Source organism: Methanoculleus formosensis (assembly GCF_025384765.1).
GTDB classification, from domain to species: domain Archaea; phylum Halobacteriota; class Methanomicrobia; order Methanomicrobiales; family Methanoculleaceae; genus Methanoculleus; species Methanoculleus formosensis.
Genome location: NZ_VHLL01000001.1, coordinates 1 through 53,169 on the forward strand (window position 1 = coordinate 1; position 53,169 = coordinate 53,169).

Consider the following 53,169-nt stretch of genomic DNA (forward strand, 5'->3'; position numbering starts at 1 on the left):
GTCCGGGAGGGGGTGTCCCCCTCCCGGTAACAGTCTTTTGGGACGACCTCGTGTAAAAAAATTAGAGATACCGGTTCTTCCGGAGCCACTCCACCTGGGGTCTCGTGTAGCGGTAGATAATATCGCATTTCTCGTCCTGGAAACTCCAGGGGATGACCACCAGGACGTCTCCTTCCCGGATCCAGACCTTCTTCTTGATCTTGCCCTTGATCCGCCCGGTGCGCGTCACCCCGTCGAAGCAGCGGATCCTGATATGGTTTGCCCCGAGCATCAGTTCAGCGCTCCCGAACATCTCCCGATTCCTCTTGTTCGGCAGGCGCACGCGGATAATCTCATCCCCCGATTCCCCCCCGGCGGATCCGGGTTTGCGCTTTGAAGGATCTGTCAATTCATCTACCCCATCTATCTGAGTGTTCGGTCTTTTGTGTGTCAAATTTATACAACTGCCAGGTAATCAAATATTCCCCCGCAGGCGAAGCGAGCGGCGGACCCGCTCCGGTTGGCTGCGCCAGCGGCCGGGAGCAAACCCCGGAGATGCCCGCCGGGACGGTTATGTATATCTGCCGGGAGTATCTATCCAGCGTTCCCATGGCATGCCCGGACCCCCCGCGCGGGATCTACCTCGCCTACCTCCTTCAGGGGCTCATACTCCTCGCCGCAGCCTCATGTATCCTGGCGGGAGAGTACTTCCTCGGGCTCGCGGCAACCTCCGCGTTTCTCCTGGCGACGGCACCTGCCCTCATGGCGAGAAACCTGCGTTTCTGCCTTCCCTGGGAGATCAATGTCCTCATCGCCACCTCCTTCTACATCCACGTCATGGGGCACGTCGGGGAATATTACGTCACCTTCGCTCCCTACTACGACAAACTGGCCCACCTCGTCGCCTCAGTCACCGTCGGGCTCATCGCCCTCTTTCTCGCGCTCCTCGCCGAACGCCGGGGGGAGATCCGGTTGACGGGTCCGGCGATTGTCCTCTTCATCCTGACGTCGACGCTCGCGGCGGGGGCCATCTGGGAGATCTATGAGTTCGTGGTCGACCAGGCCTTCGGCACCGGCCTCCAGTTCGGCAACACCGACACGATGCTGGATCTCATCTTCGATCTCACCGGGGGGGCGATCGTCGCCGTCTTCGCCGCTATCGTCCTCGCGAGGGGCGAGGAAGATCGGTTTGACCGGTTCTTCGCCGAACCGTCCTCCGGTGCCGAACCCCCCGAGATCGCGGGCGATCCGATCGATCCGGTCCACAGCCGCTGACCCGTCCGGATCCCATCCAGCGGATCCTATTTATATTTTGGAATTGGAATAAAATGCAGTGAATCCGAACGCACCCAGCGCACGACATATGGCGATACTCCTGCTCATCGTGCTTCCCTCCATGACAGGCTACATGGCCTGGGAGGCACGGGCCGTCGAGGTGACCGTTCTCGAGATCGACGGCGCACCCGAAGGCATCGTCTATATCACCGACCCACACGTCAAGGCGTCCAACATCGACCACGTCCGGGAGGTGATCGATGAGGTCAACCGCCTGAACCCCTCGCTCGTCCTGATCGGCGGCGACTTCGCCACCGGCGAGGAGGAAGACTTCACAGCCCAGGAGGTATGGAGGTCGCTCGACGCCCCGGCCTACGCCGTGCTCGGGAACCACGACTACCGGGTGGGGATCGACGGCCCGACGGGTGTCGAGAGGCTGTTCGCCACCCGGGCGTCGGCCGTGGTCGCCGCCGGCGCTTACGACGTCTCGTCCCTGGACGACGGCTCCGCCGACACCGCGTTTGCCGATGGACTTGCCGCGACGCTTGAAGAGAACGGGGTTCGCGTCCTCAGGAACGACTACGCCCGCGTCGACATCGGGGGTAAGGAACTCCTCATCGTCGGGGTCGACAGCGGGTGGGCGGGGATGGCGGACCCGCCCGAGGTGCCGGCGACGGACGCGTTCACCCTCTACCTCATCCACGAACCCTCCTGCCGGGCGGACTGGGACGCCGACCTCATCCTCGCCGGCCACACCCATGGCGGCCAGTTCCTCTTCCCGGTCGTCAACCAGCTCAACGACCTCGGCGTCATCGAACTCGCCGGCCTCTTTGACGACGACGGGAAGACGCCCACCTACATCTCCCGCGGGGTCTGCAGCTCGAGTCTTGCAGGAGTGGATCTCCGGTTCAACTGCCAGCCCGAGATCGTCCTCATAAACCCGACCGACGAGCAACTCCGGGCGATCGCCTGATTCGCGATCGCCTGATTCACGGCTCGAGGATGGCGCGAGCCCGCCCGGCGATCAGCAGCACCTCTTTGAGGGGGATGCCCGCGTCGTTTGCGATCGTCGCGGTGTCGCCTTCGGCGAGCTGCTTCGCCGTGACGATCCCGGCGGCGGCGAGCCGGGTGGAGACCGACCGGTTCACATTGGAGACGATAGTGATCGGGTAAGACCGCGTCTCCTCGATCATCGTCCGGAGGTTCTGTTCCTCGGGGTAATCCCACCCGATGTGGTCGATCCCCCGGCAGGCGGCGTAACGCTTCGCATGCTCGGAGAGTTTGGTGTTGCAGACGATCAGGGCGCCGTCGATATCAACGACGCACCGCCCCGACCGGAACCCCTCCTGGAGGTCTTCGATGATCGCCCGGGCGATCCGGCCTTCGTCGAGGCCGGTCACCCGGTGATGGCTGACGTGGTGTTTCACCTCGACGAAGACAGTCGTGCCGTCCTTCTCTGCGATGGCATCCACCTCGTGCTCCCCGCACCGGCCGTTGAGGACGCACCCGGTTCTGACCCGGTAGCCGTGTTCACGGAGGAGGACCCGCACGAACTCCTCGAAGTCCGGTTTCGGGTGGAGGAGACCGAGCGCTCTTCTGAGGTTCGTCCGGTGGCCGACGGCGGGGCGGACGGTCCGGGCACGGGAGCGGATCATCCGGAGGACCGCGGCGGTCCTCACCCCGTCCGGCACCGACTCCTCGATCTCGCCAGCGATCCGTTCGGCGTCCCCGGCGCCGAGACCCATCCTCTGGAGTGTCCGCTGCACCTTCACCGTATCGAACGGCTGCCGGCCGCCGTCGGCCTTCGTGACGTGCTTCATCTGGTACCGTAGCTCGGTTCCACAGATGAAAAGCGTTCGCTATCCGGCTCTCCCACCGTACACCGTTATCGTCTTTTAGGTCCAATGTAACTTCGAGATGGAGTCACTGCAGCGTCCGGTCATCCTTATCCTCGGTGCAGGGGCGGTCGGCCTCGCCCTCGCCGGGAGGCTTGCCGCGGCCGCATCGGTCTACGCGGCCTGCCGGCCGGTTCACGCCGCCGCGATCCGGGATCGGGGCCTCGTGATGGAGGGGATCTGGGGGGATGCGACCATCAGGGAGGTCATCCCTGTCACGGGGCCGGACGAGGTCCCGCCGGCGGTCGACTTCGTCATCGTCACCGCGAAGGGAACCGGCACCCGGGCGATCTGCGCGGACTACGCCGGGGTGATCCGGGGCAGGCCGACGGCAAGCCTCCAGAACGGGATCGGGAACGAGGATATCATAGCGGAGTACACCAATACCGTCATCGGCGGGACCGTGACGACGAACTTCTCGGTCGCGGGCCCGGGGCACGTCCGGGTCTTGAGCGAGAGCGCCCCGATGCGGTTCGGGGCCTGGTCGGGCGACGGTGATGCCCTCCGGGAACTGATCGGGATCGTCCGCTCCGCCGGGATCCCGGTCGAACCCGAACCCGATATCCGTGCGGGCAAGTGGGCGAAAGCCCTCCTCAACATCGCGGTGAACCCGATCTGCGCTCTCCTCCGCGCACCGGTCGGGGTCGCTGCCGAGAAAGAGATCCGGGGGATCGTCGACGGCCTCATCCGCGAGACCTTCGCCGTCGCCGGTGCCGAAGGGGTCCACCTCCCCTGGGCGACCGCCGACGACTACCTCGCCTACCTCTTCGGCGTCCAGGTGCCTGACTTCGCCACGGTCTACCCTTCGATGTACCACGATCTCCGCCAGGCCCGCCGGACGGAGATCGATCTCCTCAACGGTTACGTGGCAGACCTCGGGGAGCGCCACGGGATCGCGACACCGTACAACCGGTGCATCGCCGCCCTCGTCCGCTACGCACAGACGCATCCTGACGGACGGTGATCCTCACTCTCTCTCGAGGCTTGCGGCGAGCCTCCGGGCGGCCTCTTTTGCATTTGCTTCCGTCCGCCACAGCCCGGTCTTTCCGATGGGATTTTCTTCCCGGTCGTAGAGCTCCACGTAGTAACCGCCGTCCTGGCGGGAGAACCGGACTTCGCCGACGATACCGGGGCCGTATTCCTGCATGCCCCAATCTTATCTGCAGTTGGTTATGATGGTTCCGCGTCCTGCTGCTCTATATGCGATGAGTGTACTATCCCCCACGGAGTGATGGTGATGATCCTCATCGTATACTACTCCGGCGAGGGGCATACGGAAAAGGTGGCGACGGCGCTTGCAGAAAAGGTCGGGGGCCGGCTTGCGAGGATAGAGCCGGTCTCGGAAGCGGGGATGTTTCGGAAAGGCATGATGGCGATGTTCGGGATGCGGGCGGAGATCCGCCCGGTGAAGACGGATCTCGCCGACGTCGACTTCCTGGTCGTCGCAACCCCCGTCTGGTCGCGGAAGGTTCCGCCCTACGTCAACGAGTATCTCTCGAAGGTTACGGGCGCCGCGGGAAAACCCTTCTCGGTGCTCGTGGAGATGAGCGGTTCCGGGGCGGAGAGCGCCGTCGAGATCGTGAGAAAAAGCCTTGAGGCGAAGGGGATGCGGTTCGTCTCCTCGGCCGTGACGGTCGAGAGCGATGTCGATGCCGGGCGGTTCGGCCCGACGATCGAGGAGTTCGCCCGGACGATCGCACCGATTGCTGTCCCGGCCGCCTGAAGTCCTCTTACAGCCCCAGCGGTATTCCGAGGAGGTGCAGCACCACGGTGACGATGATACCGAACACCCCGCCGATTGCGCAGATCAGGACGGTGAGGATGTTGATCGGGATGTCGGGCCGGCCGACGAGTTGCATCAGGTCGAGGAGGTTGATGAGCCAGAGCAGGACCACGCCCACGACGGCGTTGATGATGAGGCCGGTCACGCTCTTTACGGTCTTGTAGAGGATGTACGCAAGGACGATCACCAGGATCAGAGCCAGGAGTCCCGTGAGTAAGCTCATACCGATCGTACGATGCGACGGGTATTGAACGTTCCTCTGCGGGGGGAAGGGCCGCCTAAAGGTAGCCCAGCGTCTCGAAGAGCGGCTGGAAGCAGACTCCCTCGCCGAGTTTCACGCACCGTACCGCAGGGTTTCCCTCGTAGGCGCCCATCGTCCGGCCGTCGCCGAGTTCGACCCAGTCGTGGACGGCGATGCCCTTCCCGCGGATCTCGACGTGGAGGGCGCTCGTCCGGAACGCTTCCTTGTCCCAGATCATGATGCCGTGGACGGGGCGGGCGCTGATGCCGTTCTGCCGGAGGACTTCCGCCCGGAGGAGCGCGAGATCGGTGCAGTCGCCCACCCCGTAGGCGAGGGTCGCGTTGAGGCCCACCGGGAAGAGGCGGGGAGACCCGTCGACGCAGGCGAACGTCATCCGGCCCACCCGGTCGAGGAGGGTATCTTCCGGGAGGGGTTCGGATAGGAAGGCGATCCTCTCCGCCTCTGCTTCGCCGACTGTGTCAAAGGCGCCATTCCCCCCTCCGCCGTCATAGATCAGGTGTCCCTGGGGGGTGAGGAGGGAGAGGAGGAATATCGCGTTAAGAATGCCCCAAACCACGTTATTTGCCTGATATATTTTAATGTTTTTTAATCTATATCAGGACTTCTATTTTTGTTACAGACATATATATGGAGAATACGCGATTTACCGGTTTATGATCAGGAGAAGAGTTCCGGGCGCGCACCACGAAAGAGATGGATCTCGCCATGCGCGGTCTGGCAAGATAGGGGATCACCGGGAGGCGGCGATCTGCCGTGCGGCGAGGGCCGCGGTGGAGAACGCGGCCTGGAGGTTGTAGCCGCCGGTGTCGCCGTCGATATCGAGCACCTCGCCGATGCAGTAGAGGTTCGGGACAGTCCTGGATGCCATCGTCTTCGGGTTGATCCCTCCGAGGGCGACCCCGCCCCGCGTCGCCATCGCCTCACCAAACCCGCCGAGCCGCTCCACCCGGAAGGGGAATCCGGCAAGGGATTCGGCGAGGGTGTCCCTGGCCTTCTTTCCAAGGTGCGCACAGGTCGCTCCCGCCGGAATCCCGGCGAGGTCGAGGAGCCGCCGGACGAACCGCTCCGGGAGAGGGAGGACGGTCTTCACCTGCCGGGCCCCGCCCGCCGCTATCGCGTCGGCGAGGCGCTTTCGCACCTCCTCCGCGCCCGCCCCGGGGATGAACGTGACCCGGAGGACGTCGGCCGGGAGGATGTGGCGGGAGAGGTCGAGGATGCCCGGACCCGAGAGCCCGGTGTGCGTGAAGAGGAGGTCGCCGGTATGCTGCCCGACACGTTTCCCGTCGCGGTAGACGGAGAGGGTGATATTCTGGAAAGATATCCCGGCGAGGTCGGCGAACGGGTAGTCCTCGACGTAGACCGGGGTAAGCGCCGGAGCAACCTCCGTCGTCGGCTGCCCGAGGGCCCGGGCGAAGGCGTAGCCGTCCCCGGTCGAGCCGGTGGCGGGGTAGGAGGCGCCGCCGGTGGCGATGACGAGGGTGTCGGCCCGGACGGTCTCCTTCGCCGTGACCAGGAACCCGTCGCCGTCGCGCTCGACGGCCCGGACGGGGTCGCTATGCCGGATCTCCACCCCGCGGGCGGCGCACTCCGCGAGGAGGACGGCGAGGACGTCGGCGGCCTTCCGGGTCTGTGGGAAGATCTTCCCCCCGGGCTCGGTCTCCATGCGAAGCCCCCGGTCGGCGAAGAACCCGATGAGGTCGCGGTTGGTGAAGTTCATGAGCGCGGGCCGCAGGAACGTGCCGTGGTCGCCGTAGCGGGAGAGGAAGTCGGCGATCTCGCCGTCGTGGGTGATGTTGCACTGCCCCGACCCGGTGATGAGGAGTTTTCGGCCCGCCGCGGGCTTCTTCTCGAAGACGATGACGGTTCTCCCGGCGCCTGCGGCCCGGAGGGCGCAGAAGAGCCCGGCGGGCCCTCCCCCGATGATCGCGATGGTCTCGTTCACGGTACTGATCGGTCGCCCCCACGAAGCATCAGTATTGGGGTGCGCCGGCCGCCAGATGGATATAGGGGCGGGTTCTCATGGGGGCACCATGAACCTCACCTGGATCGCTCTCCTCACAGGGCTCGCGCTCCTCACCGCCCCGGCGGCTGCGGAGGTGAGCCCGCGCTACTGGCTGGACGATACCGCCGGGACCTTCTCCCACCAACAGATGGTATCGGTCGAGAACCCCTCCGCCGTCGACGGTCTCGCGGTCTCGTTCAACGCCACATACCTCCCCGGGATGCGGCCGGACTTCGCCGATATCCGGTTTACAGACACGAACGGGACTCCTCTCCCCTACTGGATCGAGAACACGACCGCCGGCTCCCACGCCCGCGTCTGGCTCGCCCTCCCGGCGAGGGCGACGGCGGTGACCATGCTCTACGGCAACCCCGACGCCCGGGAGGCCGGCGACCCCGACGCGGTCTTCCCCTTCTTCGAGGACTACGAGCAGGGCGACCTCTCGCGGTGGTCGTCCTGCGGCTCGAGCGCCCTCGTTCAGTCGGAAGTCGTCCGCAGCGGTGGATATGCCGGGGATATCAACGTCTCCGACCCGGACCTCCCGGAGTTCAACGAGAGAAGGGTCTGTACCGCGAATATCTCCGCGGGCCCGCTGGTGATCGAGGGGGACTTCCGGGTCAGCGAGTTCGGGAGGTGGTGCGGGTCGGGCTACATCCAGGCCTGGAACGGAACCGACCGGCTCTATGCCCTCCACCTCAGGAACGGGTCGGTGCAGCACTACTACGACGGCGACCACCGGAACTTCTCCGCCGATAGACAGGCTGAGACCGATACCTGGTACCACGTCAGGGTTGTTTTAGATACGCCGAACGCCACCGAACACGCCTGGATGGACGGCGAATACCTGGGGAGCGCACCCCTGCGGTTTGCCGACGGGTCGCCGGTGCCGGAGGATGTGATCTTTGACGACTTTGCCCTGATCGGGTCGTCCGCGTGGTATTCCGGCGACCCGCACCACTTCTACGCCGACAACGTCGTCGTCAGGAAGTACGTCCCGGTCGAGCCGGTGCTCTCCTACGGGGACGGTTCATAGAGGGGGAACGGGATGTCGCGGCAGACCTCTATCCCGGCAGGGGGGATACGGCGCACCGCCGTCACCCTCCTTATCGCCGTCCTGCTCTGCAGCGCCGGCTGTATGGCTCCCGCGCTCCAGGAGCCGACCATCACCCTCAGCGGGGTCGGGATAGAGAACATCACCCCGGGGAGCACCGATCTCTTGCTCCACTTCATCATCGACAACCCCAACCCCATCGGTGCCACCCTGACCCGGGTCTCGTTCGATGTCTACTTTATCGACGGCGGACAATGGGTCTTCCTCGCACACGGGGAGCGGGGAGGGTTTGAGATCCAGCCCAACGCCGAGACGGCAGTCTCCATCCCGGTGACCGTCGATAACCTGCGGCTGGTGCAGGGGCTCCTTCAGGGTCTCGCGGACGGGGGGGTCACGCTCCGGGTGACGGGGTCGGGGGTCCTCGACTTCGACATTACGACCTTCGAGGTCCCCTTCGACCGGACGGTGGAGGTTCGGCCGGGTCAGGCCCGAGAGGCCGCGAGGATGAAGTAGAGGACAACGAGCCCCTGGAAGAGGAAGTAACCCTTGATGTTCGCGGTGGCATACCGGAGGGCGCACGCCCGCTCCGCGCACCGGTGCGAGAATCCCCAGAGAGCAATCCCGAGCGGGATGAGTGAGAAGAGCGCCACCGGCCGGAAGTCCACGGGTGCGAAGAAGCCGGCGAGGGCGAGGAAGGTGAGCGCCGCGGTCGCGAGAGACGCCGCGAGGGCGATGAGCGAAAAACCGAAGATCCGGCCTCTTCGGACGATGAGCGTCCGCTTCCCTCCGGCGATGTCGCCCTCCCGGTCCGGGATCTCGACGCTCGTGATGAAGACGAGCCCGTAGAGCGAGAGCGGGACGGCGAACGCGAAGAAGGAGGCATCCAGCGTTCCCATCGCGACGAAGTAGCCCGCCCCCGGCATCAGGAGGCCGAAGGTGATCATGTTCGTGACCTCGCCGAGGTTACGGTAGGCAAGCGCAATCGGCGGGGCCGTGTAGAACCAGCCGAGCAGGTTCCCCGCTACACCGAAGACGAGGAAGACGACCGGGTAGTCGTAGACGGTCACGAAGAGATACCCGATCAGGACCGAGACCGCCATCAGGGCGACCGCTGCCCGGAGCGCGGCGGGTTTCAGGCCGGGGTTGGCGGCGAGGACGCCGCTCCCCCCGGATATCGGCGACGTCTCGACGAACTGGTCGGCGTCGGCATCGAAGTAGTCGTTGCTGTAGTGGACGGAGAGGTGCGCCGCCGCCATCGCCACGTAGCCGACGAGAAACTGGGCCGGGGTGAACTGCGCCCCGAGGAGATGCGCAAGGAGCGCGGCGGCGGTGAACGGGATGAAGCCCGAGAGGAGGAAAGGGAACCGGCCGAGCCTGATGAACTGCGAGAATGCGTGGGTGTCCATGAGGGTCTCCGCCGCGGGATGGGGGAGCCGGGTATATAGCCTTTATCCGGGGCCTAACTCTCGTCGCAGGCGAGGAGCGGCACCACCGCCCGCAGCGCATCGACGCCCCCTTCGACGTAGATGAGGCCGAGAACCGCCCGGGCAAGGGTCTCCTTCTCCCTCACGAGCCCCTCGCCGTCGGGAGCGTGCCCCGCGCCGATCCGGTTCCCGTGAAGGCCCCAGCGGTCGGAGAGAGCCGCGAGGTCCAGCGTCCCGGCGTCTCTCCCCGGGAGGACCTTCAGCCGCAGGGTCACGTCGCCGATGAGGGCGAGGGCGTGGGAGTCGTCGGCGAAGTTTCCAAGCATTGAGAGGTCGTTTGCAGATATCGGGAGCGCGTCTTCAGGAAACCCGGCGAGGATATCCGAGAAGAGCCGCTTCGTAGAGGGGGCCATCAGAATTCGGATAGGCCCGTCCGGGCTGTGGAAAGCATGCCCGGTCTCCTGTTCGATCCGGGGAAGGATGCGCTCTGTCACACGAGCGGCCTGCTCCGCCAGGCGGCCAGTCGCCCTGCACCACCCCCGTATCCGCCGGAGCCGCCGCAACCGCCGGGCCGAACGCCGGTGCGCAGGCAGGTACTCCAGACGGTACTCGCACATGAGCCCGTCCTGCAGCGCCGCGAGGGTCTCCTTGAGCGGGCGGGAGAGCGGCCCGTACTCGTACGCCATACAGTAGGGTGAGATAACGGATTGGTTATACTTTTGTCAGTGGTAAACCGTCATCCGCTGACGAGCGGCCACACGTGACTCGCGACGAGCGCGGCGGCGATCACGAGGTGCAGGCAGAGGAAGATGGGGACGAGCCTGAAGACCGGCTTCTGCGTCTTGTGCCGGAAGAGACGCATCGCGGCATATGCGCCCAGCGGCCCGAAGAACGCGATGCCGAGGAGCGTCTTCTCCGGCGTCCTCCACGCCGAGCGTTTCGCCGACCGTTTGTCGTGGTAGTATGCAAGGAACGAAGCGACGTTTATGAGGAGGTAGACCGTTATCAAGGCTGGAATGAGAGTCATATCGCGTCAATCTCCCCCTGCGGGAGCGCTCTTTGGGATCCGCTCAGATATCCCCGATTCCGACCGTAATTCCTCCACAAGCGCCCGGATCTGCCGGATCGTCGCCGGGTGGAGTTCATGCTCCATGTAGCAGGCATCGGACTCGGCGATCTTCTCCGGGACATGGATGATCTTCAGGAACTCCTTCAGGGTATCGTGGCGGGACTTGACGGCCTGTGCAACCTCGCGCCCGGCGGGTTTCAGGACCACGCCCTCGTAGCGCCGGTACTCGACGAGCCCCATCCCATCGAGTTTCCGGAACATCTCCACGACGCTCGAGGGGCTCAGGTCCAGTTCGCACGCCACATCCTTCGTGCGGGCGTAGCCCTTCTTCAGCGTGACGTTGAGGATGGCTTCGAGGTAGTCCTCGGCCTTTCGGCTGAGATTCTTCACAGGAGATCTCTTCTTCATGACAATCAAAAGATGTTGCTGTCTGGTCGTTCTCCTCTATCCCGGGTGAGCCCGTGTCACACCGGGGGGAGGATGCAGCCAACCGCTATCAACCCGACCTGCATTCGTCCGTAGAGTAATGTATACTACTCGGCTTTTATCAAGGTAGGCCTAACATTTTTCGGAAAATGCTCCCCATCCGAGATCATCCCGGCATCCCCGGGGCCAGAGGATGAAGACTCCGGCGAGAGATACCGCATAACCGGAGTGTTCAAAGCCCGGGGTCGGTGGGATCCGGCGACAGGTATTTGAGCGCGGACAGAGAGTTCGCGTTATGAGAGAGAGCCTTGTGGCGCTTGCAGACCTGACCCGTGCCCACTTCTTCTTCGTCTGGCCCCTGCTCTTCTGCTCGGGGCTCGCGCTCGCGTTTGAGAACTACGGCGGGTTCTCGTGGGTGCTCGTCGGCCGGGCGGCGCTGATCGGGCTCTTCGGGTTTACGGCAGGGCTCGTCCTGAACGACTACATCGACCGCGAGTATGACAGAAGAGACGTCGACGGCTCGCTCACCCGCTACTGGCGGCCGTTCGGCGAGCGGCCGATTCCTGCGGGAAGACTCTCCCCCCGCGCAGCGTTCGCCGTCTTTCTCCTCCTCGCCGGTTTCGCGGCCGCGCTCGCGGTAACCCTCCCTTCGCCGCAGAACCTCTACGTCCTCGGGATCATGGGCTACTCCTACCTGGTCGAGTACTTCTACCAGACGAAGAAACGCGGCCAGACCATCCCCCTCGCCCAGGTCATCGGGCGGACGGACTTCGCCCTCTTTCCCGTCGCCGGCTACCTGGTGCACGGGAACCCTGATGCGACCGCTCTCCTCTTCTTCCTCTTCTTCTATCCGTGGACGCTCGCGCACCTCGGGGCAAACGACATCGCCGATATCGCAAACGACCGCGCCCGGGGGATGGCGACGATCCCGGTCCTCTACGGGATGAAGGGCGCTGCCGCCTGGGTTCTCGGGTTCTCGGCCGTCCACGCCGCGATGGCGGTCGTCTTCGGCCTCACCCTCGGGCCGGTAACCCTCGCCGGGTTCGCCGCGGGACTCGTCCTCCTCGGGGCGGCGAACGCCATCATCCATAGAGAGAAGGATGCGGACGCCGCGATGCGGGCGCTCCCGCTCATGCATGCGACCGTGATCGTCTACGCAGTCGCGATCATCGCAGGAGCCGTGCTTACGTGACGATGAACGCCCCGTGCATCGCAGGGTGGACGTCGCACCGGAAGAAGTAGTTCCCCGGGGTCTCGGGCGCCGTGAGGGTGTAGGTCGTCCGGGTCGGGCCGGTGACGACCTCGCCGACGAAGATTGCGTCGGCCGCGGAAGAGTCCGTGTAGACCGCGACGTTGTGCGGGACGCCGTCATCCCGGTTGTCGAACTCGATCGTCACCTCCGCTCCCGCGGGGACCGTGATCGTCTCCGTACTGAAACCGAAGTTCTCGGCCGCGATCGCGACCGTCGTCGTGATTACGGTTGTTCGTGCCATGAGCCCCACCAGGTATCCGGGAGGGATAAAGATTACCCGGCCCGCTCGTAGATCCGGACCCCACCCCCGTCGTAGACGAGCAAAAGCCCCCGGTCGGGAAGCCGGACGTTGTAGCGCTCTCGTTCAGGCTCGCCGACGTAGAGGAGGGTCGCGTTGTACTTCTCCATCAGCACGACGGCCTCCGCCGGATCTTCGTAGATCGCCCGGATATCCGCCGGGCGCTCCGTGTACCACGCTCCGTTCCCCCGCCAGGTCAGTTCGTGGCCGATCTGTCCGAGGATCGCTGGGATGCCGGTAAAGGATGAGACACGAGAGTAGTAGCCGTAATCGCCGTTCTCCGCCTCGACGATCCGGTGGTCGCCGTCGAGCGTCCGGAGGTAGTCGACCGCCGCGGCCTCCCCGGGCCGGGTGGCGTCGAGGTAGGCGAGGCCGTCCAGGGTGTGGTAACTCTCCGGCGGGTAGTCGATCCCGAGGAGCCCCCGGCCGATATCGATCTCGAGGGCGACCGGGGCGGCGATGAGAGCGGCGGCGGCGACGACCGCGACCCACCGGCTCGCCCGGGGGAGGACCGATCGCCGCCCGGCAAGCCAGCCCCCGGCGATGAGGAGGGAACCCGTGCCGAGCAGGATCCAGGCGTCGAAGTAGAACTTGAAGACGGTGTTGAACCGGCTGTAGTCGCCCCCGAGCATCTCCTTGAGGTAGAAGACCTCGCAGAGGGCGAGCACAGCAAGGCCGGCGATGCAGAGGAGGTCGGCAAACGAGCGCTCCCGCCGGAGGAAGAGGTAGGCGAGCGGCACCAGGACGATCGCAAGAGCCGTATACCCGATGGCGAGCGCCGGGACGGCTACGGCAAGCGCCACCGGGGCCCGCCGGATATCCCGGGCGATGGCCGCGTAAGCGATACCGAGAAACCCGCCCCAGACCGCGAGGAAGGCGAGCGGATCGGTGGGGGGAAGGCCCCACCCGATCCCGCCGATACCCGCGGGCTCGAGGTCGAGGTAGTAGGGGAGGTAGATCGCGAGAGCGAGCGCCGGGACCGCCACGGCGGCGACAAGCGTGGAGCGGTCGCGCCCGGAGAGGAGGAGGACGAGGAGGAAGATTGCGACGGCGGGGGCGTAGACGAGAGCGTCCCAGGAGGAGAGGAGCGGCATCGAGCCGACGGAGAGAGCGAGGAGGAGGGTGAGGCCGAACCTTCCCGGGGCGTCGAGTCCGCGCCAGCGACACCAGGCAAAGGCGAGGAGGAAGATGAGGAAGACCTGGTTGAAGACCGCTATCTCGAAGGCGTGGACGTTCCCGAGGAAGAGGGAGAAGACCGGGAACTCGAACCGGCCGCCGGGGATGATCCAGTTGGTATCCTGGAAGGCCGAGTAGATCCCGTCGCCCGCGGCGAGGAACCAGACGACCGACGGCGGGACGAGGAGGAGGACCGCGAGCGGGAGCCACCGCCACCGGGGAAGGATGAGGTGGCCGAGCGCGTAGAGCATGACAAACGCCGTCCCGTAGACCGTGGCCGGGACGAGGTTGAAGGCCACCTCCGAGGGTATCCCCGTGACGATTGCAAGGGAGCCCATCAGCCAGTGGCCGAGGTAGTAGTAGACGGTGAGAGGCGCCCGCCCGAAAACCAGGGGTCGAGCGGGGGCACCACGGGCTCGCGGATGATGCTCGCGATGAAGGCGTGGTTCATGTACTGTTCGCTGAAGTAGCCGATGAGAGGGTTTGTGAACCGGACGGAGAGGGCGAAGAGGAACCCGACGAGGAAGACCGCGTCCCAGGAGAGGAGGCTTCTGATCTCGGAGAACCGGTAGTCGCCCCGCCGGATGCCGTAGACGCCGAGGGCGAGGAAGACGAGGAGCGCGAGGGCGACCGGGGCGTGGAAGAGGCCGCAGTACCAGGTCGCGAGGGCGAAGAGGAGGAGGGAGGCCGGGTAGGCCGCCGGGTAGGCGTAGTCCCCGAGCGCCGGGCGGAGCCGGGGCCAGAGGGCCATCTGCAGCCCTTTGAGGAGACCGGCCCAGAGGAGCACGTCGCATGCCTGGAGGAGGAGGTTCACGCCCCGCTATCGTGGTTCCGGGTATATGCGGTTTGCGCCCGCCCCTCCCGGATGATTTAACCCGGAGTGCCGTCATACCTACAGCCTGGATATGACCGGGACGAAGAAGCAGCCGGGGGTCATCCGCCTCCGGGAGAGGGGGGAGATCGCCGTCCGGGGAAGGGTCCTCGCCGGCGTGATGACTGCGGCGCAGATGGCGGCGGTAGCCCGGATCGCGGAGGAATTCGGGGACGGTACGGTCGGGCTGACGACCCGGCTCAACGTGGAACTCCCCGGTATCCACCGGCGGGATGCCGGAGAGGTCGCAGAGAGACTCCGGGAGGCCGGGATAGAGCCGGGGAGCACCGGGCCCACGCTCCGGTCGGTCGTCGCCTGCAAGGGCACCGTCTGCAGGCACGGGTGCTACGACACCCAGGGGCTCGCCCGGGCGATCGAGGAGCAATACGGGGGGTGCGCCCTCCCCCGGAAACTGAAGATCTCCCTCTCTGGGTGCCCGAACAACTGCGCACGGGTTCAGCTCAACGACATCGGGATAGCGGGGAGACGATACCCCCTCTTTGCCGATGAGTGCGAAGGTTGCGGGGCGTGCGAGAAGGTCTGCCGGGAGGGAGCCGTCCGGGTCGCAGACGGCAGGGTTCTCTTCTCGGGGGAGGCTTGCATCGGCTGCGGCGACTGTATCGCAATCTGCCCGAGCGGTGCGATCGCTGTTGCGGCAGAGGGGGTCTCCTTCTTCCTCGGCGGGAGGTCGGGCAGGGTGCTCCAGGTCGGCACCGAGGCCGACGATCTCATCGCCGAAGACGAGGCGGTCGCGGTCGTCGGCAGGCTGCTCGACTGCTTCCGGGAGAACGCACTGCCGGGCGAGCGGTTCGGGGAGATGATGGAGCGCGTGGGAAGGGAGAAGGTCTTTGCAGCCGCCGGGATGCGGCCGCGGGAGTGAGCAGAAGACTGTTCACTGCGGCGCCGTTGTGCCCTGCACGCCATACGGCTCCTCTCCGTCGCCGCCCCAGTCCCCGCACCCGGAAACAACCCTCCATGCCTCCCGGATCCCCTCCTCCAGCTGCAGGATCCGGGCCGTCTCGCCGAGGCTCTCCTCGACCTCAAAGAACTCTCGGGCCTTCTGCTCGTTGAATGGGCCGTAGCGCTCGATGCCGCCGGCACTGCGGACCTCGACCCGGTACTTCAGTCGCGAACCATCCATCGTCATTCACCTGGGGATGGGATCGCCCGGAGATCGATAAACCTTGGGGGCACGGGCGGGATTGCACCGCAGCAGAAGCCGGACGCGATCCCGATCATCCCCCGGCACGGATACCAGACATTATATACTAGACACTCGAATATAACCGGGCAGTGTTCTATCTGCATGAGCAATCCAATGGATTATAATAGAGGAAACAGAAATTTTGGCGGTCCCAGAAACTTCGGCGGCCCCCGTGAAATGACAAAGACCATCTGTTCGGACTGCGGCAAAGAGTGCGAAGTCCCGTTCAAGCCGACCGAAGGCAGACCCGTCTATTGCCAGGACTGCCTCCCGAAGCACAGAAAACCCCGGTTCTAAAACCAATAAATTCTCTTTTTTCGCGCGTGATATCTAATTCATCCAGAGCGGAGCGGCTCGCGGGGAGGAACGGGCTCAGTACTTCGCTAAAATGACCGGGGTAATTTTCAAGAGATCACCCCATCGACTACCCTTCGCGCCTTCGCGTGAATGAACTAGTGATGGTGTCGACAGAGCCTCACACGAAGAGCGCGAAGCCGCGAAGACCGGTATCGGGGTGCTGCTGATCCCGCTTCCGGTCGCCGGGCGTGACTTGCTCGACTTCAAATGCTGAAATTAGCGAGGTACCGGGGCTCAGGAGAGCCCGAGTTCGGCAAAGAGAGTATCCCTGAGCAGTCGGAGGGCATCCGCCGCCGGAGAGTCGGATCGGGTCGCCGGCCGGCCGTTTCTGACCGCGTCGACCACCGCCGGGTCGAACGGGATCTTGCCCACCACCACGATCCCCTCCTTCCCGCAGTAGTCCTCGATCCGCTGGCAGATACCCTCCGCGAGGTCGAACCGGTTGATCACAACGAAGATCCGGACCTCAAAGCGCCGGCAGACTGTCACAAGCCGTTCGAGGTCGTGGAGTGCAGAGACTCCCGGTTCCGTCACGGCGAGGACCGCGTCCATCCCGCTCACCGTCGCGATCAACGGGCACCCGATCCCCGGCGGGCCGTCGGCGAGGAGGAGGTCGGCGCCCTTCGAGAGGGCCATTGCTCGCTTCTTCACCTCGGTAACGAGCAACCCCGAGTTCCCTGAGCCCGGAAAGAGCCGGGCGTGAGCGAGGTAGCCGCGATCCGTCTCCGAAGTGAAGACCTCCCCGTTGACGTGCGACACCATCTCGATCGCCCCCATCGGACAGACATAGGCGCAGAGCCCGCAGCCCTCGCAGTGGAGGGGATCGACCGCCCAGGCATCGTCACGGCGCACGATCGCCCCGAACCGGCAGTGACTCTCACAGATGCCGCAATCGGTGCAGATATCCGGATCGATCCGGCCCACCTCAAGCCCCCGGAACTCCTCGGTGCTGATTCGCCGGGGACTGAGGAGGAGAGAGAGGTTCGCAGCTTCTACGTCGCAGTCGGCGAGAACCTGCGGCACACCGCTCGTATCCGCAAGCGCCGCCGTCACCATCGTCTTCCCGGTGCCGCCCTTGCCGCTGATAACGGCGAGTTTGATCATGGGTTCACCCCCAATATCGCATCGGCAAGATCGGTGAACCGCTCCTCCCACCCGGGCAGGAGCGCGGCGATGAGCCCGCCCCGGGAGGTCGTGGTCGCGATCTCGCGGGAGAACGGTATGGTCATCAGGATCGGAAGGTCGTGCTCCCGGCAGAAGTCGAGGGTCTCCTCGTCCTTGCCGTCACTACGGTTGATCACGACACCGGCGGGAATACCGAGCGTCTCGGCCACCCCTGCAGCAAGGCGGAGATCGTGCAGCCCGAACGGCGTCGACTCCGTCACCAGAACGCAGAAGTCGCTCCCCTCGAGCGTCTCGATCACCGGGCAGGCGATCCCGGGTGAGGCATCGTAGAGGATGAGCGGGTGGCCTTCCGCGAGCATCTTTGCCGCCTTGATGACCATCGGGGCCAGCACCTCTCCCTCGTTCAAGACCCCGCTCACCAGGGTGAGGCGCGGGAGAGGGTGGGAACGGGTCACCCGGCCGATGGTGCGCGGGACCTCCCGGATAGCCCCCTGTGGGCAGACGAGGGCGCAGCCCCCGCAGGAGTGGCAGAGGTGCGGGAAGGTGAGGACACGGTCCTTCACCACGGCAAGTGCCCCGAACCGGCAGAACTTCCCGCACTCCCCGCAGAGGTTGCACTTCGCAGAGTCGATCTTCGGAACCGGCGTCGTCACCGGGACATCCGTCGCCTCGGCCGGGAAGAAGAGGTGGAGGTTCGGCTCCTCGACGTCGCAGTCGACGAGCACGACGTCGCGGGAGCAGGAGAGGGTGAAGGCGAGGTTCGCCGCCACCGTACTCTTCCCGGTGCCGCCTTTCCCGCTTGCAATCGCGATCTTCATGCCGGGTCCCGCTTCAGGAGAGAGAGAGCGGCTGCAGGTTCCCGGCGGTGTACTCCGCAAGGGCATCGGCGACGCTACCGTTTCCGCGGTAGGCGTAGACCTTGATCCCACCCGCTTCGAGCGCTTTTGCGGCGTTCCCGCCGACCTGACCGGTGATGACCACCGTCGCGCCGTGCTCCGAAAACATCTGAACCGCCCGGGGACCGACCCCGCCGGCATCGGCAACGAGGGGGTTTTCAATCGATTCCGCCGTTCCCGTCTCCGTGTCGACGAAGACGAAGAAGGGTGCCCGGCCGAACCGCTGCTCGGCCGGGGCGTCCATGCCTGCTGCACGTGCTGTGATACCAACTATCATCCTGATTCACTCCACTCTGAAATATTACTCATATGTGCATAATACTTTGGATAGGAGACCCGCCTCAGTGGTGCCCGCTGCACTCTCCGCCGTCTTCGTGGTGGCAGGAACTCTCTCCCGGAACGAGGCGGCCGGCGATATAGTCCTGCGCGATATAATCGACGTTCCCGCTGATACCGAGGAGCACCCCGATACCGTTCTCACGGAAAAGTTCGACGGCCCGCGGCCCCATCCCGCCGGCGATGATCTGGTTGACGCCGTGCTCCGCAAGGAAGACCGGGAGCCGGCCGGGTTCATGGCCGGGGTTCGGGAGATCGTCCCGCCGGTAGATGATCGAATCCTCAACGTCGAATATCGCGTAGTTCTCACAGTGCCCGAAGTGCCCGGAGACCTGGTTTCCATCCTGTGCTATTGCAATCCTCATGATATCACCAAATTTACACGGCCCCGTATACGGTATCGGCCGCATACAAACGTACTACACATATGCGCGAAAGGAAGTAAAACCACCTATCGTACCATCCGGTGCCGGGTCGGGGAACCTTTTTTAAGGCGAGCGACATCCCTGCGGTGTAAGTTGCAGAGACCTGGTGAGATTGATGATTCAGCCCTTGGATATCAAAGAGTACCGGAACGTCTACGAACCGGGAAAGGTGGAGTGCGCCAGCACCGAGGAGATGAGGCCGCTCGAGGAACTCATCGGCCAGGAACGGGCGCTCCGGGCGCTGCGGTTCGGTCTTGAGATCCGGGAGGTCGGGTTCAACGTCTACGCCGCGGGCGCTCAAGGAACCGGGCGGGTGCGAGCCGTCCGGAGTTTCCTCGACGAGCTCGCGAAGGCCAAGTCCCGGGCGAGCGACTGGGTCTATGTCCATGACTTCAAGAACCAGTATGAGCCCAACGCCATCGCCCTCCCTGCCGGGAGAGGGAGGGAGTTCCGGGAGGATATAAGACGGTTCATCGATGAGGCGCGGCAGGCGCTTCCCCGGGCGTTCCAGAGCGAAGAGTATACCCGACGGCGGGACGAGACGCTTCAGGCGCTCCAGGGGAACAGAACGGATCTCATCGCCCGGATCAACCAGCGCGCCCAGGAGGCTGGGTTCGTTATCCAGATGAGCCCCATCGGCCTTCTGACCATTCCGGTCATCGACGGGAGGCCGGTCCCCGATGAGGAGTTCATCAACCTCCCCGACGACGTCCGGGCGGAGGTCCAGCGGAGGCGCGACGCTCTCAGCACTGACCTCCGGAGCATGCTCCGGCAGGTGCAGGATATCGAGCGGCAGGGGGCCGAGGCGGTCACGAAGATCAACCGCGAGATCGCCCTCTACGCGATCGGCAACCTCGTCACCGAACTCAAGGAGAAGTATACCGGTGTCCCGGAAGTCGCCGAGTATATCGACACCGTCCAGGACGATATCCTCGAGAACCTCCAGGCCTTCCTCGGGATCTCCGAGCAGCAGGGCGTCCCGCCCCAGCTCCAGGCTCTCATGCGCGAGATCCCGTTCCGGAAGTACGAGGTGAACGTCGTCGTCGACAACGCCGGCGCCGAGGGCGCACCGGTGGTCTTCGAGCAGAACCCCACCTTCCAGAACCTCCTCGGCAAGATCGAGAAAGAAGTGCAGTTCGGCGTCGTCACGACCGACTTCACGATGATCCGGCCGGGCTCGCTCCATAAGGCCAACGGCGGCTACCTCGTCCTCGACGTCGAAGACCTCCTGCGTGCTCCGCTCTCCTGGGACGGGCTCAAGACGGCGTTGAAGACCGGAGAGGCCGTCATCGAGGAGCCGGGCGAGCGGATGGGGTTCATCACGGCAAAGACGATCAAGCCCGAACCCATCCCCCTCGACATCAAGGTGGCCCTCATCGGGACGCCGATGATCTACCAGCTCCTCTACCAGATGGACCCCGACTTCAAGGAGCTCTTCAAGGTCAAGGCTGACTTCGACACCGTCATGGACCGAAACGACGAGAACGCCAACAAATACGCCGACTTCATCTGCAACCTCGTCCGGGAGGAGAAACTCCGGCACCTCGACCGGGGGGCGATCGCCCGGGTGATCGAGCATGGTTCGAGACTCGCCGCAGACAGGGAGAAACTCTCGACCCAGTTCGCAGTGGTCTCCGACCTCATCAGAGAGGCGAACTTCTACGCCGCAGAGGACGGCGCCGAACAGATCGAGAGGAGGCATGTCACGAAGGCGATCGAAGAGAAGGTCTACCGCTCGAACCTGGTCCAGAAGAAGGTCGAGGAGGCCATCCGGCGAGGGGTCTTCCTGATCGATACCGAGGGTGAGAAGGTCGGCCAGGTGAACGGCCTCTCGGTCATGGGGGTCGGCGACTTCGCGTTCGGTCGACCGTCGAAGGTGACGGCGAGCATCGGGGTCGGCCGCGAGGGGATCGTGGATATCGAGCGGGAGGCTGCGCTCGGCGGGCCGATCCACACAAAAGGCGTCCTGATCGTGAGCGGCTACCTCAACAACAACTACGCACGGGACAGGCCGCTCTCCCTCTCTGCCCGGCTCGTCTTCGAGCAGAGCTACGGAGGAATCGAGGGCGACTCAGCGTCGAGCACCGAACTCTATGCCCTCCTCTCGGCGCTCTCGGGGCTTCCGCTGAAGCAGTACCTCGCCGTCACGGGTTCGGTGAACCAGAACGGGGAGGTCCAGGCGATCGGCGGCGTGAACGAGAAACTGGAGGGGTTTTTCGAGGTCTGCAGGGCAAAAGGGTTCAACGGGAACCAGGGAGCGCTGATCCCGGCGAGCAACGTCCAGAACCTGATGCTCAAGGAGGAGATCGTCGAGGCCGCGAAGGCGGGGAAGTTCCGGATCTATCCCGTGCGGACGATCGATGAGGGGATCGAGGTTCTGACGGGGGTTCCGGCAGGCACCCGGCGCGAGAACGGCACCTACGAGGAGGGGACGGTGAACTACCTGGTGGACCGGCGTCTCCGGGAGATGGCCGAGACGATGCGCGGGTTCCAGCCGACGACGGCGAAGTGAGACCGATGGAGCGGAAACGGACGGTCTACATGGACCATGCGGCGACGACGCCGGTGCGCCCGGAAGTTGTAGAGGCGATGAACCCTTACTTCTCGGAGCGGTTCGGGAACCCCTCCTCGCTCTACGCCCTCGCCCGCGAGGCGAAGGAGGCGATCGAGGAGGCGCGGGAGGCGGTGGCGGCGGCGATCGGCGCGACCCCCGAAGAGATCTACTTCACCTCCGGCGGGACGGAGGCCGACAACTGGGCGATCAAGGGGGCGGCCCTCCGGGGAAAGGGCGATCATATCGTCACCTCCGCGATCGAGCACCACGCCGTCCTCCACACCTGCGAGGTCCTCGAGAAGCAGGGTTACCGGGTCACCTACCTCCCCGTCGATGAGTTCGGCCGGGTGGAGCCGGCGACGGTCGAGGAGGCGATCACCGAGAAGACCGTCCTGGTCTCGGTGATGGCCGCAAACAACGAGATCGGGACGATCCAGCCGGTCAGGGCGATCGCGGAAGTCGCCCGCGACCACAAGGTCCCGTTCCACACCGACGCCGTCCAGGCGATCGGGGCCTTCCCGGTCGACGTGGACGAGATGGGAGCCGACCTCCTTGCGCTCTCGGCTCACAAGTTCGGCGGCCCGAAGGGCGTAGGAGCGCTCTACGTCCGGCGGGGGACACGGATCGGGACGTTCATGGATGGCGGGGCGCAGGAGCGGGGCCGCCGTGCCGGGACCGAGAACGTTCCCGGGATCGTGGGGCTGGGGCGGGCGATCGAACTTGCGGTCGCCGGGATGCCGCAGAGCGCGCCAAGGCTCGCCGCGATGCGCGATCGGCTGATTCGCGGGGTCCTGGATGAGATCCCGGACACCCGGCTGAACGGCCACCCGACCGAACGGCTCCCGAACAACGTCAACGTCGCGTTCCGCTACATCGAGGGGGAGTCGATCCTCCTCATGCTCGATGCCCTCGGGATAGCCGCCTCGACGGGGAGCGCCTGCACCTCGGCGTCGCTCGAGCCCTCGCATGTCCTGACCTCATGCGGCCTCCCGCCCGAGCACGCCCACGGCTCGCTCCGGCTCACCCTCGGCCACCGGAACACCGAAGACGACGTCGACTACGTCCTTGAGGTGCTTCCCGGGATCATCGAGCGGCTGCGGGCGATCTCGCCGCTCCGGGGAGAGGCGTGAATGGCCGGGATCTTCCGCGCCTACGACATCCGGGGGCGCTACCCGGACGACCTCGACGAGGAGACGGCGGAGCGGATCGGGAACGCCTTCATCGCGCTCCTTAGAGCGGAACGCGTCGTCGTTGGGCGGGACATGCGTCTCTCGTCGGAAGCGCTCGCCCGGGCGTTCAGTACCGGAGCGGTCGCGGCCGGGGCGGAGGTCGCCGATGCCGGCGAGGTGAGCACCCCGCTCCTCAACTACGCCGTTGCGGCAGGGGGGTTCGACGGCGGGGCGATGGTGACGGCCTCCCACCTCCCCGGGCATATGAACGGGTTCAAACTGGACCGGGAGAACGCCATCCCCCTCTCCGGCGACCGAGACCTGCCACTCCTGGAGGCACGGGTCGGGGAGGAGCCGGTCGCCCGCGCCGGCGGGTCCTGCCGCCGGATCGATATGCTCGACTCCTACATCGGGAAGGTGGCCGGGTTCGTCCGGAACCCGCGGCCGTTCACGATCGTCGTGGACGGCGGGAACGGGATGGCCGGGCCGGAGGTGCCCCGGCTCTTTGAGCGGGTCCCGGCCTGGCGCCTCGTGCCGATGTATCTCGACCCCGACGGGGGGTTCCCCCACCACCACGCCAACCCGCTCGACCCAGAGACCACCCGGGAACTGCAGGAACGGGTCGTCGCCGAGGGCGCCGATTTCGGGGCCGCGTTCGACGGCGACGCCGACCGGTGCGGGTTCATCGATGAACGGGGAAAGCGGGTCCGGGAGGACCTGGCGACCGGCCTCGTCGCGGCATACCTGCTGGAAGAGAACCCGGGGGCGACGATCCTCTACGACCTTCGGTCGAGTCGGGCGGTCGTGGAGGCGATCGAGGAGGCGGGGGGGAGAGGGGTCCGGTCGAGGGTGGGCCACGCCTTCATCAAAGCCCGGATGCGGGAGGAAGACGCCCTCTTCGCCGGGGAACTCTCCGGGCACTACTACTACCGGGATATGGGGTTCACCGACAACGGACTCGTGACGCTGGTCATGGTTGCAAACATCATCGCCGCGAGCGACAAGACCCTCTCGGAACTCATCCGGCCGCTCGACCGCTACCCTTCGACCGGGGAGATCAACCTCCGGGTGAGCGATCCAGCGGCGGTCTTTGCGGTGCTCGAGGCGCACCACCGGGACGCGGACCAGGACCACCTCGACGGGCTGACGGTGGGCTACCCGGAGTGGTGGTTCAACATCCGCCGCTCCCATACCGAGCCGGTGGTGCGGCTGAACCTGGAGGCGGAGACTGAGGGTCTCATGGAGGAGAAGAAGCAAGAGGTGCTCTCGGCCATCAGGAGTGCCGACCCGGGTGTGCAGGAGGTGTAGGGGGGCCGCTTTTGAGAACGGCAGCGGCCTGCACCGTTCACCGCACAGCATCGCCCACGCGGGAGAGCCGTTCAGAACTTCATCGCGCAAGAAGGCGCCGTTAATCCACTGCTTCCGCGGGAAGAAGATGATGGCCAGCAGCCGCAACTTATAAGTATCCGATAGCTCACTGTTGGCCGGCAGGCTGCGGCTTGCAACCGGAACGGAGCCGGGTGAGCCCTCTGGAAATCGTTATCCGGGGGAAGAGGCCGGGATGCACCGGACACCCGGGCCCCGATTCGGGAAAGCAGAACAGGTATGGATGTGGTGATGAGAATGGCGGCACAGCAGATGGAGTCCCTGTCCTGGCAGGAGACCATGGTCCGGAAGTCGAACAACCAGGAGGAGCAGTTCAACCCCGACAAGATCAGGAGGTCGATCCAGAACGCCGGAGCAAGCCAGCAACTGGCGGACGAGATTACCCGGCAGATCCAGGGGAGCACGCACAGCGGGATGACGACCTCCGAGATCGACAGCAGCGTCCAGGAGACCCTCAGGCAGAAGGATATGAACGCCTACAACAACTGGATGCAGTGGAAAGAGCAGCACCAGAGTTCGCGGTAAGAACGACTCAAACCTTCCCGCAGGCGGTCTTTCATACCAGGCACCGGACGTCCGCCGGCAGGTCTGCACGGCGGACTTCCGGGCGCTGCGCCTGCCAGGATGCGGGTGCCCGCAAGAGCGCGCACAATGTTTTTATGATCAAAGAACAATATTTATATGCAGTGAGATTCCGGGATCTCCCGGACGTCTGAGATACGTGTACTGTTTCAAGATTCAGGCCGGCTGCATACCAATTCTCGGGCCCGTAGCTTAGTCCGGTCAGAGCGCCCGGCTCATAACCGGGCGGTCGTGGGTTCGAATCCCTCCGGGCCCACCTTTTGCAGGATATCGTCGCGTGTAGCGGTGCGTTTTGACGGTGTGCCGTCGTTCTCTCGTATCCCATCTGACGCCATGGCAGTTGCGGCTCTGCCCGTACACCTGCAGGACACGGATTCCCGATACCAGCTCCGGCCTTCGAGCGCAGCAAGACCGTTCGGCCTCCCACCAGACACAACGGAGCCTCCAGGCGGTTGTGCACCACCGTATCGCCGGCAGAAGATATTTGACGATGGAGAAGGAGGGGAACTATCAAAGACACAGAGCAGGCGCGATGCGTGAGGTGACACCATGACCACTGCCCCGAAACCGATGAAGAAGGCGCCGTCCGTCGTCAGGCTTGAGGAGATGCTGCCGGTACTCCGGGATCGGTTCGGTGTGGTAACGATCGGGGTCTTCGGGTCTACTGCCCGCGGTGAGGAGCGACTTGACAGCGATCTGGATATCCTGGTCGAACTCTCGCCGGACCGCCTCACGTTCCGGAACTTCATGGCACTCGCCGACTTCCTGGAGGAACTGTACGGGCGGAAGGTCGATCTCGTCACCGTCGGAGGACTGGACCCGCTCATCCGGCAGGATGTCGAGAATGAGGTGGTCTGGTGTGAAGCAGTAACTACAGCATATCCGCTGCATCGAACGAAGAACCGTTAGAAAGGCCTATCTGTCGGGACGCGAGAGTCTCCTGAGAGACTATGATCGAATGGGCCGTCATCCTTTTACTGTTTCTTGCGCTCTTAGCACTTTTCTACAAATACTCCCGGATCCAGGGTCAGGTCGAGCGGAATGCACGTGAGCTGTTTGAATCCTGGCGTTGGAGGGAGCGGGAGGATATCGAAGACTGGAAAGAGCAGGAACTCAGGCGGCTCTCGGATGAGAAGGCAAGGATTCTCTTTGAGAAGTGGAGACTGGACGAAGAGGGGAATATCCGCACCGATGCGGTGAAGCGCAGCCAGTCGGTGACCCGGGGGAAGGTCACGGAGTGCCTCATCCCGTACTTCCCGGACTTCCCCTACAATCCGAAGGATGCACGGTTTTTAGGGACTCCGGTCGATCTCATCGTCTTTGACGGACTCTCCGACGCCGATGAGGTGCAGAAGGTGGTGTTCGTCGAGATAAAGACGGGTAAAGCCGCCAACCTGAGCAGACGGGAGCGTGCCGTCAGGGAGTGCATCAAAGCCGGGCGGGTGCAGTACTCCACCATCCACCAGTCGTTTGACGAAGAGACCAACCGGCTGAGCGATATGGGGATGAACTAGTCTTATACAGTTGTATGGGGTTTTGAACCGTTGCCGGGTCTCGATACCCGCCGCAAAAAAGTCTGGAGAGGATCTCTTCCACGTCACCCAGGCGAGGGACCCGTGGAGGCGTCCTCGTCCTCGGGGCACCCCTCCTCCCGCTCACGGCCGCACCCGGCGATCCGGATCGTCTTCCCGTTCACCAGGGCGTCGGCGACCTTGGCCCGCGCCTCGTGGAGGTCGCGCCAGAGAGTCTTGCGGGAGATACCAAGGGTGCGAGCGGCTTCTTCCTGCTCGAGTCCCGAAAGATCGACGAGGCGGAGGGCCTCCACCTCTTCGGGGAGGATGACGACGACCTCGTCAGGCCTCCCGCAGAGGGGGCCGAAACAGCGGAACGCCCCCGGATCCCCGATCATCCGGCGGGCCCGGGGCCGGCCGCGTCCGCGGCGGCAACGCCCCTCGCCATGCTCGCTCTCGTTCACGGTATCATCTCTGGAGAAGATCTCCGTCCCGCGTGCAGATAGTGCCTTCGCTCCGGCACCGGGCGTTACCGACGACCGCGTGCTCGACCGCCGCAGTGGCCGCGGCCGCATCCGCACGGGACTCCGCCCCGGCCGACGCCGCGAAGCACTGGCGTGGCGGACTCGCCTTCCGCCGCCGCAGTCGGGGGCAGAACGCACCGGCCCCGGCGGCCGCCCGTCATCGGGCCAGCCCCGGCAGGTCCGGTTCCATCAAATCCTGGCATGGTGTATCACCTCAATTAGTACACATATGAGTATAAATATATTATATATACTGATGGGGCAAAATGAGATGCTCCCGCAGGCGGAATCATGATGACAGTCAACTACCCCACGCTAGCGCAGGGGCCTCCTTGCCCGACGTGGTGAAGCGAGGCCTGCCCGACCGGTGAGCGCTGGATGATCACCAGCGGTAAACCGGAGCTCCGTCAAGGGAAGACACCGTAGATCTCTTCACGGCTCTTTACCCGGTAAAAGGTGAGAACTCCATCCTGGATCCGGCAACCGATCCGATACGTCCCCACCCGAATTCGATAGTAATCTCGATAACCCTGGATCTTCCGGATGTCGAGTTCGGTAAAGATATCTTCCGACGCAGGAATCTTCTCAAACACCAGGTTCTCGATCTTTTTTCGGTAGTCGGGGTGAACCTTCGCCAGATCTTTTAGAAAGGTCTTTTTATAGCGGCAGGGGACCATGCTACTCTTCGCTCATCTGCGCATAGTATTGCCGCGCCTCATTGAGCGAGAGGGTCTCCTCTTTCTCGACTTCTTCCATGTACCGCGCAAGCCCGCAGTTTTCGAGGAGTTCCTCAATCTTCTCGAAGGTCTCTATGTCGAGCACGACCCCGATCCTTCTGTCGTCTGCTACAATGTATTGCCGTTTAATATCGATCGTCATACCTCACCCCATGTTATGCCGCAGTTCCCGCACGGGTATCTTGGAAGAGCAGAGGGATAAACATTGAGGGCATGCCCCTCTCCCTGCCACGACCAGGTGGGGGGGAAAGGTCCCCCTTTCAGAAGAAGGTCAACCCCGCTTCCGGACGAAGACCCCCGCCCCGGCGAGGGCCGCTAGCCCCGTGAGCCACGAGAACGGCAGCCCTGCCTGCTGGACGGCGGTCGCCGATGCGACAGGGCCGAACGTCAATGTCGGCTCGGTGAGGGGAGCGGGCGTCGCCGCCACAGTCTCCTCCACCGGAACGGCAAAGACCGCAATCAGGGTGAAGTGCGGGACCGCCGCGGTGACCGCCCGGGTCGCGGGATTGACCGTCGTGGCGAGGGGTTCCCAGGCGCCGGTCGCGCTGTTGTATAACCGGACGGAGAACTGCCCGGCCGCATAACGCTCCCACTCCTCCGGAGTGAGCGTGAACGAGACCTCGATCGCCGGGTCGAAGGTCGCCCCATCGGGACCGCACCGGAGCGCCCGGCCGATTGGTTCTCCTCCCTCACCTGGCGTGGGGAGGTCGCCCGGGGGGACACTCCTGACGCTCACCGTACTGAGCGGCCTTCCGAAACGGTCCTCCGCCCGGGCACCCGGAGCGATGGAGAGGCTGGCATCCCCCTCCGTGGTGGTTATGACGGTCGTGTACTGCACCGCACCTTCGGTATCGGTCTGTAGAGAACCGCTCCCGGTGTACTCCATCACCGGTGCTGCAGGCATGAATGAGCCAGATGAACCACCACCCCCGCCGCCACCAGACGACCCGGAAGAGCCGCCGGAAGAACCACCGGATCCGCCGCCCTTCGTCACCGCGAGAGCAAGGTTTGCGGAGGTGCCGGGAGTGTAGACCGCAGTCCGGGAGGCTTTTACCCCGTTGACAAGGAAGGTGACGGTCTTCCCGGCATCACCCTCCTCTTCGCTGACGATCAGGCGCTCGTTAAAGAGGTTGTCCCCGCCGTAAACGCCGGCGACGGTGAGGGTGAGTGAGCCGCAGTCGCGGTCATCAATCCGAGCAGTAACGACAGTCCCTGCCGGTGCGGGGCTCCCATCGATCGTGACCGTGCCCGAGAACTCGGCGGGGAGGGCCGGGACGGCGGACGTAGGGGCCGCGAGGGCGAGGAGGAGAAGGAGCAGAACGATGACCCGTCTCACCGGTATCACGCCCCTATGGCATAGAGGGTGCCCGGCCCGGTCATAGAGAGCCAGTAGCCCCTGCCGGGGTAGACCGACCGGGTGTCGGCGTTCGCGCCGGTCCCGTCGTTGACGATACCGATCTCGAAGGCCTGTGCCCCGGCGTTGTACCCGATCAGGTTCGACCACTGCCCCTTGACCGAGTGGAAGGCGTCCCGTGCCGTGGCCGGAGTGCTGCCGGTGATTCCGACGGCGTTCCAGCCGGCCGCGAGGGCGCGCTCCGCCGGCGAAATGAGGGGATCGGTCGAGAAGTTGAGCGGGACTGTCGCGGGCCCGGCCGAGTAGATCCAGTATCCTTCGAGGGGGGCGAGGCGGTCGGTCTTTGTGAGGTTCATCCAGGTTCCGTGGGCGGTGTCGTAGCGGAAGGCTGAGTGGCCGTCAGCCTTGACATCGGAAAAGATCGCCGCGGTGTCGTTCCCCGCAGCAAGCGGCCGGGGGATCGAGACGAAGTTCCAGCCGGGGGAGAGGGTGAGGTTATCGACGGAGAGCGGGGCCGGGTCATCGGAGAGGGGGATCGAGAGGCGGTGCTCGCTGTTCGGGACGACCCTCCCGTCGCCTTCGCGCTCGAGGATCCTGAGGAGAACGGGGTTCTCTGAATCCGCCGACGGGGTGGTGCCGGAGAGAGAGAGAAGGATGCGGACATCGCCCTGATAGTCAAGATCCCAGCCCGATAGCGCGAACGACCTGGCGTTGACGATCATGGGTTCGGCGTAGAGCACGTTCCCATCTACCCTGAGGTTGTAAGACCATACTGGATCCTGGAGATCCGTGGAGAACTCAAGGGTTCTGGAGGCGAGCGGGGAATAGAGGGAACCAAGGGTGTCGTCAAGCCTGATGACTCCATCGAGTACAGCACCATCACCAGGAGTGAGACTGTCAAGGGAAGGAGTTACATCAAGCCTCTCTACCCGGTAGGACCCTCCTCCCGGCGGGACGGGATGGACGATGTCATCGTAGACATCAAAGAGCGCAATCGCGGAGGCGTGGTCTTCCGGGGCGGTAATGTGAAGGGTGAACGCACCAGGCCCAATCACGGTCGTGTCCACCTCAAAATTCCAATCCCCATTATCGGTCACGACCACCACATCGGAGAGGGCGACCGTTCCACCTTCGGTTATCCAGTAAGCCAGCGCCTTGCCTGCAGGGAAGCTGGTCGTGCCGGCGACCATGAATGTCTCCCCGTAGGTCTGGTCACCGAGCCCGTCGATCCGGATCCACGAGGCGTCTCCTACCGTAAAAGAGAACTTGATATAGATGTCATCGACATACGGGGATTCAAGGGCGCTGATCAGCGCGTTGGCTGCCTCGGGGGCCTGGAGATTGGTGAGGGTCGCTACGAACACGTTCGTAACACCGTTATAATAAGATCTGTAAATGCTGTTGGTATTCTGCCCCAGTTGTGCATCGCCTTGGGCAACCCCGAACCCCATGCTCCCGGGATGCTGGACAATCACGTAATACTGGCCTTTCTGAAGAGTGCTGGTCTCAGCACCCGTGAGGACGCACTCGAAGGTGCCGTCGGACTCAACGTTTGCAGTTATGACATGTAATTCGCCAGGGGCGCCATAGTAGTTTTTACCAAAGATCCAGACATTCACATTGGGCGGGTTGCCCGTTGCGGTCCCGCTGATCCAGTACTCGCCACCCGGGATAAGGGTGGTGCTGGAGGGCCGGGCGGTGAGGGAGGGGGGCCTCAGTTGGATGGTAGTCGTGCCATACTTAACGTCACTGAGGCTCTCCTTGCTCCTCGGCTCCGAGATCGCATAAATTGTGTAGCCTCCGGCGTCGAGGGACCGGGTAATGCTGCCGGTGTCCCACTTGTAGGACCAGGTGTCGTCAGCCTCGACGGGTGTCGAGGTAAAGGAGGTTGCATTGTTGTTCTCCACCGGCGACATACTGCCGTCAAGCCTGACCCCGTTGGCAGGGAGATTCGGGCCGGTCAGGAAGAGGTAGACATTATTGCTGTCGGTGTTCGTCCCAGAGATGACGAGCTCCTCGCCCAGATAGTAAACACCGGTGCCGGACGTGGTGATGGTGACCGAGCCAGTCTCGACCCTCACCCGAACTTCGTCATACCTGTTTGCGTCACGGGAGTCGGTAACGCGGAGGGTGTAGCTTGCCTCTCTCGTGGCCGTGGTGGAGGTCAGTTCGACGGATCGGGTGCCGGCTGCCGTGGTCCTGATGGTCACGTTGGTCGGGTCAGCCGTGGGGGTCACGCCAACCTGGTTCGCGCGGAACGTCGGGGGCTGTGCCCCGGGGTTCTGGAGGGTCAGGAAGTAGTCCTGCCCGGATTCGCCGGTGATGGTCACGGTGAACGAGTTGCCACGAACAACGGTATCCTTGTTCGACGTGATGCCAAGGTCCCTGGGAACTGCCGGGGTCTGAGACGGCGTCGGTGTCCACATCGGTGTTGGGGTCGGCTCCGGAGCCCCTCCTCCACTGGAACCTCCCCAAGAGAGGATCTCTGATCCATCGACGTAGACGGAGCCCGTCATGATGCCCTGCTCGATCCCCTCGATGGTAAAGGAGATCTGGCCGTCGTCAGGCCCCTGCTTCGTGCCGAGAATCGTGAAATCAGCGACGAGGCTCGACACCGCGGCTTTTCCCTGGAAGGTGATGGGAACAAAAGTCCCGCTCGGGATGTCACGGGGTTGCGCGATCCGGACTTCGCCGTTATCGTCGGAGTTGAGGCGCATGATGACGGAGCCCCCGTCAGGGAGTGCCGCGACAAGCTCGGTCCAGTCCGTCCCTCTCGTGTAAGCGTTCACCTCACCGGAATTGAGGGAGAAGGGGAGAGAGAGGTCCCGGATGGTAAACTCAAACGCTTCGCCCGGGGTCGTGGCAAACACATTGCGGATGGTGAGCGAGAAGGATGCATTGTCCGGAACGCCGCTTACGCTCACGGTGGTGACCGTATCCCCGGGCGCGACCGGCTGCAACGTCACGTAGACCTCTCTGGTCTCACCCGCTGCAGGACCCGAGGGCAGGCTGGCGGTGTAGGTGTGGTAACCACTCTTCTCGACCCGGATGGTGCTGTACGGCGTCCCGGTGGTGTAGACCGGTACATAGAGTGAACCTCCGGATGTGGCACCCTGATACTGCCCGTCAAAGTAAACGGAGGCACCGTCGACGTTGCACTGGATGCGGTACCACCCCTGGTCTCCTCCAACGCCTGCAGCAAAGACAGGGACACTGGTGCCGGCGGTGGTGATGGTGACTGCGCCATCCACAGCCGCCAGACCCGGTGCGCTGTCAGGGAAGGGCAGGGTATTGCCTGCGGTAGCCATGGTGAGGTTTTCATCGTCTGCCGGGGTGCCGTTCGCCGTGATCTCCCCTGCCGCAGCCGGGGCGACGACCAGCGCAGCCAGGAGGGCCACGGTGACGATCGCCTGAAATGCCGTTCGCTCTGAATTCATTGTAATCCCATTCCTGGTGATGCTTGCCGGGAGGGCTGGAGTTCCGCAGGATGCTGGCTGCGGTGGGGGTTGAACGCAAATAGAATCGCTGGACCGGCGAAAGCCCTCTTCCCGTGCGCAGGGTTCCTATCTTGAGTATGGTGACATAAACATGTCGCTATCGCCCTGATCGGGATATCAGCGGCACATAAATTCCTTCAGCTCCGTGGCGTTCGTCTGCCTGGTGCAGCCATACCAGGACTCTCCATATTGCCGGGCAACCCCCAGATCAGAACTATGCCCGTCAGAAGAACAGTGAATCCGCATTGGGCGTAGTGAGGACAGGCTGCTCGAGATTACGACTCCGATCTCCTGCCGGAAGTCAAGCTGGTTCGGAAAAATAGAGTTGTCCGGAAAGCCAGTGCAGCCTTCAGGAGCGGCCTTCCTTCTTCCGGCACCCCAGAACCCCTGCCACGACCGTATCGAGATCCCGTTCAAGCGAGACCCTGCGCTCCCGGGTATAGTCCCCGCTCCCGCGGGAGTAACTCCGGACGAACCGTATCGCATCGGCAGGCCCGAGGCTCTTCACCAGCACCTCAAACCCCAGGACCCGGTCTCATCGAGCGCCTTCCCTTCCATCGGCAGGCCACCTCCATGAGCCACTGCACAGGATTGTATATTCTGATAAGGGATCGTATCCGCGCTTTATAATAGCCTGGATGAGAACATCGTCCGTCGTGAGCAGTACAGCACCGGCACTCTCAGCAGGTGCAGGGTGGAGAGCATCGTCTCCCGAACCGGCACCCACCCCTTATGGTCTGGTGGTATGACTTCGCCTACCCACGGCGACGTCATAACCAGCTAGACCATAAGCTCACGCCCGAAATCGGGCGTATAAACGGTCCGATAGTCATTCCATGCAAGTTCGGCCGGGCTCTCGACCCACGGCCCACTCCATCTGTCCTCGCCTTACCAAGGCGACGTCATAACCAGCTAGACCACGAGCCCATTATGCCTCACCGGGGGCATCCGCTGCATCCCGTTGAACCATCTGGAATTCCCGGATAGTTGCCCGGCACCACACCACGAGAGCGCCCCGGCAGGGTAACCTATATCCCGGCGCCCGCCCCCTCCCGGAGCATGCCCGCCGGTGGACCGCAGGTGAAAAGCCTTCCCGCCGACCTCGCCGCCGGCGCGACGACTGCCCTCGTCGGCATCCCGCAGGCAATGGGATTCGCCCTCGTCGCCGGAATCAACCCCCTCTACGGCCTCTACACCGCCGCGTTCTCGACGGCGATCGCCGCGTTCCTCACCGGCTCCTCCTACCTCAAAGTGATGCTCTCAAACGTCCTCGCGGTCTCGATCTACTCCATCCTCGCCCCGGTCCCCGAGGCCGACGTCCCGGCCACCCTCTTTGTGCTGACCATCCTCGTCGGGCTCTTCCAGCTCGGCTTCGGGCTCATCCGGGCCGGCAGCCTGACCCGGTTCATCTCCAACGCCGTCCTCACCGGGTTCGTCACCGGGGCGGCGCTCCTCATCGTCCTCGGCCAGCTCGGGAACCTCACCGGCTACGAACTCCCGAGGGACGCAATCCAGGTCCTTGCCATGCTCGACCTCATCCGCCATGCGGGCGATATCCAGCCCGACGCACTCGCGATCGGCCTCCTCACGATCGTCCTCGTCCTCGTCACCCGCCGCATACCGCGCCTCGCCCCTGTCGCCCTCCTCCTCCCGCTCATCGTCACGGCCCTCCTCGCCTGGATAGTCTTTCCGGATGTCGCGCTCGTCGGCAGTATCGCCACCATTCCCGCCGGTCTCCCGGGCCTTGTCATCCCGGACATCGCCCTCGCCACCGGCCTCCTCGTCCCGGCGCTCGCGCTTGCCATCATCGGGCTCGTCATGGCCGTCGGGGTCACGGAGACGATCCCTGAGCCCGACGGCACCATCGCCGACGTGAACCGCGATTTTACCGGACAGGGGGTCACAAACATCGTCGCGAGCTTCCTCCAGTGCGCACCCTCAGCCGGCTCCCTCTCCGCGACGGCCTTGAACGTCGCCGCGGGGGCAGAGACCCGTGCAGCGAACCTCATATCCGGCGCCCTCGTCGGGGTCGTCATCCTCGTCGCCGGCCCCCTCGCCGAACTCATCCCGCTCCCGGCGCTGGCCGGCATCCTGATCCTCATCGGGGCCGAACTCATCTACCGGCCCCATGAGATCGCCTGTATCTGCAGGTACTCCCGGACCGGGCGCTGGGGGATGGTCGCCACCTTCATCTCCACCCAGGTCCTCCCGCTCCAGTACAGCATCTACGTCGGCGTCCTCCTCTCGCTCGCCATCTACCTGATCGCCTCCACCCGCGAGGCCTCTGTGGTCCACCTCGTCCCGATAAAAGATGGTATGTACCGTGAAGAGTCTGCACCGGGTCGGCTTCTCCCGGGCCAGGTCACCATCCTCTCGGTCTCGGGAAGCGTCTACTTCGCCACTCTCCATGCCATCGAACGGTCGCTCCCCTCCCCGGAGGGGGCAGAGGGCGCCGTCGTCATCCTGGCTCTCCGGGGGAGGGTCGAGGCCGGGACCGGGCTCTTCCGGATGCTGGAGCGCTACGCCCGGCGGCTCCACGCCCAGAACGACCGGCTCATCCTCACCGAGGTCGACCCCCGGCTCCTCGAGGGGCTCGAGGGGACCGGGGTGATGGAGGCCATCGGCTGCGAGAACATATTCATCGCGACGCCGGTCATCGGGGAGGCGCTCCGAGAGGCCATACGGGCGGCAGAGACCCGGGCACCGGAGGGGAGATAGACGTTGCCCGGAAAACTCTTTCTTTGGAGAAGATCCATACCATCTCTGTGAATATCGCCGAGCGCCTCTCCCCCCCTGCCTACATCGCGATAATCGGGGCCGCGATCGTCATCGTCCTCGCCGGACTCCAGGCAGCCTCCGCGATAGTCAGCCCGCTCCTCGTCGCCGTCTTCTTCGCCATGATCACCGCGCCCATCATGACGTGGCTGACACGCCGGGGGGTGCCGCGGGTCATCGCTGCCGGAACCGTGGTCATGGGGCTCATCGGGATCCTCGCCGGGATGATCGCCTTCCTCGGTGTGGCCCTCACCGGGTTCGTCCGCTCGCTGCCGCAGTACCAGGCGCGCCTCGAAGAACAGCTCGTCATCACCCAGTCCATCCTCTCCGAATACGGCATCACCCCCGGCGGCATCCAGATCGGAGACTACATCGACCAGGGGCTCATCGTCCAGCAGGTCGCCGGGATAGCCCGCGGGGTCGGATCCATCGCCGTCGAAATCTTCGTCATCCTCGTCGGGATCGGGTTCCTCCTCCTCGAAGCGCCCCGGATCGCGGCCGTCGTCAGGCGGCACCTGGGGGCGGAGAGCCCTCCCTACCGGCACCTCATGGAGTCAGGCCGGCTCCTCATCGAATACGTCGTCGTCAGGACGAAGGTGAACCTGGTCACCGGCACCGGGACCGCACTCTTCCTCGCCGTCCTCGGGGTCGACTTCGCGCTGCTCTGGGGCTTTGTCGCCTTCGTCCTGAGTTTCGTCCCCTACATCGGCCTCGTCGTGGCCGCGATCCCGCCCACCCTCCTCGCCCTCATCGAGTTCGGGCCGGCCGGAGCCGTGGCCGTCATCGCTGCGATCGCCATCATCGACGCCGCCGCAGAGAACCTCATCCTCCCCCGGATGGCCGGACGGGACCTCAATCTCTCGCCGTTCGTCGTCCTCTTCTCCGTCGTCTTCTGGGGGATCATCTTCGGGGTGGTCGGGGTCCTCCTCGCCATCCCCCTGACGATCGCGGTGAAACTCTTCCTCGAAAGCTGGGACGATACCCGGTGGATCGGGGAGCTGATGGGCGCCGGAGAGGAGTAGGGTTATATACGCCGGGGAATATCCCCGGCACATGTCACCTGGAGGAAGAGAGCCATGAGCGACCTGGTCGCCATCGCCTATGATGACGAGGATACCGCGTTCCGGGTCAGGGACCGGCTCGTGCAACTGACAAAAGAGCACATCATCGAACTGGAGGACCTGGTGGTCGTCGTCCACCGCCAGGACGGCAAGACCGAGATCAAGCAGGCCACCAACCTGGCCGGGATGGGGGCACTCTCCGGCGCCTTCTGGGGCCTCCTGATCGGCCTGATCTTCCTTGCACCGGTCTTCGGGCTTGCCATCGGCGCGATCGCCGGGGCGCTTGCCGGACGCTTCACGGATTACGGCATCGACGACAACTTCATCAAAGGGGTCGCGGAGAACGTCGGGCCGGGCAACTCCGCGGTCTTCCTGCTCATCAAGAAGATAACGCCGGATAAGGTGGTCGGCGCCATCAAAGAGTACGGCGGTCACGTCATCCGGACGTCGCTCTCGGAGGCAGACGAGGCGAACCTCCGCGACGCCTTCGGGACCGGCGCACAAAGAGAGGTTCCGCCGCCTCCCGCGTGAACGCCGGCACTTCACTCATTTTCAAGGATAGACCGGATATCCCGGGGCAAACGTTCATCACGCCGCAGTACGAACCCTGGATGGAGACGTCGCGGGTCACCCGGGATACGGTATGCGGGAAGTCAGGGTCACGAGAACTGAGCGGGACGGGGCGCTCGAGATCGGGTTCCGGTTCAGATCGCTGGATCAACTTCTCGACCCGGACGACCCGTCCCCTCTCCCCGGGCGGGAGGTCACGGAGTTTGCCGAGGAGTACATCTCGAGTTACCTTGATGGGTGCAACATCAAGCGGATCGCCGGCATCGCCGTCGGCCTCCCGCGGAAGTCGCTCACTCCCGGGGAGGCCGCGCTCCTGGCGGAGACGATCCGGCGGCACTTCTCGTTCCGTATCGCCGACCTCGACGACGACATGCGGGTCTCCCGGCGGGAGGGCAGGATCAGCCTCGCCCTCGCCGCATTCAACGCAACGGTCGCCGTCCTCTTCGTCACGGTCTTTGCAGGGTACTTCGAAGAACCCCTCGTGACCCTGCTCACCGGCCTCGTCACCATCCTGAACTGGGTGACGATCTGGGACACCTATGAGTACTTCGTCTACGATTACCGGCGCGAGGTGCGGAGACACCGGATCTACCAGAAACTCGCGAGCATCGAGGTCCGGGTCGGAGAGTGGTGAGGCCGGAAAGGCGCAAGGCGTTTATGAAACGCCGTCCAATGCCATGGTATGAAGAGACCAGCCGGCCTCTACCTCGCCTACTTTTTCCAGTTCCTCATCGCAGTAAACGTCCTCATCGCGCTCTCGATCGGCGAGTACTCGCAGGTCTTCACCGGCGTCATCGGGCTTTTCCTGACCATGGTTCCCGCCATCGCCACCCGCAAGTGGAGCATCACGCTTCCCTGGCAGATCAATCTCCTCATCGCCTTACTGCTCTACCTCCATGTCGCCGGCGAGATCCAGGGATACTACCTGCTCTACTACCCCTACTACGACAAGATCGCCCACCTCATCGCCGGGATAACCGTCTCGATACTCGCCTTCGTCATCGTCCTGCTCCTCGACCGGTTCAGCAGGCTGAACCTCTCACGGTGGATGATCGTCGGGTTCATCATCATCACCGCGATGGCGATGGAAGGGTTCTGGGAGATCTACGAGTGGACGTTCGACACCTTCCTCGGGACCAACCTCCAGCACGGCCTCGACGACACCATGCTCGATATGATCTTCGTCCTCATCGGGTCGAGCATCGTTGCGCTTGCCGGGAATCGTTACCTTCAGGAATACTCAAAAGAGGAGATCACCGATAAGCTGGTGATCGCCGAAGAGCCTCCGGTCGAGTGACGGCCGGAACCTTTTTTTAATCCGCCCCGGAGAGGGGGCGCCATGCTCGAGGGGATGGCAACCGGTGCAGGAGACGTCGTCGGGTTCCGGTTCGACGGCGAGATGACGGCAGACGACTACGCAGGGACGTTGATCCCGGCACTCCGGGACGCACAGAGCAGTCATCCGGTCCTCCGGATACTCTTCGTGATCGTGGATTTCCACGGCTGGAGACCGCACGGCTACTGGGAGAGGCTCAAGGACTGGCCGGGGATAGGGAAGGTCGACCGGATCGCGATCGTCGGCGGCGAGAAGTGGGAGGAGTGGATGAACCTCCTGCCGGGTCTCTTTGTGGGCTTTACGGGCATCGACGTCCGGTATTTCACCGAAGGCCACCTGGACGCCGCCATCGACTGGTTGCGCCAGCCGATAGCGATCGAACCGGAGCGGGCATAGGTGCCGATCTTGCCTGACTCCGGAGAACGGGCAACCTTTTTTCATCCCGGGCAACCCACTGGTGATCAGACAGACGCCCCATGCACTATTATAAAGACATCGTATTCGAAAAGCCCATGCCGGAAGAGATCCGGCGTCTCGGGCTGCTCCCGGCGGACCTTCACTTTCATACCCGGCACTCCGACTCCACGACCCGCGTGCGCGACGCACTGAGACTCGCGGCACGGCGGGGGATCGGGCTTGCGATCACCGACCACAACCAGGTGAGCGGCGTGGTCGAGGCAGAGCGGCAGGGGACCCGGGTCCCCCTCATCCCCGGGATCGAGGTCAGCGCGAGCGACGGCCCGCACATCCTGCTCTACTTCTACTCGGTATCCGACCTCCGGGACTTCTACCAGCGCCACGTCGAGAAGAACCGCAGGAACGGCCCTTACACCGCAATACATCTCGATACGCCCGAGATCCTCGACCGCCGGGAAGGCTACGCCTGCATCGCCGTCGAGGCGCACCCCTGCGGCTACGCCTTCCTGAACCGGGGCGTCCAGCGCTGCGTCGCAGGCAGCTGCATCAGTGAAGAGGTCTTCTCCCGCCTGGACGCCCTCGAGGTGATCTGCGGCGGGATGGCCCGGTCCCACAACCTGAAAGCGGCCGGGCTCGCCGCCGCCCACGGTCTCGGGAGGACCGGCGGGACCGACGGCCACCTCCTCTACGAACTCGGTGGGGTCGTCACCTGCGCCGAGGCCGATACCGTCGAAGAGTTCCTGGACGCCATCCGGACGAAGAAGACCGCCGTCATCGGGCGCGAGCGGCCGCTCCTCGAGAAGGCGGTGATGGGGACTGTGGTTCTCCCCCACCACATCCCCTACACCGTCCCCATCCTCCAGGCCCGCTGGGAGCAGGGCCTCCCGCAGATCAGGAAGTTCGTCGAAGGCCGGCTGAACCGGTGAAAGGTCTCACCCGAGCGGCGAGAAGAGACGGGATATCGACTCTTTCACCCGGATGCCGATGGGGCGTGCCTGGTAATCCTCCAGCGTGATCTCGGTCGAGACTGCGAGATCCTCCTCGAATGCCCGCACGAATTCGGCGCCGACGGCCGCGTCGTAGAGGAACGCGTTCGCCTCGAAGTTCAGCCGGAAACTCCTGACGTCCCAGTTCGCGCTCCCGACCGAGCCCGCTTTTCTGTCGACGACGATCGTCTTCGCATGGAGAAACCCGTCGTTGTAGGTGTAGGCCCGCACCCCGGCATCCAGCATGTCGCCGATGAACGAGAGGGTCGCCCAGTAGACGAACGGGTGGTCGGGCTTGCAGGGGATCATGATCCGGACGTCGACCCCCGAGAGCGCCGCGATCCGCAGGGCGTCGGCGACGCTATCGTCCGGTATGAAGTAAGGCGTCTGGATGTAGATCGATTCCCGGGCGGAGTTGATCAGTTTGAGATACCCCTCCTTGATCGGGTTCCACCGGGTATCCGGGCCGCCGGAGACGATCTGGATCGGCGTCGTGCCGGGGTCGCCCCCGTCGGGGAAGTAGGGGGCCTCGATACTCAGGTGCTCGTCGGTCGTATAGTTCCAGTCGAGGAAGAACCGGATCTGGAGCTGCTTGACGGCATCTCCCGTGATCCGGACGGCGGTGTCGCGCCAGTTACCGAGCGGCCCCTCCCCGATATAATAATCCCCGATGTTGAAACCGCCGATGAACCCCATTTCCCCGTCGATGATGGCGATCTTTCGGTGGTTGCGGTAGTTGACCCGGTAGAACGAGGGGAAGAAGACCCCGATCTTCCCGCCCGCCTCCTCCAGTTCGGAGAACGCCGCCCGCGACCCGCCCCCGGCGCGGGAGCCCATCGCGTCGAAGAGGAGACGGACCTCGATGCCATGGCGCGCCCTCTCTGCAAGGGCGCGGATAACCGCCCGCCCGAGGTCGTCGTTGCTGATGGCGAAGTACTCCAGGTGGATGTGGTGGCGCGCCATGCGGATCGCGGCAAAGAGCTCGTCGAAGAGGGCCTCGCCCCGGGTGTAGACGTCGACACAGTTCCCCTCGGTCAGGTAGGCCTGGTTGTTCTGGAGGAGGAGGAAGATAGTGTCGCGAAACTCCTCAGCCGCCGGGGTGGTGAACGGGTGATGGCGAGCCGCGAGCGATCGGTGCTGTCTCTCGAAGATCTCCTGGAGCAGACGGCGGTCCTCGTGCTCCTTGACGACGAACATCCTCTGCCGGGTATAGTTCTGCCCGAAGAAGAGGTAGAGAGCGAACCCGACGGGAGGTAGCAGGAAGAGAACGACCAGCCAGGCGGTCGTCGCCGTCGGGTTCCTCCGCTCGAAGAAGACTATCGTGACGGCGAATACGACGTTGAGCGCCAGGATGACGGCGAGCAGGAACTCGAGTCTCATCTCGTTGCCTCCCGGTGCATTTTCTCCACGGAGTATATCCGTCTGTCGGGCGGCGAGGGGGGCGGATATAACCCTCTCCCATGACCGGACGATCACCCGCCACCGGGACAGGTATATACTTATATACTGAACCGATGTCTTGACGGCGTTATGGCAAACGTAACATCCGGCGTCGGCAGGCCCGGGCTCAGCGCATCGGTTCCCCTGCCGCGGTGGCTCGTCCTGCTCCAGGGCATCATCGCCCTTGCCCTCGGCATCCTGCTTCTGGCGTACCCCGTCGGGGTCCTTCTCGTTCTCACCGTCCTCCTCGGCATATACTGGATGATCAACGGGGCATTCGTCCTCCTGAGCCTCTATTCGGACAGGTCCGACCGGGGATGGAAGGCGCTCGTCGGTGGCCTCGGGCTCCTCGCCGGCATCCTGGTTCTGGCCTACCCGCTCTACAGCACCGTCCTCCTTCCGTCGTTCCTTGCCATCATCGTCGGCGTGGCGGGGCTGGTCATCGGGGCCGTCCATCTGGTACGGGGATTTTCGGGCGCGGGCCTGGGAGCAGGAGTTCTCGGCATCGTGAGCATCATCTTCGGGCTCATTCTGGTTGCAAACCCGTTCATCGCCGCTCTCACGCTGGTGACGATCCTCGCGGTCCTCGCCATCATCGGGGGAGGGCTGACGATCGTCTTTGCCCTCTGGAGGCCCGCATAGCAAACCGGCCCGCATGGCACGACAGCGTCCCCCCTCATAACGAGGGGGCCGCCCCACAAGACCGCGATAGGGAGGCCGGCGGAGTATTGAACTCCTCCGGGTGGAGAGGCGAGATCGGTACACCGGTGGTGCATCTCCCGCCGGAGAGCCATACCTTTTTTTCTTCAGCGCGCTATAGGGGCACCCATGCTTGACCGGATGAAGGAGAGTTCAGGACCCGTGGTCGGGTTCCGCTTCGACGGGAAACTGAGCGAGAGTGAGTATACCACCCTTCTGGTCCCCGAGCTCGAACGAGCGATGAACAACCACCGGAACGCCCGCGTCCTCCTGAAGATCGAGGGGTTCCGCAGCTGGAGGCCGGGGGAGGGGTGGGACGCCTTCAGGGAGTGGCCCGACCTTGAGAGGGTCGACCGGATCGCCGTCGTCGGCGGAGAGCGGTGGCGGGAATGGATGAACCACCTCCCGGGACTCTTTGTCGGCTTTACCGGGGTCGATGTACGTTACTTCCCGGAGAGCCGTCTCCGGGACGCCTGGGGCTGGCTTCGCGAGGGGCTCGTGGTCATGATGGTTCCAGAATAAAGGGCAGAACCCGGGGTTGTGACGTATGAGGAGCCCCCCGACGACCCTAACTCTTCGAGGGGGGTGACCGTGCCCGCCCCCTCCCGCCTCGCATCCCTCACCCGGGTCGTCGTCATCGCTGCCGTCATCGCCACCGGCATGTACCTCGGCGCCGCGATCGTGAACCCGGTGCTCGTCGGGCTCGTCCTGGCGATCATCGTCACACCAACCGTGCACCATCTGCAAGAGCGCGGGGTGCCCCGGGTGGCGGGGGTGCTGGCGATGGTCGGGGCGATCGCCGGCGTCACTCTGCTGCTCGTCGCGCTCCTGAGCCTCTCGCTCATCGAGCTCGACAGCGCGCTGCCTGCTTACCAGGACCTCTTACAGGCGCAAATCCTGGGGCTGCAGTCGTGGTTTGCTGACCTCGGAGTCGGGGTATCGGCACAACCGCCCGAACCGCCGAACGGCTCCGTCCTCATCCCGCCGCTCTGGGAGATCCTTGCCGGACTCTCTCTCCTGGCCATCGATTTTCTGGTCATCCTGATAGTAACCGTCCTCATTCTTCTGGAGGCAGACGCGTTCCGGGGGCGACTCGCCCGGAGCCTCGGAACCGGCGCCATGGCGGAACTCAGCCGCGCCGCGAGCAGCCTGTCTGCATACGCATCCTTGCGCACCAGGAACGGGCTTGCAACCGGCATCGCCGTCGCAGTCCTCCTGCTGCTCCTCGGGGTCGACGCCCCGGTGCTCTGGGCGGTCCTGATCGTCGTGCTCGGCTACATCCCCTACTTCGGGACGCCTGTCGCATCGGCGCCCCCGATCGGGCTTGCCTGGCTCCAGGGTGGTCTTCCGGGGGCGCTCGCGGTTGCGATCGGCATCTTCGTCATCGACGTCCTCGCCCGTCGCCTCCTCCTGCCCTACCCTGCCGAGCGGGCGCTTGAGATCTCGCCACCGGTGATCGTCCTCTCGGTCCTCGCCTGGACGCTGGTGCTCGGTGTTCCCGGGCTGTTTCTGGCGGCTCCCCTGACATTACTCATAAAAGCGGCGCTCGCGGGTTCTGTTGAGACACGGTGGCTCGGGATGCTGATGGAGCGGACCTGATGCAGATCGGGACGGGCGACGAGCGCATATTTATGTCTCGACGCCTAACGCAGAGTCATGCACTGTCCGGTCTGCGGAGGCGACTGCGTCACGGACGCCCGCACCATCCTTGCGGAACTACCGGGCCGTTTCGCCCCGTGCCCCGACTGCATGGGGCTTGTCTACGACAAGTCGAGCCCTCCCCCCGATATCGATACGGCGGAGCCGTGCCCCTCCTGTGGAAAGCGGTTCATCGACGAGGTCTTTGCTGATATATACCGGGTGATGGCCGCCGAAGGGGATCTCGCCGGGACCGAACCCCTCGCCGCGGCCGGAACGCCGCTCGTCCACCCCGGGTTTGCGATGCGCTCCGCCCCCTACCTCCCGCCACGGTCGCTCGTCCTCCTCTCCCGGTCGGTCGGGGAGCGGGCGGCCGCCCGGCTGGTCGACGAGGTCCCCGAGGTCCGGGGGGTCGTCAGGACGGGGGCCGGAAGACCGGGGATCGGCGACACCGGTGCCGAGCCGCAGGCCTACACCCTTCTTGCCGGGTGCGACGTCCGGGCCGATGTATTCCCGACCCGCGCAGGATCGGTCGTCGTCTACAAACAGCAATCGGTCCTGCACATCGAGTTCTCCCGGGGCCAGAACGAGAAGATCCTCTCGCTCGAGCGCGAGATCGACCGGCACCGCCCGGAGACATTCGTCGACGCCTGTTCGGGCGCCGGAACCCTCGGTCTTGCCGCCGCCCGGGCGGGAGTCCCCCGGGTGATCGCGAACGACGCCTGGTACGCGGCCGCCTTCTGGACCGCCTGCAACATCGGGGTGAACCGGGAGTTCCTCGGTATCGAGGAGGTGGCGATGCACGCATCCTACGACGACCTCCGCCGCCGGCCGATCGCGCGGGATCCGGTCATGGTCGCCACCGCCGCCGGAACGCAGGAGATCGAGGTCTACCAGGGCGACCTGCGGCTGCTTTTTGCCGTCCTCCCGCCCGAGATCGATCTCTCTGCCCTCGACCTCTTCGAGAAGAACGACGGGCGCAAGGTCGAAGAGATCACCGGAGCCTGGCGTGCCCGGGTGGGCGGAGCTATTTTTATCCCATAGAATCCAGTATATACGGGGACTAGCCCGGGTGGCTCGGCGTCACCTGTCACCCGAAACCGCCGTCAGCGGGGGGCGAAGTCTGAGGAAGGCCGCAGCGGCCTGCAGGAACCTCTGCGTCCCGACGGAGAAGCCTCGTCCCATGAGGTCGGCGGAGAGGGATCAAAGCCCCGGAGGGGGCGGCGACCTTTTGCCGCGGGTACCGGTTCAGGCCCGGAAGGGAGCAGACTTACCGTGGACGTTCGGCGCCCATGGGGTTGCGGGGTGGAGGAGGGATGCTGCGGTGAATGCTTGTGCGCACGGTCGACCGAGGACGTGTCCCCAACGGCGATCTCCATGACAAAAGTAACGATTCTTGGGGCTACAGGGAACGTCGGCGCATTTGCGGCCCACACTGTATCCGAGATCCCCTACGTCAGCGACATGCTGCTCGTGGGAAGGCCCGGACGCGAAGATTTTCTCGCAGGTTGTTGCCGTGACCTATCCGACTCGTTTGCTGCACGCGGCACCGACGTCCGTCTCTCCTACAGCACCAGTCTTCTCGACGCGAAAGACTCGGACGTCATCATCTGCACGGCAGGGGTGCCCCGACGGCCGGGACAGGACCGAAACGACCTCGCCTTCGAGAACGCAAAGATCATTGCCGGGACCGCCGAGACGATCGGTCGAACATCGCCCGACGCCATCCTCTTTCTCGTCACGAACCCCGTCGACGTCATGACCGCCGTCGCCCTGAAGTATTCGGGGCTCCCGTCAAGACAGATCTTCGGCCTCGGAACACATCTCGACTCGATGCGCCTGAAGTCCCTGATTGCGCGGTACTTCCGCGTCCACGTCAGCGAGGTGCATACCCGTATCATCGGCGAGCACGGCGACAGCATGGTTCCGCTCTGGTCGGCGACGACGATCGGCGGCATCCGGATCACGAACCTGCCCACCTTCTCGGGACTGCCTGCGCAGGAGATGATCGAGGCCGTCAGGACGAGCGGCGAGGCGATCATCAGGGATAAGGGCTCGACCGTCTACGGGCCGGGTGAAGCGATTGCAACGCTTGTCCGGACGATCCTCGGAGACGAAAACCGCATCCTCACGGTATCGAGTTACATCAAGAGCGAGATCCACGGGATCGGCGATGTCTGCATCGGGGTGCCCGCCCGCATCAATCGCGACGGCGTCTTTCCGGTTCCACTCAGCCTCGAAGGGAGCGAAGTCGCCGGATTCAGCGAGTCGGTCAAGAAGATCCGCAGCGTCACCGCCGACGTGATGGAACGGCTCGAAGAGGCCCGCTAAGAAGAGTGGGTATCGAGGATCCCACTTACACAAGAGTAGATTCGACGATCTCGGCGCTTGCGACGCCTTCTATCTTCTGAAGCGCTGCTTCGACCTTATCGGGAGCGCCGGCACTGTCGGGGACGACCACGGCGGCTTTCAACGCCACGAGACCGAAGCCGATCGGCTCTTCCCGGATATCATCGACCGGGACGGCCGCCTTGATCGCCGCTTTGAGCGCTTCACGGTCGACTTCCGGCGACTCCGGCATTATCTTCACGATTATGGCTACGTTTCCCATGGTTATGGCCCCTGGAACCCACACTTCGGGCACGTATACCCTATGCTCTGCTCCCTGCACCGGTAGCACCGGCTGACCTGGTGCGCGCACGACGGGCATGGGAACCGGGTAGAGCCTTCTTCAGCCAGTGTGGCGTTACAGGAGGTACATCGTTCTCTCGCTGTCATCTTGCTTCCTCGAATGTTAACCTATCATATCGCTGCCGCAGCAGTTAAAATCTCGGATCGACGAGAGTCCCGATGACCGGCTCGTCACGGAGAGCACGACGGACACGGTCGTCGTGCCTGCCGTTGATCACCCGGGCAGCGATACCGTGTTCGAAGACAAACCGGATGAACGTGGGATCGACCTCGTCGGGGGTGATCGTGGGATCCTCGACGCGCTCGAGGAGTCTCCGACGGTGGTGGATGCCGTCGACCGATTTCAGGAGGAGGAGATCGGAGGAGAGTTCGCGGGCGACCCAGGCGGCGATGGTGTCGGAGGTGACGTCCCAGGAGTGGGGGAGGGGGTCGGACTCCCGGAGAGCGCAGTACGGGAGGAGGACTGTCACCCCGGCTGGAAGCGCGACGGCGGTGGTTGCCGGGATGCCGTGCGAGGCGATGTACCATGCGAACTGCTCCATGCCGGCGATCGCCATCCAGTGGGCGGCGTCCTCGGAGACGTCGAGCCGCCGGACGAGGTCGGCGAACTTCCCGCCGCCGGGCACGATCAGCACCGGGCGACCGGCCTCCCTGAAGAGGTCGAGCAGGGAGACGACCCGGTCGAAGAGGCTCCCTCCGACCTTGACAACCAGCGGGGAGCGAGGAGAATCCATATCGCTCTGCTATTAAACCGGCGATGACATAACTCTTTACGTATGCGCCGGATCGCCGCTGCCGTCCTGCTCCTCTGCCTCCTTGCCGGCTGTGCCGGCGCTGTCCAGATCGTCGAGTTCTGCCCGGACCCCTACCTGTCCGGCGATCTCGACGAGTACCTGGTCCTCGAGGGTGAGGGACTCCTCGACGGCTACGTCCTCTCGGACGGCGAGGGCGGCTACCGGTTCCCGCCGGGGACGCGGATCGACGGGCAGCTGGTGGTCGCGAGGAGCGGGGCCGCGTTCGAGGAGGTGCACGGCTACTTCCCCGACTTCGAGAGCCAGGAGCGGACGCCGGCCGTGCCGGACGTGATCCCGAACGGAAACCTCCTGATGGCGAACCGGGCGGACGAACTCCTCCTCTACCGGGGAACCACCCTCGTCCAGGAGATCGCCTGGCCCCGCGACGTCGCCGCACGGGAAGGGCAGATCCACTACCTCGATGACGGCGTCTGGGACCCGCGCCCGCTCTTTATCGGCCAGTCCCGGTTTGCACCCCGGACCTTCGAGGGGGTGGCGGTAGCCGCGTTCGCCGCCCCGGACTGCTCCTACGAGGTCTTCAGGGCCGCCGTCAGAGAGGCGAAGCGCGAGATCCTCGTGAACGTCTACGAGTTCACCGACGAGAAGATGGCAGGCGACCTCATCGCCGCCCGGGAGCGGGGGGTTACCGTGACCGTCCTCCTCGAGGGCGGGCCGGTGGGCGGCGTCTCGGCGGAGGGGCGCGCGGTCGCGGGCGCCCTCAACCGGAGCGGCATCCCGGTCCTCGCTATGACGACGACCGATGCCGCCCACGCGAAGTATCGCTACGACCACGCGAAATACATCGTCATCGACGGCAGGACGGTTCTCCTCGGGAGCGAGAACTTCAAGCCCGGCGGCTACCCGGCACCGGGGCTGCAGGGCAACCGCGGGTGGGGCGTCCTCATGAAAGACCCGGAACTCGCGGCCTACTTCCGGGAGGTCTTCTTCTTTGATGCGGTGGGCGGCGACATCGTCCCGCTCGAAGGGACGGCGGCCGAACTCTACACGCCCTGGGCGCCCGACTACACGATCGAGTTCGCCCCCTGCCGCGCGGAGGGGGCGCGGGTGACCCCGGTCATATCCCCGGATACGAGCGTCCTCATCCTCGAACTGATCGAGAGCGCAGAAGAGAACATCGCGATCGAGCAGGCCTACATCACAAACGAGACGGCCTCTGAACTCAACCCCTACCTCGCGGCCGCGATCAACGCCTCCCGGCGGGGTGTCACGGTGCGGGTGCTCCTCGACTCTGCCTGGTTCAACACCGAGGGCGACACGGACAACGACGAGATGATCGAGATCATCAACCGGATCGCCGCGGCCGAAGGGCTGCCGCTCGAAGCCCGGCTCGCCGACCTCGAAGCAAACAACCTGGCGAAGATCCACAACAAGGGCGTCGTTGTCGATGGAAAAGTGGTGCTCGTCAGCAGCATCAACTGGAACGCCAACTCACCGGCGTTCAACCGGGAGGCGGGCGTGATCGTCGAGCACCCGGATATCGCCGGGTATTACGTCGCCGTCTTTGAGGACGACTGGGAGGCGTCAGACGGGAGCGGAGGAAGCGGCCCGGAGCCCGACCGGCTCAAAATAGCGGCGGCAGCAGGCATACTCGTCGCGCTGACGGGGCTCTACCTCTACCGGCGGAGGCGCACCTGAGACGTCACCGGTTGCCGGCAAACTCAGTGGAGCGGCAGACGTCGCAGATGGTGATCGCCCCTTCACCGGAGGCGACGGCGGAGACCCACCGCTCGATGACCAGTTCGAGGTTGTCGGGGAGATCTTCCCGGTTGAACCCGCGCTTCCGGCTCATGTACTGGGATATCGCGGCCCTGCTGATCCCGAGGCGCTTCGAGGCCTCGCTCTGGCTGATCCCCCGCTCGTTCACCAGACGGTAGACCATCTCGGCACGCATCCTGGGGAGCAGGCTCCGCACAAGGGTGTCGCACCGCATGATGTCGCAGGGGGAGGGTTCGGTCATTGTGCAGACACCATCTGAGAGTCTTTGTACTCGTAGAGGATCTGGCGGGCATCCCTGAAGTTGAACTTCTCCACGATCATATCGTTGTCTTTGAGTCGTTTTAAAGCGTATCGGACGGTGCGGGGAGCAAGGCTGCTGAGGCGGACGAGCTCCTTGTGGGTCAGGGCACCCCCGTCCTCGAGCAGGAGAAGGATCTTTCTCGAGGAGGGGGGCAGGTTCACATCATCCATACAGGATAGTTAACGCCGTTAACATATCAAACTGACGGATGTTATTAGCCCGGACATCGAAGGGATTATCATGCTGGAACGGCAGGAGAAAGCGGCACTCACCGTCCTCGTATGTGTCGTCGGGATCGTGCTTGCGGCGCACCTCCTCTTTAACGCCGTCGGCCGACCGCTGGTGGCGGAGCCGTACTCGCCGGAGGTCCCGGACGGGGCGCTGGTCCTCCTCGAAGGGAGCATCGAAGGGATCACGAAGACCTCGAGCGGCGGGCACCTGATCCTCACTGTCAACGGCACCGCGGTCTTTCTGCCGGAGAACGTGGCTGTCGGGCTTGAACTGCACGAAGACGAGAACGTAACGCTGTACGGGGTCGTCCAGACCTATCGCGGGAAACGGGAGGTGGTGGTAGCCTCCTCCAGGGACATCCAGGTACGAAAATGACCTACTTCCTCGTGTAGAAGATATCGGCGTCGTCGCCATCCCCGAAGAGGGGCTCTCTCCGCCGGGACTTCCCGCGGCTCTCTTCCTTCTTCGCAGTCTCCCGTTCGGGCTCCTGGCGGGCGGGGGCCGGGCCCTCGTCGGGCATCTTCTTCCGTCCCCCCTCCACGCCGGAACCGGTGGGGAGGTCTCCGTCGTTGATCCGCACCCTCGGCATACAGGATAATCATCCTGTCCGATATATGACTTCTCTGGATCAGCAGGCGGCTATGTGTGGTTTTTTCGGTATACCGCGCCTCATATCCGCCTCCGGCAGGGTGAGGATACCGGGAGGGAGGGGCAAGACCGCATAAGATCGGTTTTCCCCACATGGCGCGCCGCCGCGCGGAGATTGAACGGCAGAAACATCCGGAAAGAATTTTCTCTTTCCGGGAGAGATACTCAATCATCACGAGAACGACAGCAACCCGGGCGGAGAGGGGCGACGGCGGGCCGGAATGGAGCGGCACGGAGGATTACCCGCTCTCCGCGGTTCCGGAAGACGCGCGGCGTGGATTCTGGCCGATGACACTGGTGCTGCTCGGGTTCACCTTCTTCTCCGCCACGATGTGGGGCGGCGCGAGCATCGGGGTTGCGTTCCCGCTCTGGCCCGATCTCGCTCTGGTCATCCTCCTCGGGAGCGCGATACTCGGGCTTTACGTCACCGGCCTCGGCTACGTCGGTTATAAGAGCGGGCTCTCCACCGTCCTCTCCGCCCGGTTCGCCTTCGGCGACGCAGGGAGCCGGTGGCCCGACATCCTCCTCGGGCTCACTCAGATAGGGTGGTACGCCTGGGGAACCGCGACGATCACGATCGCCCTTGCCCGCCTGCTGAACCTCGATGCAGGGTGGCAAGCGCCCCTGATGGTCGTCTTTGGGTTCGCTTTCTGCCTGACGGCGTATATCGGCTACCGTGGGATTGCAGCCCTCTCCCTCTTCTCGGTTCCGGCGATGCTCATCCTCATCGCCGCAAGCGCCTCGGTCGCTCTCGGGGACGCCGGGGGCGCCGCCGATCTCCTCCCGCCGGGCACCGTGGAGACGCTTACGGTCGCCGAAGCCCTCACGATCGTCGTCGGCACCTTCGTCTCCGGCGGCACCCAGGTCGCGAACTGGACGCGCTTTGCCGGGTCGCCGCGCACCGCCGTCGGTTCCACGTTCATCGCTTTCTTCTTCGGGAACGGGCTGATGATCGCTGTCGGGGCCTTCGGCGCCGCCGTCTACGGCCTCTCCGACGTCGTCGAGGTGCTGGCGGTGCAGGGCCTTCTTGCCGCCGGCATCCTGATGCTCTTCCTGAACATCTGGACGACCCAGGACAACACCATCTACAACTTCTCGGTCGCCGGATGCCACTTCTTCAGGACAGGACGGCGAAGGTTGATCACCTTCGCCGGCGCCGCTGCAGGGACGCTGCTCGCGCTCCTCGGGATGTACAACTGGCTGATCCCCTACATGGTCATGATGGGGGTCTTCATCCCTCCGCTCGGCGGGGTGATCATGGCCGACTTCTTTATCCGCCACCAGGGACGCTACCCCGAACCCGGCGAGGAGGCCGTCCCCCGGTTCAACCCGCAGGGGATCGCGGCGTATGCCACCGGCTCCCTCGCTGCCCTCCTGGTTCCGGGCATCCCCCCGCTGAACGGCATTGTCGCCGCGTTCCTCGCCTACGCCTGCCTCGTCCGGCTCCCGGCTCACATGAACCGTTCGAACCGGTCGCGGGGAACCCGGCAGATGGGGCAGATCTCGGGCGGAACGTTGCGGGCGCAGAGGTAGCCGCAGACCCGGCACCGCCAGACCGGGTAGTTCAGGGTTCCCGGTGCGCGGTCTGCCGCGGCTCGTTCCTCCTTCCGCCGCCTGCGCTCCGCCGGGGGCGGCCGCCGTTCCGGGACAAGGGCGGCGGCACGTTCCCCGCCCTCCACGTCGGCGGTGACGTAGAGCGCGCAGTAGCAGGCCCCATAATCGGAGAGATCGGGATCGCGGTAGTCGCAGGGGCAGATGATGTCGAGGTCGTCGTCCCGGTCTCCCGAGGCAAGCCTGCAGGGGCAGGAGATGTAGCCATAACGTTCCCGGTTGGCAAGCAGGCCACGGACGAGATCGCAGGTGAACCCCTCATCAGGGTTCAGGTGGTATCCGCCGGCCTCCGCCTCCTCTGCGAGGTCCTGCATGAGCCGGTCCACCTCCCCGTCACTCACCGCATCAGGCACCGACCGCCTCCCGGATCTCGTCCTCCCGGAACCCCACGATCACCTTTGCATCACCGAAGACGACCGTCGGAAACGAGAGCCGGGGGTTCCAGTGTTCGACCTCCCTGACCACGCGGTCGCGCTCCTCCCCCGCAAGCAGGTCCACGTAGACGTATGAGAACCCGACGCCGAGGTCGGTGAGAAGTTCCTTTGTCCGGGCACACCAGCCGCAGGTGCTCAGGGCGTAGAGGATCACCCTGCCGCGGTCCTCGCCGGGAACGTTCTGCATCTCAGCCAAAATATTCCTCCATCTCATCCCGCTACGGAGGCCGAAGATAAGTATCTTGCCCCAAAAGAGGGGCGGTCAGGGGGAGGGGCCGGCACCGTCCCGGTATGTCGCCGGGTCGTCCGCCGCTTCGATGAACATCTCGTCCGAGAACGGGGGTGTCGAGGCCCCGGCGACGAACTCGCAAAGCACCGACGAGGGATTCACGGCAGAGGGGAAGTCCATGTCCCGGCAACCGAAACTTCTTATCCAGCCGTGCAGGAAGGAGAATGTGGTGAATCGAGGCATGGATACCAGGAAAGTTGCCGGACTCGCGGCCGCGCTCATGCTCGCGGCATGCATCGCGTGCACCGCCGCAGCGCAGGAGATGGGCATCGAAGAGATCGGGACGGTCACCGCCGGCGAGACCGTCACCATCGGCGGAACGACGAACCTCGCCCCGGGCAACCGTCTGCTCATCACGGTGACGCCGGTCGGATTTGCACCGACGAACAAGTCCGTGCCTTCCGGGGCGGGAGGGACGGCCGGAACGGCCGTTGTTGAGGGGGGAGACGCCGCCGCGAAGACCTGGTCGTTTGCGGTCGACACGACCGGGTTCGAGCCCGGGGAGTACATTGTGACCGTGGAGTGGGTCGAGGGCGACGCCACCGCAAGCACCACGTTCACCGTCGTCGAGGCGGCGGCGGTGACCCCGACGGCAACACCAACCGCCACCACACCGCCGACGACGGCAGCGACGACGATCCCCACCCCGACCACGGCGGGGCCCGTTCTCCCGGTGGCGGCGGGCCTCGCGGCAGCGCTGGCCGGATACCTGGTGCGGCGGCGATAGAGGGCGAAGTACGATAGTCTGTCAGGAACGGAGTGTGAGCACCGAAGGTGCGAAGTGCGAGTTGCCTATACCCATCTACCGATCTTCGCGGATTGAAGCCTACGGATTCTCAAACTCCTTCCCCAAAGGAGAAGTCGTCCTTCGCGTGAGTTAACGGTTTATAAGCGAAGATACGGCCTCACGCGAAGAACGCGAAGCCGCGAAGTGCGACGGTTCGTAGAACCGGAGCATGAGCACCGCTAGGTGCGAAGTGCGAGTGTAGCGAGCATGAGAGGCCATCAGGCTTCGAAGGGGAGTTACAGATAATTATACCGAACTTCGCGTTCTTCGCGGCTTCGCGTGAGTTAACGGATACAGATAACAA

Annotated in this window: 66 protein-coding genes, 1 tRNA gene and 1 other RNA gene; 33 read left to right on the forward strand and 35 right to left on the reverse strand. The window is 64.4% G+C overall.

Annotated elements, in window-relative coordinates; all coding sequences use genetic code 11:
• Positions 1–61: 61 nt before the first annotated feature.
• Positions 62–388 carry a translation initiation factor eIF-1A gene (gene eif1A / locus FKB36_RS00005; protein WP_261595978.1) on the reverse strand — a complete coding sequence of 109 codons (327 nt, stop codon included), beginning with the start codon at positions 386–388 and terminating at the stop codon, positions 62–64.
• A 200-nt stretch (positions 389–588) separates the two neighbouring features.
• Here eif1A and FKB36_RS00010 point away from each other — a divergent pair, with 200 nt between their 5' ends.
• Together FKB36_RS00010 and FKB36_RS00015 are read left to right on the forward strand one after the other, a co-directional pair.
• Positions 589–1,254: a hypothetical protein gene (locus FKB36_RS00010; protein WP_261595979.1), complete on the forward strand. Its 666-nt coding sequence runs from the start codon at positions 589–591 to the stop codon at positions 1,252–1,254.
• Positions 1,255–1,342: 88 nt separating this feature from the next.
• The gene (locus FKB36_RS00015; protein WP_261595980.1) at positions 1,343–2,227 is read left to right on the forward strand and encodes a metallophosphoesterase; all 885 of its coding nucleotides are present in this window, start codon (positions 1,343–1,345) and stop codon (positions 2,225–2,227) included.
• Positions 2,228–2,243: 16 nt separating this feature from the next.
• On the opposite strand, the gene FKB36_RS00020 is transcribed toward FKB36_RS00015, so the two are convergent.
• Positions 2,244–3,074 (reverse strand): restriction endonuclease, encoded by an 831-nt coding sequence (locus FKB36_RS00020; RefSeq protein ID WP_261595981.1) that lies wholly within the window; start codon positions 3,072–3,074, stop codon positions 2,244–2,246.
• A gap of 97 nt (positions 3,075–3,171) precedes the next feature.
• On the opposite strand from FKB36_RS00020, the gene FKB36_RS00025 reads away from it, so the two are divergent.
• Positions 3,172–4,113, forward strand: coding sequence for a ketopantoate reductase family protein (locus tag FKB36_RS00025; protein ID WP_261595982.1), 942 nt, complete (start codon positions 3,172–3,174; stop codon positions 4,111–4,113).
• 3 nt (positions 4,114–4,116) lie between these two features.
• On the opposite strand, the gene FKB36_RS00030 is transcribed toward FKB36_RS00025, so the two are convergent.
• On the reverse strand, positions 4,117–4,296 hold the full coding sequence (locus tag FKB36_RS00030) for a hypothetical protein (protein ID WP_261595983.1): 180 nt from the start codon (positions 4,294–4,296) through the stop codon (positions 4,117–4,119).
• Between the two features lie 90 nt (positions 4,297–4,386).
• Between FKB36_RS00030 and FKB36_RS00035 the strand changes: the two genes are divergently transcribed.
• Positions 4,387–4,872 carry a flavodoxin family protein gene (locus FKB36_RS00035; RefSeq protein ID WP_261595984.1) on the forward strand — a complete coding sequence of 162 codons (486 nt, stop codon included), beginning with the start codon at positions 4,387–4,389 and terminating at the stop codon, positions 4,870–4,872.
• Positions 4,873–4,879: 7 nt separating this feature from the next.
• On the opposite strand, the gene FKB36_RS00040 is transcribed toward FKB36_RS00035, so the two are convergent.
• The 3 genes from FKB36_RS00040 to FKB36_RS00050 all read right to left on the reverse strand — a co-directional run bounded on the left by FKB36_RS00040 (position 4,880) and on the right by FKB36_RS00050 (position 7,136).
• Positions 4,880–5,155 (reverse strand): pro-sigmaK processing inhibitor BofA family protein, encoded by a 276-nt coding sequence (locus FKB36_RS00040; RefSeq protein WP_261595985.1) that lies wholly within the window; start codon positions 5,153–5,155, stop codon positions 4,880–4,882.
• A 55-nt stretch (positions 5,156–5,210) separates the two neighbouring features.
• Entirely contained in the window at positions 5,211–5,750 is a 540-nt protein-coding gene (locus FKB36_RS00045) for a transglutaminase-like domain-containing protein (protein WP_261595986.1), read from the reverse strand.
• A gap of 174 nt (positions 5,751–5,924) precedes the next feature.
• Positions 5,925–7,136, reverse strand: a complete 1,212-nt coding sequence (locus FKB36_RS00050) for a BaiN/RdsA family NAD(P)/FAD-dependent oxidoreductase (RefSeq protein ID WP_261595987.1) — start codon at positions 7,134–7,136, stop codon at positions 5,925–5,927.
• Positions 7,137–7,224: 88 nt separating this feature from the next.
• Between FKB36_RS00050 and FKB36_RS00055 the strand changes: the two genes are divergently transcribed.
• Both FKB36_RS00055 and FKB36_RS00060 read left to right on the forward strand, forming a co-directional pair.
• Positions 7,225–8,229 carry a DUF2341 domain-containing protein gene (locus FKB36_RS00055; RefSeq protein ID WP_261595988.1) on the forward strand — a complete coding sequence of 335 codons (1,005 nt, stop codon included), beginning with the start codon at positions 7,225–7,227 and terminating at the stop codon, positions 8,227–8,229.
• A gap of 12 nt (positions 8,230–8,241) precedes the next feature.
• Positions 8,242–8,760: an LEA type 2 family protein gene (locus FKB36_RS00060; RefSeq protein WP_261595989.1), complete on the forward strand. Its 519-nt coding sequence runs from the start codon at positions 8,242–8,244 to the stop codon at positions 8,758–8,760.
• Here FKB36_RS00060 and FKB36_RS00065 read toward each other — a convergent pair.
• The 4 genes from FKB36_RS00065 to FKB36_RS00080 are packed head-to-tail and all read right to left on the reverse strand — an operon-like array spanning position 8,730 to position 11,130.
• A complete protein-coding gene (locus tag FKB36_RS00065) occupies positions 8,730–9,653 on the reverse strand; it encodes a prenyltransferase (RefSeq protein ID WP_261595990.1) in 924 nt (307 codons plus the stop codon). The two genes, FKB36_RS00060 and FKB36_RS00065, sit on opposite strands and share 31 nt — an antisense overlap.
• Before the next feature lie 53 nt (positions 9,654–9,706).
• Positions 9,707–10,357, reverse strand: a complete 651-nt coding sequence (locus FKB36_RS00070) for a hypothetical protein (protein ID WP_261595991.1) — start codon at positions 10,355–10,357, stop codon at positions 9,707–9,709.
• Between the two features lie 50 nt (positions 10,358–10,407).
• A complete protein-coding gene (locus FKB36_RS00075; protein WP_261595992.1) occupies positions 10,408–10,698 on the reverse strand; it encodes a DUF1294 domain-containing protein in 291 nt (96 codons plus the stop codon).
• A gap of 6 nt (positions 10,699–10,704) precedes the next feature.
• Positions 10,705–11,130, reverse strand: a complete 426-nt coding sequence (locus FKB36_RS00080) for a metal-dependent transcriptional regulator (RefSeq protein WP_261595993.1) — start codon at positions 11,128–11,130, stop codon at positions 10,705–10,707.
• 331 nt (positions 11,131–11,461) lie between these two features.
• On the opposite strand from FKB36_RS00080, the gene FKB36_RS00085 reads away from it, so the two are divergent.
• On the forward strand, positions 11,462–12,358 hold the full coding sequence (locus FKB36_RS00085) for a UbiA family prenyltransferase (RefSeq protein ID WP_261595994.1): 897 nt from the start codon (positions 11,462–11,464) through the stop codon (positions 12,356–12,358).
• Here the strand turns inward: FKB36_RS00085 and FKB36_RS00090 are convergent.
• The 3 genes from FKB36_RS00090 to FKB36_RS00100 are packed head-to-tail and all read right to left on the reverse strand — an operon-like array spanning position 12,351 to position 14,706.
• Complete coding sequence (locus tag FKB36_RS00090; protein ID WP_261595995.1) at positions 12,351–12,659, reverse strand: cupredoxin domain-containing protein; 309 nt, start codon at positions 12,657–12,659, stop codon at positions 12,351–12,353. The two genes, FKB36_RS00085 and FKB36_RS00090, sit on opposite strands and share 8 nt — an antisense overlap.
• Before the next feature lie 32 nt (positions 12,660–12,691).
• On the reverse strand, positions 12,692–14,230 hold the full coding sequence (locus FKB36_RS00095; protein WP_261595996.1) for a DUF2298 domain-containing protein: 1,539 nt from the start codon (positions 14,228–14,230) through the stop codon (positions 12,692–12,694).
• Positions 14,230–14,706, reverse strand: a complete 477-nt coding sequence (locus FKB36_RS00100) for a DUF2298 domain-containing protein (protein WP_261595997.1) — start codon at positions 14,704–14,706, stop codon at positions 14,230–14,232. The genes FKB36_RS00095 and FKB36_RS00100 overlap by 1 nt, the downstream gene beginning before the upstream one ends.
• A 91-nt stretch (positions 14,707–14,797) precedes the next feature.
• Between FKB36_RS00100 and FKB36_RS00105 the strand changes: the two genes are divergently transcribed.
• On the forward strand, positions 14,798–15,643 hold the full coding sequence (locus FKB36_RS00105) for a 4Fe-4S dicluster domain-containing protein (protein ID WP_261595998.1): 846 nt from the start codon (positions 14,798–14,800) through the stop codon (positions 15,641–15,643).
• Between the two features lie 12 nt (positions 15,644–15,655).
• Here the strand turns inward: FKB36_RS00105 and FKB36_RS00110 are convergent, their stop codons facing one another.
• Positions 15,656–15,904: a hypothetical protein gene (locus tag FKB36_RS00110; RefSeq protein WP_261595999.1), complete on the reverse strand. Its 249-nt coding sequence runs from the start codon at positions 15,902–15,904 to the stop codon at positions 15,656–15,658.
• 165 nt (positions 15,905–16,069) lie between these two features.
• Between FKB36_RS00110 and FKB36_RS00115 the strand changes: the two genes are divergently transcribed.
• A complete protein-coding gene (locus FKB36_RS00115) occupies positions 16,070–16,264 on the forward strand; it encodes a CxxC-x17-CxxC domain-containing protein (RefSeq protein WP_054847721.1) in 195 nt (64 codons plus the stop codon).
• Positions 16,265–16,558: 294 nt separating this feature from the next.
• Here the strand turns inward: FKB36_RS00115 and FKB36_RS00120 are convergent, their stop codons facing one another.
• From FKB36_RS00120 to FKB36_RS00135, 4 genes are all read right to left on the reverse strand, one after another.
• Positions 16,559–17,428 (reverse strand): ATP-binding protein, encoded by an 870-nt coding sequence (locus tag FKB36_RS00120; RefSeq protein WP_261596000.1) that lies wholly within the window; start codon positions 17,426–17,428, stop codon positions 16,559–16,561.
• Positions 17,425–18,267 carry an ATP-binding protein gene (locus FKB36_RS00125; RefSeq protein ID WP_261596001.1) on the reverse strand — a complete coding sequence of 281 codons (843 nt, stop codon included), beginning with the start codon at positions 18,265–18,267 and terminating at the stop codon, positions 17,425–17,427. The genes FKB36_RS00120 and FKB36_RS00125 overlap by 4 nt, the downstream gene beginning before the upstream one ends.
• A 13-nt stretch (positions 18,268–18,280) precedes the next feature.
• Positions 18,281–18,622: a NifB/NifX family molybdenum-iron cluster-binding protein gene (locus tag FKB36_RS00130; RefSeq protein WP_261596002.1), complete on the reverse strand. Its 342-nt coding sequence runs from the start codon at positions 18,620–18,622 to the stop codon at positions 18,281–18,283.
• A 64-nt stretch (positions 18,623–18,686) separates the two neighbouring features.
• Positions 18,687–19,046 (reverse strand): NifB/NifX family molybdenum-iron cluster-binding protein, encoded by a 360-nt coding sequence (locus FKB36_RS00135; protein ID WP_261596003.1) that lies wholly within the window; start codon positions 19,044–19,046, stop codon positions 18,687–18,689.
• Positions 19,047–19,221: 175 nt separating this feature from the next.
• Here FKB36_RS00135 and FKB36_RS00140 point away from each other — a divergent pair, with 175 nt between their 5' ends.
• From FKB36_RS00140 to FKB36_RS00170, 7 genes are all read left to right on the forward strand, one after another.
• Positions 19,222–21,618: a Lon protease family protein gene (locus FKB36_RS00140; protein WP_261596004.1), complete on the forward strand. Its 2,397-nt coding sequence runs from the start codon at positions 19,222–19,224 to the stop codon at positions 21,616–21,618.
• Positions 21,619–21,623: 5 nt separating this feature from the next.
• Complete coding sequence (gene nifS / locus FKB36_RS00145; protein ID WP_261596005.1) at positions 21,624–22,790, forward strand: cysteine desulfurase NifS; 1,167 nt, start codon at positions 21,624–21,626, stop codon at positions 22,788–22,790.
• Positions 22,791–24,137, forward strand: coding sequence for a phosphomannomutase/phosphoglucomutase (locus FKB36_RS00150; protein WP_261596006.1), 1,347 nt, complete (start codon positions 22,791–22,793; stop codon positions 24,135–24,137).
• 315 nt (positions 24,138–24,452) lie between these two features.
• On the forward strand, positions 24,453–24,740 hold the full coding sequence (locus tag FKB36_RS00155) for an ATP cone domain-containing protein (protein ID WP_261596007.1): 288 nt from the start codon (positions 24,453–24,455) through the stop codon (positions 24,738–24,740).
• Positions 24,741–24,978: 238 nt separating this feature from the next.
• Positions 24,979–25,053 (forward strand) — tRNA-Ile (locus tag FKB36_RS00160).
• A gap of 293 nt (positions 25,054–25,346) precedes the next feature.
• Positions 25,347–25,706: a nucleotidyltransferase family protein gene (locus FKB36_RS00165; RefSeq protein ID WP_261596008.1), complete on the forward strand. Its 360-nt coding sequence runs from the start codon at positions 25,347–25,349 to the stop codon at positions 25,704–25,706.
• A 41-nt stretch (positions 25,707–25,747) separates the two neighbouring features.
• Positions 25,748–26,311: a Holliday junction resolvase-like protein gene (locus FKB36_RS00170; protein WP_261596009.1), complete on the forward strand. Its 564-nt coding sequence runs from the start codon at positions 25,748–25,750 to the stop codon at positions 26,309–26,311.
• Between the two features lie 83 nt (positions 26,312–26,394).
• On the opposite strand, the gene FKB36_RS00175 is transcribed toward FKB36_RS00170, so the two are convergent.
• The 7 genes from FKB36_RS00175 to FKB36_RS00205 all read right to left on the reverse strand — a co-directional run bounded on the left by FKB36_RS00175 (position 26,395) and on the right by FKB36_RS00205 (position 32,928).
• Positions 26,395–26,883: a DUF134 domain-containing protein gene (locus tag FKB36_RS00175; protein ID WP_315901809.1), complete on the reverse strand. Its 489-nt coding sequence runs from the start codon at positions 26,881–26,883 to the stop codon at positions 26,395–26,397.
• The gene (locus FKB36_RS00180) at positions 26,838–27,035 is read right to left on the reverse strand and encodes a DUF5320 domain-containing protein (protein WP_315901810.1); all 198 of its coding nucleotides are present in this window, start codon (positions 27,033–27,035) and stop codon (positions 26,838–26,840) included. The genes FKB36_RS00175 and FKB36_RS00180 overlap by 46 nt, the downstream gene beginning before the upstream one ends.
• A gap of 204 nt (positions 27,036–27,239) precedes the next feature.
• On the reverse strand, positions 27,240–27,509 hold the full coding sequence (locus FKB36_RS00185; protein WP_261596011.1) for a type II toxin-antitoxin system RelE family toxin: 270 nt from the start codon (positions 27,507–27,509) through the stop codon (positions 27,240–27,242).
• 1 nt (position 27,510) lies between these two features.
• Positions 27,511–27,711: a hypothetical protein gene (locus FKB36_RS00190; protein ID WP_261596012.1), complete on the reverse strand. Its 201-nt coding sequence runs from the start codon at positions 27,709–27,711 to the stop codon at positions 27,511–27,513.
• Positions 27,712–27,840: 129 nt separating this feature from the next.
• Positions 27,841–28,905 (reverse strand): hypothetical protein, encoded by a 1,065-nt coding sequence (locus tag FKB36_RS00195; protein ID WP_261596013.1) that lies wholly within the window; start codon positions 28,903–28,905, stop codon positions 27,841–27,843.
• Positions 28,906–28,910: 5 nt separating this feature from the next.
• Positions 28,911–32,360 carry a PEGA domain-containing protein gene (locus FKB36_RS00200; protein ID WP_261596014.1) on the reverse strand — a complete coding sequence of 1,150 codons (3,450 nt, stop codon included), beginning with the start codon at positions 32,358–32,360 and terminating at the stop codon, positions 28,911–28,913.
• A 409-nt stretch (positions 32,361–32,769) separates the two neighbouring features.
• Positions 32,770–32,928, reverse strand: a complete 159-nt coding sequence (locus tag FKB36_RS00205) for a hypothetical protein (protein WP_261596015.1) — start codon at positions 32,926–32,928, stop codon at positions 32,770–32,772.
• A 572-nt stretch (positions 32,929–33,500) separates the two neighbouring features.
• Here FKB36_RS00205 and FKB36_RS00210 point away from each other — a divergent pair.
• From FKB36_RS00210 to FKB36_RS00240, 7 genes are all read left to right on the forward strand, one after another.
• Complete coding sequence (locus FKB36_RS00210; protein WP_261596016.1) at positions 33,501–35,138, forward strand: SulP family inorganic anion transporter; 1,638 nt, start codon at positions 33,501–33,503, stop codon at positions 35,136–35,138.
• Positions 35,139–35,161: 23 nt separating this feature from the next.
• Positions 35,162–36,217 carry an AI-2E family transporter gene (locus FKB36_RS00215; RefSeq protein WP_261596017.1) on the forward strand — a complete coding sequence of 352 codons (1,056 nt, stop codon included), beginning with the start codon at positions 35,162–35,164 and terminating at the stop codon, positions 36,215–36,217.
• A gap of 54 nt (positions 36,218–36,271) precedes the next feature.
• Positions 36,272–36,787 (forward strand): DUF1269 domain-containing protein, encoded by a 516-nt coding sequence (locus FKB36_RS00220; protein WP_261596018.1) that lies wholly within the window; start codon positions 36,272–36,274, stop codon positions 36,785–36,787.
• Positions 36,788–36,899: 112 nt separating this feature from the next.
• Entirely contained in the window at positions 36,900–37,460 is a 561-nt protein-coding gene (locus FKB36_RS00225; RefSeq protein ID WP_261596019.1) for a hypothetical protein, read from the forward strand.
• Between the two features lie 48 nt (positions 37,461–37,508).
• A complete protein-coding gene (locus FKB36_RS00230; protein WP_261596020.1) occupies positions 37,509–38,123 on the forward strand; it encodes a hypothetical protein in 615 nt (204 codons plus the stop codon).
• Positions 38,124–38,165: 42 nt separating this feature from the next.
• Positions 38,166–38,558, forward strand: coding sequence for a SpoIIAA family protein (locus FKB36_RS00235; RefSeq protein WP_261596021.1), 393 nt, complete (start codon positions 38,166–38,168; stop codon positions 38,556–38,558).
• 80 nt (positions 38,559–38,638) lie between these two features.
• Positions 38,639–39,505: a PHP-associated domain-containing protein gene (locus tag FKB36_RS00240; protein WP_261596022.1), complete on the forward strand. Its 867-nt coding sequence runs from the start codon at positions 38,639–38,641 to the stop codon at positions 39,503–39,505.
• 6 nt (positions 39,506–39,511) lie between these two features.
• Here FKB36_RS00240 and cls read toward each other — a convergent pair whose 3' ends face one another.
• A complete protein-coding gene (gene cls / locus FKB36_RS00245) occupies positions 39,512–40,945 on the reverse strand; it encodes a cardiolipin synthase (RefSeq protein ID WP_261596023.1) in 1,434 nt (477 codons plus the stop codon).
• A gap of 150 nt (positions 40,946–41,095) precedes the next feature.
• Here cls and FKB36_RS00250 point away from each other — a divergent pair, with 150 nt between their 5' ends.
• From FKB36_RS00250 to FKB36_RS00275, 6 genes are all read left to right on the forward strand, one after another.
• The gene (locus tag FKB36_RS00250) at positions 41,096–41,647 is read left to right on the forward strand and encodes a DUF308 domain-containing protein (protein WP_261596024.1); all 552 of its coding nucleotides are present in this window, start codon (positions 41,096–41,098) and stop codon (positions 41,645–41,647) included.
• A 186-nt stretch (positions 41,648–41,833) separates the two neighbouring features.
• A complete protein-coding gene (locus tag FKB36_RS00255; protein ID WP_261596025.1) occupies positions 41,834–42,226 on the forward strand; it encodes a SpoIIAA family protein in 393 nt (130 codons plus the stop codon).
• A gap of 69 nt (positions 42,227–42,295) precedes the next feature.
• Positions 42,296–43,303, forward strand: a complete 1,008-nt coding sequence (locus FKB36_RS00260; protein ID WP_261596026.1) for an AI-2E family transporter — start codon at positions 42,296–42,298, stop codon at positions 43,301–43,303.
• 57 nt (positions 43,304–43,360) lie between these two features.
• Entirely contained in the window at positions 43,361–44,386 is a 1,026-nt protein-coding gene (locus FKB36_RS00265) for a hypothetical protein (protein ID WP_261596027.1), read from the forward strand.
• 12 nt (positions 44,387–44,398) lie between these two features.
• Positions 44,399–44,708, forward strand: an RNA gene (gene ffs, locus FKB36_RS00270) — signal recognition particle sRNA.
• 11 nt (positions 44,709–44,719) lie between these two features.
• Positions 44,720–45,673, forward strand: coding sequence for a malate dehydrogenase (locus FKB36_RS00275; RefSeq protein WP_261596028.1), 954 nt, complete (start codon positions 44,720–44,722; stop codon positions 45,671–45,673).
• Between the two features lie 25 nt (positions 45,674–45,698).
• On the opposite strand, the gene FKB36_RS00280 is transcribed toward FKB36_RS00275, so the two are convergent.
• Genes FKB36_RS00280 through FKB36_RS00290 form a run of 3 tightly spaced genes read right to left on the reverse strand, consistent with a single transcriptional unit; the run spans position 45,699 to position 46,767 of the window.
• A complete protein-coding gene (locus FKB36_RS00280; protein WP_261596029.1) occupies positions 45,699–45,953 on the reverse strand; it encodes an elongation factor 1-beta in 255 nt (84 codons plus the stop codon).
• 2 nt (positions 45,954–45,955) lie between these two features.
• Positions 45,956–46,120, reverse strand: coding sequence for a zinc finger domain-containing protein (locus FKB36_RS00285; RefSeq protein ID WP_261596030.1), 165 nt, complete (start codon positions 46,118–46,120; stop codon positions 45,956–45,958).
• Positions 46,121–46,164: 44 nt separating this feature from the next.
• On the reverse strand, positions 46,165–46,767 hold the full coding sequence (locus tag FKB36_RS00290) for an amino acid kinase family protein (protein WP_261596031.1): 603 nt from the start codon (positions 46,765–46,767) through the stop codon (positions 46,165–46,167).
• 42 nt (positions 46,768–46,809) lie between these two features.
• On the opposite strand from FKB36_RS00290, the gene FKB36_RS00295 reads away from it, so the two are divergent.
• The gene (locus tag FKB36_RS00295) at positions 46,810–48,483 is read left to right on the forward strand and encodes a phospholipase D-like domain-containing protein (protein ID WP_261596032.1); all 1,674 of its coding nucleotides are present in this window, start codon (positions 46,810–46,812) and stop codon (positions 48,481–48,483) included.
• Positions 48,484–48,487: 4 nt separating this feature from the next.
• On the opposite strand, the gene FKB36_RS00300 is transcribed toward FKB36_RS00295, so the two are convergent.
• Together FKB36_RS00300 and FKB36_RS00305 are read right to left on the reverse strand one after the other, a co-directional pair.
• Complete coding sequence (locus FKB36_RS00300) at positions 48,488–48,805, reverse strand: transcriptional regulator (protein WP_261596033.1); 318 nt, start codon at positions 48,803–48,805, stop codon at positions 48,488–48,490.
• Complete coding sequence (locus tag FKB36_RS00305; protein WP_048112957.1) at positions 48,802–49,035, reverse strand: winged helix-turn-helix domain-containing protein; 234 nt, start codon at positions 49,033–49,035, stop codon at positions 48,802–48,804. Before FKB36_RS00305 ends, FKB36_RS00300 begins: the two co-directional genes overlap by 4 nt.
• A gap of 70 nt (positions 49,036–49,105) precedes the next feature.
• Between FKB36_RS00305 and FKB36_RS00310 the strand changes: the two genes are divergently transcribed.
• Positions 49,106–49,471, forward strand: coding sequence for a hypothetical protein (locus tag FKB36_RS00310; RefSeq protein ID WP_261596034.1), 366 nt, complete (start codon positions 49,106–49,108; stop codon positions 49,469–49,471).
• Between the two features lies 1 nt (position 49,472).
• On the opposite strand, the gene FKB36_RS00315 is transcribed toward FKB36_RS00310, so the two are convergent.
• Complete coding sequence (locus FKB36_RS00315) at positions 49,473–49,685, reverse strand: hypothetical protein (protein WP_261596035.1); 213 nt, start codon at positions 49,683–49,685, stop codon at positions 49,473–49,475.
• Between the two features lie 152 nt (positions 49,686–49,837).
• Between FKB36_RS00315 and codB the strand changes: the two genes are divergently transcribed.
• A complete protein-coding gene (gene codB, locus FKB36_RS00320; RefSeq protein ID WP_261596036.1) occupies positions 49,838–51,277 on the forward strand; it encodes a cytosine permease in 1,440 nt (479 codons plus the stop codon).
• Here codB and FKB36_RS00325 read toward each other — a convergent pair.
• From FKB36_RS00325 to FKB36_RS00335, 3 genes are all read right to left on the reverse strand, one after another.
• Positions 51,196–51,708: a ferredoxin-thioredoxin reductase catalytic domain-containing protein gene (locus FKB36_RS00325; RefSeq protein ID WP_390895680.1), complete on the reverse strand. Its 513-nt coding sequence runs from the start codon at positions 51,706–51,708 to the stop codon at positions 51,196–51,198. The two genes, codB and FKB36_RS00325, sit on opposite strands and share 82 nt — an antisense overlap.
• Positions 51,701–51,976, reverse strand: a complete 276-nt coding sequence (locus FKB36_RS00330) for a glutaredoxin family protein (protein ID WP_261596640.1) — start codon at positions 51,974–51,976, stop codon at positions 51,701–51,703. The genes FKB36_RS00325 and FKB36_RS00330 overlap by 8 nt, the downstream gene beginning before the upstream one ends.
• Before the next feature lie 75 nt (positions 51,977–52,051).
• On the reverse strand, positions 52,052–52,198 hold the full coding sequence (locus tag FKB36_RS00335; RefSeq protein WP_261596037.1) for a hypothetical protein: 147 nt from the start codon (positions 52,196–52,198) through the stop codon (positions 52,052–52,054).
• A gap of 61 nt (positions 52,199–52,259) precedes the next feature.
• Between FKB36_RS00335 and FKB36_RS00340 the strand changes: the two genes are divergently transcribed.
• Positions 52,260–52,805 (forward strand): hypothetical protein, encoded by a 546-nt coding sequence (locus FKB36_RS00340; protein ID WP_261596038.1) that lies wholly within the window; start codon positions 52,260–52,262, stop codon positions 52,803–52,805.
• Positions 52,806–53,169: the final 364 nt, after the last annotated feature.

Excerpts from the sequence above, each read along its gene's own strand:
- FKB36_RS00255 (WP_261596025.1), top strand. The coding sequence starts at position 41,834 with ATGCTTGACCGGATGAAGGAGAGTTCAGGACCCGTGGTCGGGTTCCGC.
- FKB36_RS00185 (WP_261596011.1), bottom strand. The coding sequence starts at position 27,509 with ATGGTCCCCTGCCGCTATAAAAAGACCTTTCTAAAAGATCTGGCGAAG.
- cls (WP_261596023.1), bottom strand. The coding sequence starts at position 40,945 with ATGAGACTCGAGTTCCTGCTCGCCGTCATCCTGGCGCTCAACGTCGTA.
- FKB36_RS00175 (WP_315901809.1), bottom strand. The coding sequence starts at position 26,883 with ATGCGGCCGCGGCCACTGCGGCGGTCGAGCACGCGGTCGTCGGTAACG.
- FKB36_RS00300 (WP_261596033.1), bottom strand. The coding sequence starts at position 48,805 with ATGACCGAACCCTCCCCCTGCGACATCATGCGGTGCGACACCCTTGTG.
- FKB36_RS00075 (WP_261595992.1), bottom strand. The coding sequence starts at position 10,698 with ATGACTCTCATTCCAGCCTTGATAACGGTCTACCTCCTCATAAACGTC.
- FKB36_RS00130 (WP_261596002.1), bottom strand. The coding sequence starts at position 18,622 with ATGATAGTTGGTATCACAGCACGTGCAGCAGGCATGGACGCCCCGGCC.
- FKB36_RS00040 (WP_261595985.1), bottom strand. The coding sequence starts at position 5,155 with ATGAGCTTACTCACGGGACTCCTGGCTCTGATCCTGGTGATCGTCCTT.
- FKB36_RS00330 (WP_261596640.1), bottom strand. The coding sequence starts at position 51,976 with ATGCAGAACGTTCCCGGCGAGGACCGCGGCAGGGTGATCCTCTACGCC.
- FKB36_RS00200 (WP_261596014.1), bottom strand. The coding sequence starts at position 32,360 with ATGAATTCAGAGCGAACGGCATTTCAGGCGATCGTCACCGTGGCCCTC.
- codB (WP_261596036.1), top strand. The coding sequence starts at position 49,838 with ATGGCGCGCCGCCGCGCGGAGATTGAACGGCAGAAACATCCGGAAAGA.
- FKB36_RS00055 (WP_261595988.1), top strand. The coding sequence starts at position 7,225 with ATGAACCTCACCTGGATCGCTCTCCTCACAGGGCTCGCGCTCCTCACC.
- FKB36_RS00125 (WP_261596001.1), bottom strand. The coding sequence starts at position 18,267 with ATGAAGATCGCGATTGCAAGCGGGAAAGGCGGCACCGGGAAGAGTACG.
- FKB36_RS00280 (WP_261596029.1), bottom strand. The coding sequence starts at position 45,953 with ATGGGAAACGTAGCCATAATCGTGAAGATAATGCCGGAGTCGCCGGAA.
- FKB36_RS00265 (WP_261596027.1), top strand. The coding sequence starts at position 43,361 with ATGCACTGTCCGGTCTGCGGAGGCGACTGCGTCACGGACGCCCGCACC.
- FKB36_RS00290 (WP_261596031.1), bottom strand. The coding sequence starts at position 46,767 with ATGGATTCTCCTCGCTCCCCGCTGGTTGTCAAGGTCGGAGGGAGCCTC.
- FKB36_RS00170 (WP_261596009.1), top strand. The coding sequence starts at position 25,748 with ATGATCGAATGGGCCGTCATCCTTTTACTGTTTCTTGCGCTCTTAGCA.
- FKB36_RS00240 (WP_261596022.1), top strand. The coding sequence starts at position 38,639 with ATGCACTATTATAAAGACATCGTATTCGAAAAGCCCATGCCGGAAGAG.
- FKB36_RS00035 (WP_261595984.1), top strand. The coding sequence starts at position 4,387 with ATGATCCTCATCGTATACTACTCCGGCGAGGGGCATACGGAAAAGGTG.
- FKB36_RS00340 (WP_261596038.1), top strand. The coding sequence starts at position 52,260 with ATGGATACCAGGAAAGTTGCCGGACTCGCGGCCGCGCTCATGCTCGCG.
- FKB36_RS00090 (WP_261595995.1), bottom strand. The coding sequence starts at position 12,659 with ATGGCACGAACAACCGTAATCACGACGACGGTCGCGATCGCGGCCGAG.
- FKB36_RS00030 (WP_261595983.1), bottom strand. The coding sequence starts at position 4,296 with ATGCAGGAATACGGCCCCGGTATCGTCGGCGAAGTCCGGTTCTCCCGC.
- FKB36_RS00295 (WP_261596032.1), top strand. The coding sequence starts at position 46,810 with ATGCGCCGGATCGCCGCTGCCGTCCTGCTCCTCTGCCTCCTTGCCGGC.
- FKB36_RS00150 (WP_261596006.1), top strand. The coding sequence starts at position 22,791 with ATGGCCGGGATCTTCCGCGCCTACGACATCCGGGGGCGCTACCCGGAC.
- FKB36_RS00085 (WP_261595994.1), top strand. The coding sequence starts at position 11,462 with ATGAGAGAGAGCCTTGTGGCGCTTGCAGACCTGACCCGTGCCCACTTC.
- FKB36_RS00305 (WP_048112957.1), bottom strand. The coding sequence starts at position 49,035 with ATGGATGATGTGAACCTGCCCCCCTCCTCGAGAAAGATCCTTCTCCTG.
- FKB36_RS00225 (WP_261596019.1), top strand. The coding sequence starts at position 36,900 with ATGCGGGAAGTCAGGGTCACGAGAACTGAGCGGGACGGGGCGCTCGAG.
- FKB36_RS00180 (WP_315901810.1), bottom strand. The coding sequence starts at position 27,035 with ATGCCAGGATTTGATGGAACCGGACCTGCCGGGGCTGGCCCGATGACG.
- FKB36_RS00230 (WP_261596020.1), top strand. The coding sequence starts at position 37,509 with ATGAAGAGACCAGCCGGCCTCTACCTCGCCTACTTTTTCCAGTTCCTC.
- FKB36_RS00250 (WP_261596024.1), top strand. The coding sequence starts at position 41,096 with ATGGCAAACGTAACATCCGGCGTCGGCAGGCCCGGGCTCAGCGCATCG.
- FKB36_RS00335 (WP_261596037.1), bottom strand. The coding sequence starts at position 52,198 with ATGGACTTCCCCTCTGCCGTGAATCCCTCGTCGGTGCTTTGCGAGTTC.
- FKB36_RS00010 (WP_261595979.1), top strand. The coding sequence starts at position 589 with ATGGCATGCCCGGACCCCCCGCGCGGGATCTACCTCGCCTACCTCCTT.
- FKB36_RS00110 (WP_261595999.1), bottom strand. The coding sequence starts at position 15,904 with ATGGATGGTTCGCGACTGAAGTACCGGGTCGAGGTCCGCAGTGCCGGC.
- FKB36_RS00020 (WP_261595981.1), bottom strand. The coding sequence starts at position 3,074 with ATGAAGCACGTCACGAAGGCCGACGGCGGCCGGCAGCCGTTCGATACG.
- FKB36_RS00025 (WP_261595982.1), top strand. The coding sequence starts at position 3,172 with ATGGAGTCACTGCAGCGTCCGGTCATCCTTATCCTCGGTGCAGGGGCG.
- FKB36_RS00135 (WP_261596003.1), bottom strand. The coding sequence starts at position 19,046 with ATGAGGATTGCAATAGCACAGGATGGAAACCAGGTCTCCGGGCACTTC.
- FKB36_RS00155 (WP_261596007.1), top strand. The coding sequence starts at position 24,453 with ATGGCGGCACAGCAGATGGAGTCCCTGTCCTGGCAGGAGACCATGGTC.
- FKB36_RS00115 (WP_054847721.1), top strand. The coding sequence starts at position 16,070 with ATGAGCAATCCAATGGATTATAATAGAGGAAACAGAAATTTTGGCGGT.
- FKB36_RS00070 (WP_261595991.1), bottom strand. The coding sequence starts at position 10,357 with ATGGCGTACGAGTACGGGCCGCTCTCCCGCCCGCTCAAGGAGACCCTC.
- FKB36_RS00310 (WP_261596034.1), top strand. The coding sequence starts at position 49,106 with ATGCTGGAACGGCAGGAGAAAGCGGCACTCACCGTCCTCGTATGTGTC.
- FKB36_RS00015 (WP_261595980.1), top strand. The coding sequence starts at position 1,343 with ATGGCGATACTCCTGCTCATCGTGCTTCCCTCCATGACAGGCTACATG.
- FKB36_RS00140 (WP_261596004.1), top strand. The coding sequence starts at position 19,222 with ATGATTCAGCCCTTGGATATCAAAGAGTACCGGAACGTCTACGAACCG.
- FKB36_RS00285 (WP_261596030.1), bottom strand. The coding sequence starts at position 46,120 with ATGACAGCGAGAGAACGATGTACCTCCTGTAACGCCACACTGGCTGAA.
- FKB36_RS00220 (WP_261596018.1), top strand. The coding sequence starts at position 36,272 with ATGAGCGACCTGGTCGCCATCGCCTATGATGACGAGGATACCGCGTTC.
- FKB36_RS00095 (WP_261595996.1), bottom strand. The coding sequence starts at position 14,230 with ATGGGCTCCCTTGCAATCGTCACGGGGATACCCTCGGAGGTGGCCTTC.
- FKB36_RS00165 (WP_261596008.1), top strand. The coding sequence starts at position 25,347 with ATGACCACTGCCCCGAAACCGATGAAGAAGGCGCCGTCCGTCGTCAGG.
- FKB36_RS00060 (WP_261595989.1), top strand. The coding sequence starts at position 8,242 with ATGTCGCGGCAGACCTCTATCCCGGCAGGGGGGATACGGCGCACCGCC.
- FKB36_RS00275 (WP_261596028.1), top strand. The coding sequence starts at position 44,720 with ATGACAAAAGTAACGATTCTTGGGGCTACAGGGAACGTCGGCGCATTT.
- FKB36_RS00190 (WP_261596012.1), bottom strand. The coding sequence starts at position 27,711 with ATGACGATCGATATTAAACGGCAATACATTGTAGCAGACGACAGAAGG.
- FKB36_RS00105 (WP_261595998.1), top strand. The coding sequence starts at position 14,798 with ATGACCGGGACGAAGAAGCAGCCGGGGGTCATCCGCCTCCGGGAGAGG.
- FKB36_RS00120 (WP_261596000.1), bottom strand. The coding sequence starts at position 17,428 with ATGATCAAACTCGCCGTTATCAGCGGCAAGGGCGGCACCGGGAAGACG.
- nifS (WP_261596005.1), top strand. The coding sequence starts at position 21,624 with ATGGAGCGGAAACGGACGGTCTACATGGACCATGCGGCGACGACGCCG.
- FKB36_RS00235 (WP_261596021.1), top strand. The coding sequence starts at position 38,166 with ATGCTCGAGGGGATGGCAACCGGTGCAGGAGACGTCGTCGGGTTCCGG.
- FKB36_RS00315 (WP_261596035.1), bottom strand. The coding sequence starts at position 49,685 with ATGCCGAGGGTGCGGATCAACGACGGAGACCTCCCCACCGGTTCCGGC.
- FKB36_RS00065 (WP_261595990.1), bottom strand. The coding sequence starts at position 9,653 with ATGGACACCCACGCATTCTCGCAGTTCATCAGGCTCGGCCGGTTCCCT.